Origin of the sequence: Affinundibacterium amnicola, from assembly GCF_014284275.1 — a bacterium.
Taxonomy (GTDB): Bacteria; Pseudomonadota; Gammaproteobacteria; order Burkholderiales; family Burkholderiaceae_D; genus Undibacterium; species Undibacterium amnicola.
Map to the genome: position 1 here is coordinate 115344 of NZ_JACOFU010000008.1, position 57671 is coordinate 173014.

The window sequence follows — 57671 nt, forward strand, 5'->3', positions numbered from 1 at the left end:
ATTTAATGAAATCCTGTCACCTCCGGCTACTAGTTCGAAATCAAAGACATTAAACGTATTTGAACTGTAGCCGTATCTTGGCGTGAATAGATCAGCCTCAGGGCCTCCGGTAACGTTGAGCCTGAGATTATTATCAAAGTAACCGCTAATGGTAAATTGATCCATCCCGGAACCACCGTTAAGTGAGAGGTAACGCATACCTGCGAACGAAGAATAGTTCGATGAAATTGTAAAGCTATCGTCGCCTTCCGCGCCGCCAAACGTACCATTGCAGGCGGAAATAAAAAAGGCGTCATTACCAGAGCCGCCATCCGCGTTGTTCGTGCCAATTCCGTTAGAATAAATCTCATCATTGCCACTGCCGCCAACAAAAATATTATCCCCATCGCTGTCGACTAATACATCATCACCAGTCCCGCCAAATAGTTCGTCATTACCTAAGCCCCCCTCAATCTCGTCGTTTCCAGCAGCGCCATTGAGCGTGTCGTTTTGCTTGCTGCCGGTCAGTTTATCGTTTTGATCATCACCGTCTCTAACCATGCCGAGATCGACACCAGTCGGCGAATAAGCGCCAATAAAATTGGCAGCAGTTAAGCTACTTGATTGCACTCCCTGGAGAACAAGAACATCCTGAAACTGTCTTAATCCTGTTGGCCCATCGGTATCAATTTGTACAACCGTATCTTGACCACGTTGTAGCAAACGTGCAAAACTAATCTCTCCAAACGGGTTTTTGCCATCGAAGTAATAAAAATATTCTGAATTGAGATCAATGTAGTCTCCCTTAGCACCACTTATGAAATCAGTTACGATATACGGGGTGTTACGTGTTACATTCGGTGCGTAAAAGGTATCAATACCATTGCCACCGGAAACGAGTAAACTGCCACTGAATGTGCCATTCCCACCTTGAACAATTATTTTATCGTGCCCATTTCCACCATTGACGCTAATTTGACGACTATTACTTTGCAAATTAGCATAACCCAAATAGACCTCAATTAGATCATTGCCATCGCCGCCATTTAGTTCATCACTTCCACTTCCACCGCTAAGAGTATCGTTCCCATTTCCACCGTTGAGCTGGTTTTTACCAATGCCACTGGTTCTTAAATAGTCGTTGCCGTTCCCGCCATTCAGCTGATTGTCACCAATTGATCCATCGTCAGAAAGAGTATCGTTATCATTCTCTCCATTTAAAATGTCGTTTCCTTCACCGCCACTGAGCTGATCAATGCCGTCACCACCGAAAAGCTGGTCATTACCACGACCACCGTCTAATCTGTCATTGCCAGCACCACCAAATAAATGATCGTTGAGTAAACCGCCGACCAAATTGTCACTGACCATTCCACCGCGAATTGTCATGCCGTCGTCTGAGCCGTTCGGATTCAAGCCTTGACCAAAATTCAATGTACTTAGCGCACTTAATTGGGTGTTACTCAAAATAACGAGTGGTCGGAAGCCGTATGTGCTGAAGTTAGGACCGTCATAATCATATTCGATCACAGTATCGTTGTCCTTTTGAATCAACCTGAGCATGCCAGAAGGTCCAAAAGGATTGCCACCTTGATAGTTGCTGTTCAATAAGCCGAACAAATCGATGACATCTGCTTGAAGTCCTGTCTGAAAATCCGTGATTGTCAACAGACCATTAATTGAAGAAGAGCGTATGTTATAAGTATCAATGCCACTTCCACCACTCACAGTAGCCTTAGACTCTGCTATATATGGTGAAAAATTGAAGATGTCGTTTCCATCACCAAGTGCAATCAATGTAGTACCAGGAGTGTAAGCTGTACCCCAACTACCATAATCAACTACGTCATTACCTGAACCAGCGATAATCGTATCGGCGCCACCTGCAGAATAAAATTGATCATCGCCGTCACCGCCATCGGCTGTACTACCAGCACCGTTCGAATACAAAGTGTCTTTACCTGCTCCACCTCGCAAGATATTTTTGCCGGTGCTATCCATCAACGTATCGTTCCCGTCACCACCATCTAACAAATCATTTCCATCACCTCCATCTAGACGGTCATTACCCGCACCACCGTTGATGCTATCGTCTCCGCTTTCGCCATATAAATTATCCTCACCAGTGTCACCAAATAATTGGTCGCTCCCCTTACCTGCTCGAATATTGTCAGCGCCAGCATCACCGTAAATCGTATCGTTAAGATCCTTCCCTTCGAGATTATCATCGTTCAAACTGCCTCGTATGATTTGTCCCTCGTTACTGCCACTAGGGTTCCAGCCATTCGCAAAACTGGTCCCATTTAATTGTTTAAGATCGAGATTTTCAAGAGTCAAAATAGGATGCATTGCATAAGCGTTACCAGCAGCGCCATCGTCATCGATAAAAATAACGACATTCGTGCCATCTTGCGTGGCTTTCAAAAACGCAGTACTACCAAATGGATTGTCTTTTACGTTAGGAAGTAGTGCTGTGAGATCAATTAAATCGGCATCACTGTTAGAGAAGTCTTTAATTTTGATATCGCCAACATTGGAGATACGCAGTGCAAAAATGTCCTTACCCGCACCACCGACAATGCTGACATTGTTGATTTTGCCGTAAGCATTTATCTCAAACTGGTCGTTTCCATTACCGCCGTCAAAAGTACCGCCGTCAACTGAATTAATAAAAATCAAGTCGTTGCCGTCTTGACCCCGAATCAAATTCTTACCGCTAGAATCACTAAGGTAATCATCACCACTACCACCTTCTAGGGTATCGTCGCCATCACCACCGTGCAGTGAATCATTGCCAGATCCGCCTTTCAAAAGATCATCACCAATATCTCCGTAAATAGTATCGGCATCATTGATTGAGTTTTCATCACCACCGATTAAGGTATCATTTCCTTTTCCGCCGTAAATCGTATCGGCACCAGATCGCCCAGAGATATGATCGTCTAGAATATTTCCTCTCAGTTCTTCCGCATTATCGGTGCCAACTAAGGTCATGCCGATGGAGCTTCCGTCAGGATTCAGCCCACCCGAAAAATTGTCCGCACTTAATTGCGTGACTGTGATGTTTTTCAGCGTAAGAATCGTGTAAAAATTGGTATCCGATTGATTTAGGGATTTAGCTTGCAACAAGGTATTTTGACCATCTTGTTTCAAACGTACAAAGCCACCTTCAGCGAACGGATTTTTATTGAATTGCGAGAAGGACGAAATAAGATTTGCAAAGTCAATCTTATCGCCATTTTTTCCTGTACTAAAATCACTTACAACGTACGGACTGTTACGATAAAAAGCATAATTTCCGATTAAAAACGTATCACTTCCATTTCCACCAAGTACATTGATGACGTTGTCACCACTATCGAAATATAAATTGAAACGATCGTCGCCGTTACCACCATTCACAGTTCCTTCACGACTCGCTCCCAATTTGGTTGAGTAAGAAATATAGTCATCACCTTCGCCACCAAGCACATCGTCTGAGCCGTTTGCAGAAATTTTGTCATTTCCAGCGCCTCCATCAAGTTGACTGAACGCACTTGCAATATAGTTGTAGTTAGAATTTAAAGTATCGTTACCATCACCGCCTCGCAACATATTATTTCCAGAGCTATCTTCAATATAATCGTCGCCGGCACCACCATCCAACTCATCATTACCTTCGCCACCAACTAAGCGATCATTATCAGAATCTCCATATAATTTATCGTCGCCAGCATCACCATAAAGTGAATCCGCGCCAGAATTGCCGTGCACAGTGTCATTTCCGCTTCCGCCATATATGGTGTCACCACCATAGTAGCCACCAACTTCGTCACCGCCATTAACAACGTCATTTCCCTCATTGGCTTCGATCTGATCTCGACCGGCACCACCGTTGATCACATCGTTCTTTGTACTACCGTAAATGGTATCGTCACCTGAAGTGCCAGTAACATCCATCGCGACATTACTAAATTCCGTGCTGAAATTTGCCACTGAATACCCGTTATTCTGGTAACTAACACCATTCGCAGTTTTGACTAATCCTGTAGATAATTCTATGCGATACTCAGACGCGAAATCAAAATCGAGCGCTGGATTCAACGTCAAAACAGCGCCAGAAATAGTGATGTTTGAGCTAGTGACACTCTCTTGAAGCACAATCTCTCCCTTACTATTCTTGATTGTGATAAATCCAGTACCAGCAATAATCGCCTCACTAAACGTAATAACGATATTCGAATTGACTGCAGCTCGACCTTGATAATATCCAGGAGAAATAGACTTAATATATAAGGTAGTTGTAGTGCTTTGAGAAGTGCTTAAAGTAGTCATCTGCAGAGAAATAGAGTTATTCAAAAGAGTTAACATACATTCTAACTCTTTCGAACATCCATGTAAAAAAATAGCAACTTAATGCGTTAATCTCCTACAGAGAACTTGAGCCCTCACTCAACAGAAAGACAAACTATTGCATAATAAAACACCGTCGTTGCATGTTTTATTTACTTGCGTTAACACAGAGGGGAGACGGGTAAATACAAATCGATAGTTACGAGTCGATGACACCACATATCCTACCGTCTTAAAAAATGACTCTTAAGGAAGTAATCCGAAGCAGATAAAATGAACTGATCCAGCCTGAAGCCACCGCATAGTTTTAGTGCGCAGCAAGACGAGCATATAAATCTAAATCGAGATAACTTTCATCCCTGCGCGCAGCTTGGCGTCGTCGGCCTTCATGCATAAAATTCAATTTCTGTAATAGTTTCGCACTGGCGATATTTGCCGGTTCAACTTCAGCATGCAGTCGATGCAAACCCAATTCATCAAAGGCAAAATGTAGAATGCTCAACAAGCATTCATGCATCACCCCTAAGCCCCAATATTCTGGCAACAACCAGTATCCAATTTCCGCATTATTATTAAAGCTGTCGATTTCATAAATGCCACAAGTGCCGAGTAGACGATCTGGCGCGCGTGCTTCACAGATTGCCCACCAATATCCAGTTTGTGATTTTTCTAGATAGTCATACCAATCCATTTGCTCTTGGGTCGCGGCTTCGGTTTGATAAGAAATTCCATAGTGCGCAATCACACGTGGATTCGACAAACCTGAAAAGATCTGCGACCGATCAGACGCCTGAATTTGACGCAATAAAAATCGCGCGCTATGTCGGATTGGGAAAGCATTACCAGATGGGCGAGTCAACATGATAGGCGCAGGAAGATAAGTGAAATATCCAGAACTTGCAGTGTAACGGATTACACAATATTGACGTCATCAAGTTGTCAATTTATCGGTTTAAGATTTACGCCAAACAAAAATATGAAGATATAAACTCAACCTCGGGGGAATTCAGATGTATCCAAACAAACAAAAACTCATCATTTTCGATGCCGATGGCACCATCATCGACGCATTCAGTGCCATTGAAAGTACCTTTGCCCGACATGAAATGGCCATCGGCGATCTCGAAAGTTTTCAAAAACGGCACAAGTTCTTCAAGTACCTAGGCGGAATAAAAGAATTTCCGGCAAATATCAAAAAACAATTAGGTCGAAAGAGCAGACAACAAGTATTGGGAACCTTAACCGACGTGTATCGGGAAGAGGCGCAACTCTATGAGGGAGTTGCTGAGCTGATCAAGCAATTAATTGTACAAAAAGATATTCGAGTTGGTCTGGTCACACGCAACGTCAGTCATGAGCCGCAAATCACCATGGAAAAATTATTCGCGCGGCATGACATTGATATCAGCGAACTCGACTATTTCGCGCATGTTCCTATTCGCGCCAGCAAAGCGGATTTTTTCAAAGCAGCACGCAAACAATTTGACATCAATCCGGCACGCGCCTATGCCTGTGGCGATGAGCACAAAGATTACCACGCTGCACTTACTGCCGGAATTTATCCCTTTGTCGTTTCTTACGGCTTTGAAGACTTCAAACGACTAACCAAGAAGTTTGAAGTTCCCGAGGAAGTCATCTCTCGAACGCCCCAGGAATTATGTGTACGAATTCGCCATGCTTTGGATTTGTCTACATAGTTCGTCTATCTTATTAGGATGTTTGGACGCGTTAAGTGCGTAGCGTTGATCAGATACGTGCAACCGAAGGCCAACTGACCTGCCACTCAATTTGAATATTTTTTGATTATTTTTTGATTTCTTGAGCTGTTTTTCTTCTAGATCCCGCGTAAACCTACAGGCGAACATTCACGGAACCGCCGAAAGTCAGCATTTCTACTGAAATTCGGTGGGAACAGACGATGAGTTCTTCAGGTTTATTCAATTTTGAGAAAGGTTTGATATGAGCAAAGTATTCAAATTACGTCAAAGCGCATTACTATGCAGCATTATTGCCGCATCTTTGGCTGCGTGCGGCGGCGAAGCTGCACACGAAACTCCACCTCCAAAACAGGTTGGCCTTGGCATCTTTAGTGCACCACCTGCAGCACCTGCTGACATCGTTAGCTTCACTGGCATTCGAAATAATTACACGATTACACGGACCATGACGGGCTTTGCGGTCAAAGACAATATTGGATCAGGAGGAACCGTTAATGTATCAAACCAAGCCAATTTGAAATTTGCCGACGTCACCATTAATCTTGGCTTAGGCGACAAATCCAAAACCATTTCTGAAGCCAGCCTAAAGAGATTGATTGAGCTGTACATTGCATTCTTTAATCGTGTTCCAGATGCCGATGGCTTATCGTACTGGATTGATAGAATCAAAGAAGGCATGACGATCGATATCTTGGCCAGCAATTTCTATAACGCCGCCTTAGAGTATTCAAGTTTGACAGGTTACTCAGCCAGTATGTCAAACGAAGAGTTTGTCAAAATTATCTATAAAAATGTACTCGGCAGATCTGGCAGCAATGCGCCGCCAGAGGTCGATGTGAATTACTGGGCGAATCAGCTCGCTACTGGTCAGTCGAGCAAAGGCAGTTTGATCGCAACCATGCTAACTGCAGCACATACTTATGCGGGAGATCCGACGTGGGGATGGGTCACTCAATTACTCGATAACAAAGTCAATGTTGGTTTATTTTTCGCTGTTGAACAAGGGCTCAACTACAACACACCGAGTGAGTCAATTGAAAAAACGATGGCAATTGTAGCGAAGATCACCTCTGCAAGTATCGCTTTAGCAAAGAGTACGATCAATATTCTTGACATCAACTTCAATGCAAGTGCTGCCTATAATCCCAATGGATCAGGAAATAATAATGGTAACAACGGGAATAATTCTGGCAGCGGTACTGGGGCATCCAAAGAATGCTACAACCAGAATTTGATTAAGCAAGGCGTTACTTACAGTACCGAAATGTCGTCAACCGTCGCAAGCTTGGGCACAACCACAGTATATGTCGTCAATTACAAACCAAATGGGACGGCAAGTTTTAACGGGATCAGTGCACAAGAATTATTAACCGATACCATCATTCTCAGTGGCGTTGGAACAGGTACCGTCAGCAAAATCAAATCGTATCTCAATGTATATGACAATGAATCACTGGCGTATGGCAATTCAGTCACACTGACCCTACCAGGTTTTGGCGACTACAATGTTGTGGGAACCATGACCCCACCAAAACGCACACCATTCTCGATGGCGGCGAATGAGAGTTTTGAGCAAACCTATAAATATAAGCAAGAGGCGGTTGGCAGCTTATTTCCGATCAGCTACCCAGAGCAAAGCATGACTGAGAAGCTAACTTTCTTAGGCATAGAAAGTGTTACGGTGCCAGCAGGTTCATTCAAAGCTTGCAAGTTCAAACACGATTCAACTGTAGATAGTGTCACCAGTGTTAGCTATACTTGGCAAATTTCAGACGCTGCTTATCGCGGCTTAACGGCAAAAATCGAAGCAAAAGATGTCGTTACGGTAGCAACGAAATTATCAATACAAGGACAATAAATATTGGTAGCCAGATGGAACAGGAATAGTGATTCTGCAACCACTCTTCCTGTTTCTATCTAGCCTAAATTAGGTTATTCAACCGCAAACAAGACTGCCACTAAAGAATCAATCACTGCCTTTTCAATATAAGCAATTGCGTCTGAATGCTTATTGAAACATTTCTTTACCGCTTAATCATTTGACAGGTCAAGCCATGAATCTGTGAAGGGGGATTGTAATTTGCGTCGGAGCTTCCCCGCATAATCTTGTCGCTGATTTTGATATAACAAAAAAGCAGTCACACCGATTAATGTGACTGCTTCCATTGAATTAAATCAAATCAATTCAAACAAAGAAATTAAAACTTCGCCTGATCTACATCCTGAATAAAGCGGATCAATCCTGCAAAATAGGCTTCGCTGTCATCATACATCGCCATATGACTACCTTTTGGACAGGTTAATGAACGCCCGCGTTTGACCTTGCTTGCCATCGCTGCCATGTACTGCGGGTCCATCGTGTCGTACTGCGCGCCTATCATTAAGGTGGGTACGTGAATTTTGGATAAGTCCGAGCTACGATCCCAGTTTAACAATTTCCCACTTGCGCCAAGTTCGCTTGGTCCTTGCATCGATACATAAATCTTTGCGTTCACATGCTTGAATGAGCGATTGACTGGATCTGGCCATTGCGCTTGCGGCATGCGCAAAACATGTTTTTCGTAATGATGCGGAATCAGTAATTCCATATAACGTGGATCTTCATACTTGCCTGCCGCTTCCAAAGCCTGCGTCTCTTTTAACACCGCTTGATCCATGGCTGGCATCAATACTTTTTTCGCATACTCGTTATAGGCGGGAATACTATCGACCATGTTCGATACGATCAAGCCTTTCAAATGTTGCTGATATTTGAGTGCATATTCCATCGCCAAAATGCCACCCCACGAATGGCCGAGCAGGTAAAAATTCGATTGATCTAACTTCAATGCTTGTCGCACTTGTTCGACTTCTTCCACATAACGCGGCAAGTCGATCAAGCTTTGATCTGTTGGCTGATCGCTGAAATGTGAACCTAATTGATCGTAGTAGTAATACTCAATATTCGCATTCGGAAAATAACTGTCGAACACTTCAAAGTATTCATGCGTCATGCCCGGACCACCGTGCAATAGTAAAACCTTCATGGTCGGATGATTGCCGACGCGTTTCGTCCAGACTTTAAAATCCCCTTTCGGTGTCGTGACATTAATGAGTTTTACACCACCAGATAGGCGATCATCGCGCTGGCTGTAATCAAGATAGCTGGATTTCTTGCCTGATTCAGCAGTCGCCGCTACTTGCTGTGGCGCCTCGTTTTTTTGACATGCGGTAGCGACCAAAATCAAGAGTCCGGCGCATAAATGCGTGCCAAATTGTTTGATCTGATTTTTAAACGAACTATCAACCATCTTACTTTCCTTCCTCAAGTACAGTTTCAATCCGGCGATCTGGCACCAGCCACATGAACGCCACCGCGACATAAATTGCTTGCGACAGCAAGGGTAATTGAAATGCCACCACGATCGCCGCTGCATACAACACTAAAGATAGTTTTCCTTTCACATCTTTGCCTATCGCTTTTCTCAATAAGGAGCTATCGCCAGCAGAACAAATCAAACTATATTGCAAGAACCAATAGGCTAGTGATGCCATAAACAAAATGACGCCGTACAAAGCGGTAGGACCAGCCGCGAAATGGTTTTCGCCCATCCAGCCGGTTGCAAATGGAATCAGCGATAACCAAAATAATAGGTGTAGATTCGCCCACAAATTTCCCGCACTGATTTTATGTGTCGCATGCAACATGTGATGGTGATTATTCCAGTAAATACCAATGTAAACAAAGCTCAGGATATAGCTCAAAAACACTGGCAACAAAGGAAGCAAAGCATCGACGCTCGCACCGTGTGGCACTTTGAGTTCCAGTACCATGATCGTAATAATGATCGCGATCACACCATCGCTGAATGCTTCGAAACGTCCTTTTCCCATATGCTTTCCCTTTCTTTTCTTAATATGCTTATGATGATTTGATCTTTGCCGTGTCATTTTTGTGATTACAATGTTCGACCCGATTTGTTTTTTTGATGTACGCCCATTGACGATTTAAGGCCATGACGCAGACTACTAGTGAATTTCCCAAACAAATCGCTCCGTCACCTCCAAGTTTCGGTTTAGCCCTAAGTTTTTGGCTGAAACTAGGCTTCATCAGTTTTGGTGGCCCTGCCGGACAAATTGCGATTATGCATCAAGAACTTGTGGAAAAACGTCGTTGGATTTCAGAACAACGTTTTTTACATGCGCTCAATTACTGCATGCTTTTACCAGGGCCCGAAGCACAACAATTAGCGACTTATATTGGCTGGCTCTTACATGGGGTGCGCGGTGGCGTGGTAGCAGGCCTGTTATTTGTGCTGCCTTCTTTGTTTATGTTGATTGCCTTGTCGTGGTTGTATATCGCTTACGGTCAAACTAGTTTGGTAGCAGGCTTATTTTATGGAATTAAACCAGCAGTGACCGCTATCGTTTTACAGGCCGCGCATAGAATCGGTGGACGTACTTTAAAGAATGCCAGTTTATGGACAATCGCCGTGGCGGCTTTTGTTGCGATCTTCGCCTTGAACTTGCCATTTCCTTTGATTGTCTTTTGCGCTGCGGCACTAGGCTATTTGGGTGGTCGATTTTTGCCACAAGACTTTTGCGCAGGCGGACATGCTAGCAAGGCGAATCAACTAAATTATGGCGCTGCGGTGATTGACGATCATACGCCAACACCTGCACATGCGCGCTTTCATTGGGCTGGTTTGAGTCGGGTTTTACTAGTCGGCATGGTGTTGTGGAGCTTGCCTATGTTGAGCTTATTATGGCTCTTTGGTTGGCAGCATACCTTGACGCAAATGGCGTGGTTTTTTACCAAAGCAGCATTCATGACTTTTGGTGGCGCTTATGCGGTGTTGCCTTATGTGATGCAAGCCGCGGTACATCACTATGGCTGGCTGAGTGCAGGGCAGATGATCGATGGTTTGGCCTTGGGTGAAACCACACCGGGACCTTTAATTATGGTGTTGGCCTTTGTCGGTTTTGTGACTGCGTATATGCAAGCACTATTTGGCGCAGATCAGCTTTTTCTTGCTGGGTGTATCGCGGCTGTTTTGGTGACTTGGTTCACATTTTTACCTTCGTTTATTTTTATTCTGGCTGGAGGGCCTTTAATTGAAAGCACCCATCATCAATTGAATTTTACCGCTCCCTTAACTGCAATCACCGCTGCAGTAGTCGGTGTGATTGTCAATCTCACGTTATTCTTTGCCTACCATGTGCTGTGGCCGCAAGGTTTTGCTGGTGGCATTGTTCATGGTATCGATCTTTGGTCAGCATGTATCGCAACTTTGGCCGCGCTTGCTTTGATCCGCTTGAAATGGAATGTGATGTGGGTGATCGCTTTGGCAGCATTGGCGGGATTGATGATACAGCTCATGTTGAAATAGAAAAAATCTCACCAGAGAAATCTGGTGAGATTTTTAACCTATCTTTACAGCTAATTTACGGCCACTACAAATCGACCAAACTACTTAGCTACCAACACGACCACCATCATTCTTAGTGATCACGATAGTCGCAGAACGTGGACGCTTGCCCGCGCCGTAACCTGCGTTGCTTGGCCACTGGCTAGTGTATTTAGTTGGGTCTGCGATATTTGCAGCAGAAGTGCTTTCACCCGGATGCTGGATGTTCACGAACAAAGCTTTACCATCTGGTGTTTCGGCGATGCCCGTGATTTCACAAGCCGCTGGGCCAACTAAGAAACGCTTCAATGTATCAGCGGTTGGCTTCTTACCGACGTAAGTTGTTACTGCGAGATTCGAACCGTCTGCTTTAGTGTAATTCAAAGTGACTTTTTCACCATCACCAACTTGACCTGGCAAACCAGCTAGCATCATACAGTTAGACACATCAGTGAACGCGCCATCATCGGTTTGTATCCAGCAGATACCCGTTGCTGGGCTAAACGCCAAGCCATCTGGGCTAGACATATCTTGATCATTCGTCAGACTAGATAAATTGATCTTACCTGCATCTGCACTCGCTTCCGCTGCGAATAGGTACACGTCCCAAGTGAAAGTCAAAGCAGCAGAACCTTCCGCGCCTTCTTTCATACGCAAGATATGACCATTTGGATTACCGGTCTGCGCAGTCGTGCCTTTCATATCTGTGTAAGCACGTGGATTTGCAGCGTCTGGTACCAACTGTGAAGAGCCGGTCGCATTGATATTACGATTGCTGTTATTCGTCAGTGCGTAGTAAATTTCACCGTTCGCTGGATTGACGGAACACCATTCTGGACGGTCCATCTTAGTCGCGCCCACTGCATCGCCGGCTAAACGAGAGTTCACGCAAATATCTGCCTGATCCGCAAATTTATAAGCTGCGTAAGCGGCGATCAATGGATTACTCATCGCCAGTTCTACCCACTTACCACCACCATCCGCATTAAACTGCGCCACATACAATTTACCGCTATCGAGGTATTTGTCACCCATCGCTAAAGCATTACTGGAATTAGCATCTGCCGCTTCCCAGTTCGCTGTTGAGACAAATTTATAGATGTATTCGTTACGAGAATCATCACCCATGTACACAGCCAATGGTTTGCCAGCGACTGGTTTGCCGAAGGCTGCGCTTTCGTGGGCAAAACGACCCAAGGCTGTACGCTTCTTCGCCAATTTGGTTTTATCGTAAGCGTCCATCTCAACGATGTAACCCATACCGTTTAATTCATTGCGATAGTCATCGCTACCATTATTAGAGGTGCCAGTTTGACTGAGATTCCAGCGTGCATACTTATCATCGGTACCACCAGTTTCCCAACCATGACGTGAACCGCCACCTTGAGCACGGCCATAGCGCTTCAATGAAGCAACGCTCTTATCGTTGCCACGTGCAGTATCATCGGTAGCGCTACGCGTGAAATAGCCAGCCCAGTTTTCTTCGCCAGTCACAAAACTATTCCATGGCGTTTTACCAGTACCGCAGTTATTCAAAGTCCCGCGTGTTTTCAAACCAGTTGGCGAATACTTCGTGATTGCCAAGGCATTACCGCGTACTGGACCAGACAACTCCATCTCAGTTAAGCAAGTGAAGCGACGGTTAAATGCAGAATCTTTCACATATTCCCATTTGCCATTCGCTTTACGTACTTCAACAAATGAGACACCGTGAATTGCTGTTTCTTTATCCACTTCAGCCGCTGGACGTGGCAAAGTAGAAGTGCCACCGTTTGCGTGCAAGAAGAAAGATGCATATTTCTCATCTGTGGTTGCTTCATGATTCACGCCGAGCAAACCACGTTCAACCGAAGTCAATGAAGCTTTACCATCAGCAGATAAACCGAACCATTCCATACCATCGTGATGATCACCCGCACGGTTTTCGAAATCGGTATCAGTGCCATCATTTTTATAGGCTGGTGTTGCTGCTGTTAATGGATCACCCAAAGCATAAATTGCTGTCGCTGTATAACCAACAGGCACGATCACGCTGTCTAACAAACTCTTAGCCACTGGCGCAAAACCGAGTAATTTTTCAGTTGGTGTGGTTGGCGTAGTCGGTGTCGTTGGTGTCACTGTGTCGTTAGAACCACCACATGCACTCAAAGCGCTAGAGCCAATAAATGCGCTGGCGATAGAAGCAGCACCGCCACGCAACAAACTACGACGGCTCAAACGTGCATCTAATACGGCACTGAAGTGTTGATTTGGGGTGTCGTTGTATCCGATATCATCTGGATCAATCGCATTCAGTTTTTCATTCGTCTTGCTCATGGCTTCTTCCTGTGGGTATGAGGATGTAAAAAAAAGTGGTACAGAAGCGGGCAATCATAGTGAGCATGTATGACTGCTGCATGACGAGTTCGTGACAATCCGATGACATCCCAGTTATCCAACAAAAAAAGAGCCTGCTTGGAAAACCAAACAGGCTCAAACCGGTACTACTCACATTGACTGAAGCAAGATAGTGGTGCTAACTTGAATCAGTCTTACCAACCACAAGGGTATCTACAGTGCCGCCACCTTCGCTTTCTTGCCACTGATGGCATAAAAGGCTTTCATCACTAAACGGTAGATCAGGCGGACGAATGTCAGTGTCAACAATGCTTCAAACAAAGTCATGCTGACCGCCAACGCCTGATGATAGCGATCAGAACGACGGCGCATTTTTGCCATCATACGATCACGTGCAATCTCAATACTGTCGTAAAAACTTGGTACCACCAACAAAGTCAAAATAGTCGAAGTAATCGTGCCACCAATAATTGCAATCGCTAATGGACGATAGAATTCGCCGCCCTCACCCAAACCAAGCGCAACGGGAATCATGCCGGCGATCAAAGCAAATGTCGTCATCAAGATCGGACGCAAACGAACCCGTCCCGCATGCATCAGCGCATCTTCGCGGTTCATGCCATCTTTTTCTTGCTTACGTGCTGCATCGAGTAAGAGAATCGCATTTTTGGCGACTAGCCCCATCAACATAATGATACCGATAAAACTCATCAGATTAATCGTACTGCCGGTCAGCATCAGCGCAATGACCACACCAATCAATGACAGTGGCAACGACAGCATCACAGCCAATGGTGCAGTGAAAGAACCAAACTGCATCACCAAAATCAAGTACATCAAACCGATACCGGAGACCAAAGCAATCAGCATTTCGGTGAACAATTCATCTTGATCCTGACCTGCGCCAGCCAATGACAAACCATAACCCGGTGGATAGTTAAAGGATTTCGCTAAGGCCATCGCGTCTTTCGTCACTTCGCCACTTGCACGACCTTGCGCATTCGCAGAGACGGTAATGGTACGTTTGCCATTGCTATGTTCAATCGCTGAAGGACCTTTACCCATACTGACCGTCGCAATTTGATCGAGCGGTACCATTTCATTAGTGCCAGCTACGGCAATCGGCAAACGTTCAATATTTTCTTTGCTAACACGATCCGCTGGATGCAAACGCACCGCTACATCACGTGTTTCACCAGTTGGATCAACCCAATCACCCACTTCGATACCCGCGAATGCCACACGTAATGCCTGTGCTGCATCGTTGATAGAAATACCCATCGAATTAGCAAGACCACGATTCATTTCGATCTTTAACTCTTTCTTTGGATCTTGCTGTGACAAACCAACATCCACAGCACCAGGGATCTTACGTAACTCATCCATATACGCACTGGTGATTTCTAATAACTTACGTGAGTCCGGCCCAGTAAATTCAATCTGAATCGGCTTACGTGCACCATTATTCAAATCGTCTAACACCACATACTCGGCACCGACCAATTGTTTGACTTTTTCACGCAACTCCACCGCAACTTCTTTGGCACTGCGCTTACGCGTATTCTTTTTACCGATGTCGACATAAATCCGACCACCAGCAGCATTGATATTGCTATTGGTATCTTTCACTTCTGGAATAGTGCGCGCGATTGCGGCAGCTCTTTCCATTTTCAAGCGTGAATATTCAATCGAAGACGATGCTGGTGTCCGTACTTCTATCATCAAATTACCAGAATCTGCGGTTGGTAAAAAACTGGTGCCACCAAAATTCGCCTGCAATACCAAGGCACCAACAAAACTAGCCAAAGCAATCGCCCCCATCCAACGACGATGATGTAAAGCCCATGCAATCACATTGCCATAACGATCCGCTTGGCTATCAAACCAATCATTAAACTGTGCCAATTTCTTGCTTAGACCTTTCTTAGGCGCCGTATGATGATCTGCAGGATCGCCCCAATACGCTGACAACATAGGATCGAGCGTAAATGAAATCCCCAAACTCACCAATACGGAACAGGTCACAGTCAGAGCAAATGGACGGAACCATTCACCTGAAATACCTGGCATGAACGCAACCGGAATAAATACCGCGATAATCGAGAAGGTCGTTGCCGCAACCGCCAGACCAATTTCAGCAGTACCTTCTAAAGCCGCAGTGCGACGATCTGAACCATTTTGCATATGGCGCACAATGTTTTCTCGCACCACAATCGCATCATCAATCAAGACACCGATCGCCAGTGACAGACCAAGCAAAGTCATGAAATTGAGCGTGAAGCCACATAACCACACCGCAATAAATGCCGCAATCACCGAAGTTGGCAAGCTTAAAGCGGTAATCAAGGTTGAACGCCAAGAATTCAAGAAAGCGTAGACCACGAAAATCGTCAACACGGCACCAAACACCAGTGACTCAATCACGTTATTCAAACTACTTTGCGCATCCTTACCGCCATCGCGCGTTACTTCTAATTTGGTTCCTGGATTATCTTTCGCCAAATCCTTATTAATTTCTTCAACCGCTTTCACGACGCTCTTGGCAACACTCACCGTACTTGCTTCGCGTGAACGCGTCACCAAGATACCCACGTTAGGCTTACCGCTACGAATGCTCAAGCTGTTAATATCAGCAAAACCATCTTCAATCGTGGCAACCTGACCAAGTCGAACAACCTGATCACCACGACGCTTTACCACGATATTTTGAAATTCTGCCGGACTCTCGATCCGACCAACCAAACGGATACTTTCTTCCTCCAAACTACCGCGCACTTTACCGACCGGGGCGTTGGTATTCTGGCTGCGCAATGCTGCAACAACTTCACCAGCAGACACATTAAATTCACGCAGACGTTCTGCACGTAATAAGACCGATAATTCACGACGCAATGCACCACTCACGTTCACCGTCGCTACACCCGGGATCGCCCGTAAGCGAGTTGCCAGCGTATCTTCTGCCATACGAGAAATTTCAGCATGCGTTTGGCTGCTCGATGACAAAGCCAAATTCACAATCGGTTGCGTGGATGGATCAAAACGCTGCACGATGGGCTCGCGCATCTCCGTCGGCAACTTATAGCGCACAGTAGAAATCACGTTACGGACTTCTTCAGCGGCCTCAATCATGTTTTTCTTGAATGAAAAACGCATTTCAAATCCAGCACTGCCTTCGTTCGCGTATGAATACACTTCATCCACACCCGACACGCTTTGCAAAGACTTTTCTAAGCGATTAACAATCTCACGCTCGACCGTATCAGGCGAAGCACCAGGATAAGGAATGCTAACAAATAGGCCAGGAATTTCGACATCGGGATTTTGATTGACGCGCAATTTACTCATCGCCAACAAACCCATCGCCATCATCGCGATGATCAAGACGATCGTCGCAACTGGTCGTTTAATACTGAAATCAGATAAAAACATGATCAGTTCCCCATCGCTACGGTAGTCGCTGCCAACGCTGTTTTAGTCACAGGAGCTGCCGCCATTTCGACTATTTGTCCTTCTTTAAAATTGGAACTTGGATTACGCATAATCACATCACCAGCACTTACACCGCGACGCACTTCATAGTTACCTGTGCGGACATCACGACTGCCTAAAGCCAGCTCAACTTTATTCAAGGTTTTACCCTGAACTTTCCAGGCAAATGATTTATCGCCAGATTTCACAATCGCTGCTTCTGGCAACATTAAAGCTGCAACGCTTTCTGCTTCGATATTTCCTTCTGCATACAAACCAGAGACACGCGGTTGTTTGCTATCAGAAAAAGCTACCAACACTTCAACCTGACGCGTCACATCATTTGCCGCGGGATCTAAACGAGTTACCTTGCCACGGAATTCTTGACCAGCATAACCATTGATACGGAAACTCACATTCTGACCAGTCTTCACCATACCAATTTTGTCGGCAGATACGCGACCAACAAAACGCATGCTATTCGGATCAATCACTTTGACCAATTCTTTACCTGCTAAAGCAGTATCGCCAGGGGAAACTTTACGTTCACTCACCACACCATCAAATGGCGCGCGCACAACGGTGCGTTGTAATTGTTGCTGCGCTTGTGCGGCACGAGCTTTGGCAGCGGATACTTCACTTTGCGCTGCGTTACGACGTACTTCAGCGTCATCCAATGCTTGCATCGACGTCATGCCAGATGCACGCAAGGTTTTCAAACGCTGTAAATTACGGTCTGCCTGATCTAATGCCAAAGTCGCATTACGCGCCGCATCATTGGCTGAATTGAGATTATCGCGAATCGATGTTTCATCTAAACGCACAATCACGTCACCACGTTTGACTGCTTCACCGTTTTCTTTTAAGACTTGTAAAACCACGGTCGAGACCTCAGCACGCAGATCTGCCTTACGCTCTGGCTGAATCGAGCCTGTCACCACCGGACCCGATGCCAAGGCATTGCTTTGGACATTCAAAATATCTTCATTCGCAATAATTAACTTAACCGGTGCATCTTTGTTGTCGCTCTTTGCAGTCGCGCTGGCAGAGGCGCTAGCGGATGCACTGGCGCTGGCATTCTTGGTATCGGATGCCGCATTGCTGCAGGCGGTCAGGACGCTAATTGCAGAGGTGATCGCAACAACGAGTATGGTTTGACGTAACATGATGAGTACCTGCTTATGTAATTGGAGGATTTGCGATGGTGAGTATTCCCGAGCACCCCCTGAGTTTCAAGTGGCAAGGTTGTGAGTTGCGAAAAAGTGGGGATGAAACGCAAAAAAGTCGGACTGAAATGAAATTGCTTAAACGGCTAGCATTTACTGATGCAGACGAATTTCATATTCAATTATCAATTGTCAATTGTCGATTACTTGCGTACGCAATGTTCTCTTCAGCGAATACTGTCGGCTTGCTCGAGCGTCAAAGCAAACTACGCCCATGCTATTATTCTTAAAAAAAACCAGCCTACTATTTTTGCCGCTGACTTGCACATGACTACCGCCACTTCAACATCGAACATGCCACTACAATTTCGCTTAGCCCAAAAAAACGACGCTGAAGCCATCACCGCTCTGGTCAATAGTGCCTACCGAGGCGACAGTAGCCGGGCAGGTTGGACTACCGAAGCCGATTTATTGACTGGCGTTAGAGTGCAAGCGGAAGACGTCAGAGAAATCATCGAAATCGAAGGTTCGATGATTTTGCTGTGCTTGCAGCAAAATGAAATCGTCGGCTCGGTCAACTTATTAAAAACCGAAGACAAAGCTTACTTAGGCATGTTCGCCGTTAATCCGCTCTTACAAGGCGCAGGCATAGGAAAACAATTTATGCAGGCGGCAGAAGCTCTCGTCAAAAGCGAATGGCAAGCAACTGCCATGTGGATGACCGTTATAACCACCAGACACGAATTGATTGCCTATTACGAAAGACGTGGCTATCAAAGAACCGGACGCTTAGTAGCATTTCCGGCCGAAGTACCAGACGAGTGCCGCTTGGTAAAAGACATCATGATGGAAGAATTAGAAAAACCACTATAAGTTTCAACAGCAAACGCGTTGCGACTTTTATTCAAAATTGGTCGACATCTACAGAAGCACCGAACTCAAGCCAGTTTGCCCCTTTATTCCCTGCATCATCTGCTGAGGTGCTCATTTAAGCTAAGACTTTATGAGTACCCGGAGCACAGATGTTCATCCCCATCGGTTCAACACCCACAGGCATAGCCGCGCTGCGGGTGTACCAACAAGTCAAACAACACGGCGAACCCACGCCCAGCAGAACAGAGCTACAAGCCAAACTCGATGCGGAACAAGCTTTGTCGACAAGTGGTGAACGTGTCAGTACAAATCAAGCAGTGAGTAAGCTGACGAGTGAAGAGCAAATTCAACAACAAAGAGAATTAGAACGGGCTTGGGGTTTGATGAGTGCGGTTTTGGGGACGCAGTTGGATGAGTATGCTTAATTGGTTTTTGGTCACCTATCATATAAAGAACAAGTCTAACTCTTGCCCGAAAAAGCTAATTCAACGACAAAGTATCAATACTCCCTTCTCCCGCGAGCGGGAGAAGAGTTGGGGATGAGGGTGTTTGTAAGATGGTGAAGTTTGAAGATTTGCTTTAGTTTCAAATTGATTTCCATTTATTCGAAAAATTACTTTCACGCCGTCTTCACGTTCACAGGTCGGGTGTGGCCCGACAGCCACTCACTTTTCTTGCTTCGCCAAGAAAAGTAAGCAAAAGAAGGCGACCGTAGACTCGCCCTTCGGGTGCTTACGCTACGCTTCAGCATAATTTTTGCATGTCAAAAAATGGGGTGTTGCGAAAACTCGCTTCGCTCAAACATTCGCAACCCTGATCCCATTTTCTGCCAAGCACAAATTACATCGTCTCAAACGGTGGTAGGTCAAAAGCAACGTCAAAAACAACGCCCTACAACTGCTGCCAGAGAAAAGACCGACCTTCGGTAATGGATGTTTTGACGTTGCTTTTGACTTTGTTTTTGACGTTCATCCACTTTTGACACTGCCAATTGTGCGAGGCAGAAATGGGAAAAAGAGAGTCAGATGTTTGAGCGTAGCGAGTTTCTGACTCTCCCCATTTTTGTCTTGCACAATTGGGTACCCGAAGGGCAGTGGCAACGTGGTCGCCTTCTTTTGCTTACTTTTCTTGGCGAAGCAAGAAAAGTGAGTGGCTGTCGGGCCACACCCGACCTGTGAACGTAAAGTTTATGTGAAAGCCAATGCCAAAAGCAAAAATTCAGCGACTCGTTCGCGAGAGGTCGAACAAGCGATATACGTGATTTATACGGTGAGCGGTGGGTTACGCTGACGCTAACCCACCCTACGAAAATATTACGACTTACAGGCTTTTAGCCAATTTTATGAAATATTTGGAATCAAGTGATCCAATTCTTTTAGGACGTTTATTACTTTTTTCCCATTCGAGTCATGAATTTGATCTAAGAATTTTAAAACATCTCTTTTGGGAAAATCATTAAAGGCTTCAAATTGAGGACTATTAGATGCGTCATCAAATGTAATTTTAACGAGCCGTTGATGTTTTGCTGTATTAGTTAATTCCTTTAAATAATCGAAATTATGATCTCCACAAATCTTATCCAATTCATTTTTCAAGAGCTTGGTGCTATCGGTGCCTTTCAGCATCTTCTTAGTAAAGTCGAAATTTCGAAATTCACTCTTGCCTGGTTTGTAATCTAACGCCAAACAAATTACATAGCAAAGCATATCAACCACCGCATGCTTACTTTGAATAAATCCGTAAATATTCGCGCCAATATCACTACAAATATTTCGATGACTATAAAAATCTATAACCTCCTCTGGCTTTCTGGCTACGAGACGTATTTGTCGATTCATTTGAATTGTCTGATGAATCTCATCCTTACTCATTAATAAGTCACTAATTTGACTAAAATGGTAATGCAAAAAGAGGTTCCGTTGATTAATCGATCGAATACTTTCGCCAATTTCCGCGGCAATTTGTGATCCCCGAAGTCTTTCAACATTGGATCTCAGTTTTTCGTCGGACCAAGTAATTGAATTTACGGTTTTCATATATCGGAGTAAGTCAGAATTATCTAAGTGAAAATCACAAATTCGGCGCCAACCACCGCTCAACTTCATTCTTATCAACCCCACGCCGAACCGCCATATCCTCAACCTGATCCCCAGCAATCTTCCCAACACTAAAATATTTAGACTCAGGATGCGCAAAATAGAAACCCGACACCGCAGCACCCGGGATCATTGCCCATGATTCCGTAATGAACATCTCAATCTCTTCACACTGCATCTGCTTAAACATCGCGGTCTTTACCGTATGCTCAGGACAAGCAGGATAACCAGGCGCAGGACGAATACCTGAATAACTCTCTTGAATCAGATCTGCATTGCTCAATGCTTCATCCGCTGCATAGCCCCATAAATCTTTACGCACGCGTTCATGCAGATATTCTGCGAAGGCTTCCGCCAAACGATCAGCCAGCGATTTCAACATAATGCTGCTGTAATCATCATGCGCCTCTTCGAAGCGTTTTTCGTGCTTCTCTATGCCTAGGCCTGCGGTGACGGCGAACATGCCTATGTAATCTTGTATGCCGCTGTCTTTCGGGGCGATGAAATCACTTAGGCATTGATTCGGACGCTGGACACCGTCGATGATGGCTTTCTCAAGTTGCTGGCGCGTGCCGTAATAGGTGAACGCGACTTCGCTACGCGATTCGTCGGTGTAGATTTCTATGTCATCGTCATTCACCGTATTGGCGGGCAATAAAGAGATCACGCCGTTGGCTGTGAGCCAGCGACCTTCTATGATTTTCTTCAACATCGCCTGGCCCTCAGCAAACACTTTACTTGCTGCTTCACCGACTACTTCGTCTTTTAAAATTGCTGGAAATGGACCGGCCAAATCCCAGGTTTGGAAGAACGGTCCCCAATCGATGTAATTAGCAATCGTTGCTAAATCGACGTTTTTGAATACGCGGCGACCTATGAATTTCGGACGCACTGGCGCTTTGTCGCCAGTGAAGTCGACCTTCATTTTGTTCGCGCGTGCTTGGGCCAGCGTCACCATAGGCAAGGCTTTTTTGTTCGCGTGTTGGGTGCGTACACGTTCGTAGTCACTACAGAGTTCGGCGATGTATTGATCGCGACTTTCTGGTGTCAGCAGAGATTGTGCGACGGAGACTGAACGTGAAGCATCCGCGACGTAGACCACTGGGCCTTCGTAATTCGGCGCAATTTTAACCGCGGTATGTGCACGGCTCGTGGTCGCACCACCGATCAAAAGTGGAATCTTCAACATACGGAAATGCGGATCACGTTGCATTTCTTTAGCGACGTAGGCCATCTCTTCTAATGAAGGTGTGATCAGACCGGACAAACCGATAATGTCGGCATTTTCTGCCTTGGCTTTGGCTAAAATTTCTGAACATGGCACCATCACGCCCATGTTGACGACTTCAAAATTATTACATTGCAAAACGACCGTGACGATGTTTTTGCCAATGTCATGCACGTCGCCTTTGACAGTGGCGATGACAATTTTGCCTTTCGGTTTATTGTCGCCGCTGCGTTTCTTTTCTTCTTCAATGAAGGGTACTAAATGCGCGACCGCTTGTTTCATCACGCGAGCGGATTTCACTACTTGCGGCAAGAACATTTTGCCTTGACCAAACAAATCACCGACGATATTCATGCCCGCCATCAATGGACCTTCGATCACTTGTATAGGACGACCGCCTGCGTTCAACACATTCACGCGCGCTTCTTCGGTATCTTCAACGATCCAGTTAGTAATGCCATGCACCATTGCATGTGCCAGACGTTTTTCTACCGGTTCATTACGCCATTCCAGCGTTGCTTCTTCTTTTTTGCCACCAGCTTTTAAAGTCGCCGCGAATTCAATCATGCGCTCGGTGGCGTCTTCTCTGCGGTTGAGAACAACGTCTTCGACGCGTTCGCGTAATTCAGCATCCAATTCGCTGTACACGCCAACCATACCGGCATTAACGATACCCATGGTCATGCCCGCTTGAATCGCGTGATACAAAAACACCGTGTGGATCGCTTCACGTGCCGGATCATTGCCACGGAAAGAGAAGCTCACATTAGAGACGCCACCGCTGATTTTGGCACCTGGCAGATTTTGATGTATCCAGCGCGTCGCTTCTATGAAATCGACTGCGTAGTTATTGTGTTCTTCGATACCTGTTGCGACCGCGAAAATATTCGGATCAAAAATAATATCGTAAGGGTCAAAATCACAAGCGCTGATCAATAAATCGTAAGCGCGTTTGCAGATTTCTATTTTGCGTTCGTAAGTATCAGCCTGACCTTTTTCATCAAACGCCATGACGATCACCGCAGCACCATAACGCTTACAGAGTTTGGCGTGATGCAGAAATTGTTCTTCGCCTTCTTTCATCGAAATCGAATTGACAATGGCTTTGCCCTGTACGCATTTCAAGCCAGCTTCGATCACATCCCATTTGGAAGAATCGATCATGATAGGCACGCGGGCGATATCTGGTTCTGAGGCGATCAGATTTAAGAAGCGCGTCATCGCAGCTTGCGAATCGAGCATCGCTTCATCCATATTGATGTCGATGACTTGCGCGCCGTTTTCTACCTGTTGACGCGCGACGGCCAAAGCTTCGTCGTATTGCTCATTCAAAATCAAACGGGCAAACGCTTTGGAGCCTGTGACGTTGGTACGTTCGCCGACATTCACGAAGAGCGACTGCGCATCAATCGTAAATGGTTCTAAACCCGACAAGCGCATCGCCGGTTCTATCGTCGGAACAGCGCGTGGTGTTTGGGTTGTGAGAATGTCGGCAATTGCTTTGATATGTGCGGGCGTAGTGCCGCAACAACCGCCGGCGATATTGATAAAACCCGCTTCGGCGAATTCTTTTAGCAATGCGGACGTATCAGCTGGCAATTCATCAAAGCCAGTGTCGCTCATAGGATTAGGCAAACCTGCGTTTGGATAAATACAGACAAAAGTATCAGCAATCTTGGAAAGTTCTTCCGCATACGGGCGCATCAAAGCAGCACCAAGTGCGCAATTCAAACCAACGGTGAGTGGCTTAGCGTGGCGTACGGAATTCCAAAATGCAGGTACGGTTTGACCAGACAAAATACGGCCAGAGGCATCGGTCACTGTACCGGAAATCATAATCGGTAAAGTGCTGCCAGTTTCTTCAAAATATTGATCAATCGCGAACAAAGCGGCCTTGCAATTGAGCGTATCGAAAATGGTTTCGACTAGTAAAACATCAGCGCCGCCTTCGACCAGGCCTCGAGTTTGTTCCAAATACGCGGCGACTAATTGATCGAAGGTGACGTTACGTGCCGCTGGATCATTCACATCAGGTGAAATCGAAGCGGTTTTAGGCGTAGGTCCAAGTGCGCCAGCGACAAAACGTGGTTTGTCGGGTGTGGAATATTTATCACAAGCTGCGCGCGCAATTTTTGCAGAAGCGACGTTCATCTCGTACGCCAGATGCGCCATGTGGTAATCGTCTTGCGCGACCGTGGTTGCGCCGAAGGTATTAGTCTCGATCAGATCTGCGCCTGCCGCCAAGTATTGCTCGTGGATTTCTTGAATCACATGCGGCTGCGTCAGTGACAGCAATTCGTTATTGCCTTTGACGAAGAGTTCGCGCACACCAGCCGGGCCGGTGAAATCCTTAAAGCGCTCGCCGCGATAATCAGCTTCGTTCAATTTATAGCGTTGTATCATCGTTCCCATCGCGCCATCCAGAATCAAGATGCGTTGTTGGAGTAGCTCGCGCAGACGGGCTTCGGTGGCGGAAGATTTCAGAACGGTGGACATAGTATGTAGATTGACGTATCGCTAAAAACAAAAACCCGATCAGGCTGACAAAAGCGGATCGGGTAATGAGTGTGCGATTTGGTAAGAAATTACTACCTTTAGCTGCACTTATTACGCGCCCGCAATCTGAGTCTCAAATCGGCGCAGGAAAACAAGCTGAAATTATACTTTATTTCGAATGAACTTCCTAAACTGACTCTGCTTACATAAATGCTATGACGCGGCTGTGTTAACGCGCTTTTACTATGGAAAAACACTATTCCCAGCATTATTTTTTGCCAACAGCATGGCGGCCCTTATTAGTAAATAGAAAAAAGATATAAGAATGATGTCGAAATATACCCAAAAAAAATAGGCGTATGCTGAAATAGCCATACGCCTTAAGGAGGGAACTGGTTTGAACTAGCCTATATCGGATCTGTTTTTCAAGCTGACTAGTTCTAAAAAATGCTTACTAATAACTTACTAATTACTGATCAACTCAGCGACTTAGCTCGCCTTTTTACGTGTCGCAATCAGGCTCGCTATGATAGAGCTAGCCAAGATAGTACCGATGACCGTTAAAGAAATCGCAGTCGGTACATGCACCCACTTAACGATCAACATCTTCACGCCAACGAACATCAGCACCAATGCAAGGCCGAATTTCAATAAGTGGAAACGATCAGCCATATCAGCCAGCAAGAAGTACAAAGCACGCAAACCCATGATCGCGAAGATATTCGATGTGAACACAATGAATGGATCAGTCGTTACCGCAAAAATCGCTGGGATAGAATCAACCGCAAACACCACGTCAGAAATTTCAATCAAAATCAGTACTAACAATAATGGTGTGAAAACACGCTTGCCATTTTGAATAATGCTGAATTTTTCGCCGTGATAATCCTTGGTAAACGGCAGCATCTTTTTAGCAAATTTCAATACTGGATTGGCTTCCATATCCGGCTCTTTTTCAGCTGCGACCATCATGCGCAAACCTGTGATTACCAAGAAAATACCGAAGATGTACAAGACCCAAGCGAATTGCGAAACCACCCAGCTACCAGCCAAAATCATAATCACGCGCATCACAATCGCGCCCAGCACGCCGTATAACAAGACTTTGCGTTGATATTGCTCAGGTACAGCGAAATGTCCGAAAATCATTAAGAACACGAACACGTTATCGACCGACAAAGATTTCTCAATCACATAACCAGTCAAAAATTCCATGGACTTCGCCATCGCGATTGTCTCGCCAACGATATCCTTGAGATAAACATACATCCCCAAGTTAAACAGTAAGGCCAAGGATACCCATACCAACGACCAAATCGCTGCTTCTTTCACGCTGACTTTATGCGACTTAGAACCACCAAGCGCAAAAATATCCAAAGCCAACATACTAAGAACGAAGGCAATAAATGCCGCCCACATCCAGGGCTGAGCAACTGTTTCTAACATAAAATTCTTTCAATCAAGGGAAGGTGGTGGGATAAATCGCATCCCACCGATAAAGCTATTTCAGCAGAGGTCAATCAGAAAGCGATGACTTATTCTTTTTCCATAAATCCTAAGATTTGCAACAAGCTAGTGAACAAGTTGAAAATCGTGATGTACAAACTGACCGTTGCCATGATGTAGTTGGTTTCGCCACCGCGAATGATGTTGCTGGTTTCAAACAAAATCATCCCGGACATTAACAACACAAATGCCGCAGACACTGCAATTGACAAAGCTGGCACTTCAAAGAACATCGCGCCCAAACCTGCAACAAATGCGACCAAAACACCAACCGCTAAGAAGCCACCCATAAAGCTGAAATCACGCTTACTGATCAACACATAAGCCGACAAGCCCATAAAAATTACGGCTGTCAAACCCATCGCACTCATCACGATGCCACTACCACCTGGCATGCCTAAGTAACGGCTAATGATAGGGCCTAAAGTCAACCCCATGAAACCAGTTAAGGCAAAGACAGACGCAATACCCCATGCACTGTTACGTAATTTCGCGGTCAAAAACAATAAACCAAAATAACCAATTAAGGTAACGATAATGCCCATGCTTGGCAATGCGAAAGCGATGCTAAGGCCAGCAGTAATGGCGGAAAACAATAAAGTCATAGACAGCAACATATAAGTGTTGCGCAGTACTTTATGTCCGCTGATCGCGCTGCTATCTACATAATCGACTGTTTGCGCATCGCGCAAGGTGCTACGGTCTAAGATACTCATGGTTCTCTCCTAAAATCTGTTTTAACTCTTCTCCCAATTTGGGTGACGCAAGTGTAGGTCAACGCATTCATAAAGAAAAGTCGAATATAATTGCAATATAAATCGAAAAAATCGATGCTTTCCAAATCCATTCCCAGGAGCTTGAAAATGGCGCAATTAAATTACAAGCATTTATACTATTTTTGGATGGTAGCCAAAACGGGCAGCATCGCACGTGCCAGCGAACAATTACATATCACACCGCAAACCATCAGCGGACAGCTAAGCCTGTTTGAAGATCTGCAAGGTGAGGCGCTCTTTGAGAAAGCCGGGCGCAATTTAGAACTCACCGAGGCGGGACGACTCGTCTTAGCCTATGCCGAAGAAATATTCTTATTAGGGCAAGAGTTGGAGCAGGTACTCAGACATCATCCGACAGAACGCACGGTACAGTTGCGTGTAGGTGTTTCTGATGCGGTCGCGAAGGCGGTTGCCTATAAATTGTTGGAGCCAGCACTCAGTTTGCCACAGACATTAAGGATCAATTGTCGCGAAGGCAAGCTTGACGATTTATTAGCCGAACTGGCAAGACATAAACTCGATATTGTGATCACAGACACACCGATGCCACCGAGTGCAAATGTACGTGGTTTTAATCATCCGCTCGGTGAATGCGGTCTGAGTTTTTTTGCCACGCGCGGCTTGCGCGAACAATACCCACAGCCATTTCCGGCATGTTTGGACGGCGCGCCTATTTTATTACCAGGTGAAGATTCCGCATTACGTTCCCGCCTGATGCATTGGTTCGAGACACAAGGGGTACGCCCACGGATTGCTGGCGAATTTGATGACAGCGCATTGATGAGTGCATTCGGCGAAGCGGGTGTCGGCTTCTTTGCAAAACCGAGTGCCATCGCTGATATGGTCATGCGCCAATACGATTTGGAATTAGTGGGTGCCACCAACGATATTACCGAACAGTTCTACGCTATTTCAGTACAACGCAAGATTACTCACCCCGCTGTCTTGGCGATTAGTCAAGCAAAACCGCTGACTTCGTTTGAACAAGATCTCTCAGCTTCACCACCAACACCAACAGCGGAAAAAAAGTCACGCGTCAAAAAAAGTATAAAAAAATAGCAATCAGTTTGCCACTGACCGCTATTTCTTCTGCAATAGAAATTTGATTACTTCGGATACTTAATCGTCATCTCCTTCAAGACATTATCCGCACGATCAACTTCTTTCATCACCCACAGCATGTAACGAATATCAACGTGAATCGCTTTGGTGATCGCTGGATCGAAGTACCAATCTTTGGTGATCGATTCATAGGTCGAATCAAAATTTAAACCAATTAATTCACCGCGCTTATTCATCACAGCGGAACCAGAATTGCCGCCTGTGGTGTCTGCGCTGGATAAGAAATCGACCGGTACGGTGCCGAGGATTTTATCTTTGAAAACACCATAACGTTTCTCTTTGATCGCTTGCAGCAATGGCGCTGGAGCGATGAAAGGGTCTTTACCAGTGTGTTTCTCGACGATACCTTCAACCGTAGTAAAAGGCCCTTTGGTCAAACCATCACGTGGCGAATAAGAACCAACATTACCAAAAGTCACACGCAAGGTGGAATTGGCATCTGGGTAAACTGGTTTGCCTTGTGACTTTTTCCAGTCAATCACTGCCTGCATGTATTGTGGAATGATGAAATCGAGATTGCCATCGACTTCTTTGCGGCGATTTTCTAAAGACATACCGACATCATGCAACTTCACTGCAAGCTGCACGAAGGCGTCATCGGATTGCGCAAACGAAGCGCGATCTTTATCCATCCACGCCAATCGCTTCGCAGTTTCTGTCAATTGCGTTTTGTCGTACAAATTTGCTGCTGTTTCGACCGATGGTAATAAGGCATTCAAACCTGCTGGATGTGCCGCCAACTTCGAATAGCGCGCCAATCCCGCCGTCAAACGTGCGCGATCCACCCTGGCGACGAAAGACTGCTCCAAACGTGTGAGGCGGCCTTTGATAAAAGCCAAATCACGTTCTTGATAGCCACCTTCGCGTTGCGCGTTTGGCTTTTCTTTTTCAATCGCTAAACGATACAGGGCACGCGCGCTAGACAACAAATCACTATTGGTCGCAACTGAATAAGCCAACTCTTCTTGCGACAAAGCCATGTCTTCGGCAATCACTGCATCGAGTTTTGCCAATAAGGCTTTCGCCTCTGCTGGATTTTTGCTTGCACTAATTAACCAATGACGGAATTGTGCATCCTGACTATCTTTAATCGCGGCGATGTCTTTACGTGCAAAGCCATCAATCAAGCCTTGTGTTTTTTTCAGGCGATTATTGATGCCTTTCACCACACTGGCGTAACGTACTTCATCATCGGCATTGCCTTTGGTCGCCGCTTCGATGGTAGCGATATCTGCCAACATTTCAGCGGCGCGTAATGGGTAATCGGTATCGCGTGCGAAGCGGATTTCAGACGGTAATTTGTAACGACTTGTGCGGCCTGGATAGCCAGCCAACAAAATCGGATCACCATTTTTCAAACCTTCGGCTGACACTACCAAGAAGTCTTTTGATTTATACGGTACATTCTCTGGCGAAGGATCTGCCGGGCGACCATCTTTACCGACATAAGCACGCAGGAATGCAAAGTCACCGGTGTGACGCGGCCATTCGAAGTTATCGATATCACCGCCATAATTACCAATCATATCTGCTGGCGCGTACACCAAACGTACGTCGCGTATCATCATTTGGCGAATGCGATAGTATTCTAAGCCGCGATGAAAACTCGGTACCGAACAACGGTAGGCTTTGTCTTGTTCACAATCGGCGACGATCTTTTTAATTTTGCTTTGGATCATTTCGCGACGCTCACGGCCTGACATTTTATCGCTCAAACCTGCGGTCACTTCTTTCGTGACATTTTCTACTTTATCTGTGATGTACACACGTGCGCTTGGGCCTGCAGCTAATTCCTCAGCGCGCGTCTTGGCTAAGAAGCCATCCGCAATATAGTTTTTCTTAGCACTAGAGTTACGTTGAATCGCATCATAGGCACAGTGATGATTGGTGACGATCAGGCCTTCTGGCGAAACAAAAGAGGCTGAGCAACCGCCAGTGGAAACAATCGCACTCATCGGATGTTTAGACAGATCTGCCAACTTTTCGGCAGGAATAGTAATGCCAACTTTTTTGAGCTCCGCTTTTAGCTGCGTCAATTGATAGGGTTGCCACTGACCTTCGTCGGCAAGCGCATATTGGCTGATGGCGAGTATCGCCGCTGGTATCACGAGTCTTTTGAACAATTTGATCTCCTTCATTAAGCTAAGTGCGCGAGTATATCGCTGTTCAAAGATCAGACCAAACCAACTGCACATGATTTGATTTGCTTCATATCTAAGATCATCAATCTGGCATACGATGAACTGACGCAAAACCGTCCCAGCACCTATGTTGCCGCCTCGCTGGAACAATTTTGCATACGTCCTATACTATTTATTATTTTCTTTTTTAAAACACTTTTAGATGTGCACCAGAGTTGTGCAAATTTTGCGGTAAAAAGCGTGACAAGCAAGTCTTAAAACAGAATCACAATCTACTTACTTTAAGAGAAATAGATGGGATTTTTAAAGCAATTATTGACACTTATATCAATAAAGTATCGTTTTCAGATTGATGAGTGGTCGTTGTTTTCCATCATCTGGTATTGATGTCATCAAATCTTCTGGTGAGATGTGCTACATTGGGTCTTGCCTTAAAGGAACAGACAGGAACAGACTTTCAATAGCGCAGCAATGAGCGACGAGCAATGTGCCGGATGTTCACGCTATTGATTGACGGGCACAACACAATTGAAGTTCTTCGACTAGTTCAATGCAGACGATTCATTTCCCTCAAACTTTAACCAAACAGCTAGTCGCTGTATTGATGCTATGTCTATTCGCGTGCTACTGGTCACCACACAGTCAAGCGAAAGAAGTAACGCTGGTCATTCATCCAGCCGATGAAGAAAAAGGGGATCCACGTTTTAACGATGTCAAAGAAATTTTGCGTATGGCTTTAGAAAAGACCGTCGCCGAATTTGGCCCCTACGAATTACGCGCGTCTAAGCAGCACACCAATGGCTTGCGCTATTTAAATAATCTGGCAAATGACCATGACTTAAACGTCGTCTGGAGTTCGACTACCGAAGAAAAAGAACAGAATTATTTAGCGATTCGTATTCCTCTACGTAAAGGGCTTCTGGGTTATCGCATCTTATTGGTCCACAAAGAGAAGCAAGCCTTGCTCAAAAATGTACGCACATTAGCTGATTTGAAAAAGTTCTCGGTAGGACAAGGAGTCGGTTGGGACGACGTGAAATTATACGAAGCGAATGGGATTTCAGTGGTGGAAGCAAAGTATAGCAATCTATTCCGTATGCTCCATTATCAACGCTTCGATTTATTCCCCCGCGGTATCAACGAAATATTCACTGAATTTGAGAAAGAATCGGCACAGAATCCCGACATGGTGATTGATGAAAACATCCTGATTCACTACCCGTGGCCGTATTACTTTTTTGTCTCCAAGAACAATCAGGCTTTGCACAAGCGTCTTGAATCAGGGTTAAAAAAGATGCTGAAAGACGGTTCATTTGATGCGATTTTTTGGAAATACAACGGCAAGGCAATTGAGGCTGTGAATTTTAAGAATCGCCGCATCATTGAAATACAAAATTATTTACTACCGAAAGCAACACCACTTCATCATTCATCGCTGTGGTTCCGTCCCAAAATGAAATGAGAATGCAATGGTAAAGTTAGCGGCCTTATCGACGTTCAAAAAATGCACTATCGCGCTGCCAGTACTATGGAGCTTAGCGCTACTGTGTTCGGACAAGGCTACCGCACAAACAGATGCAGGCAAAGCGACTAGCAGCGAACAAAATAGTCATTTGCCGGAACCCGAAGTAGCGAACAAAGAAGTGCCTGTCGTCGTCATACAAACGCAAAAAAGTCGCTCCAGCCTCAGTCTGCCCGGCACAACTTTGCAAAGCCTGTTACCGGGGATGAATCCGCTTAAAGGAATACAGCAGTTAGCCGGAGTTAACTTTCAATCGGCTGATCCTTGGGGAAATAACGAACAAAATTTTTCCTTATTTATTCACGGTTTCAGCGCGCAACAATTGGGCTACACCTTAGATGGTGTGCCCTTGGGCGATCAACAATATGGCAATTACAACGGTCTATCGCCACAACGTGCGATTAGTAGCGAAAACTTGCGTAATGTCATGCTGAGTTCTGGCGCTGGCGACTTGGCGACCGCCTCCACCAGTAACTTGGGTGGCACCATAGAAAGTTTTTCCAGCAACCCAAGTGACACACAGCATTGGACACTAGCGCAAAGCTTTGGCAGCTACGGCGCCAGTCGCAGTTATCTGCGCTTCGACAGTGGTGAATTTGATCCATCCGCATCGCAAGCTTTTTATCTTTCTATCCTACGTCAACGCGCGCGTGCCTGGGATTTTGAAGGCATACAAAGTGGTGAACAATTGAATGCAAAGTGGATCAAGCATTTCGCGGATTCCAAGCTCACTGCATACTATAATTTCTCTGATAAGACCGAACCGAATGAAGATAGTATCGTACGCAATGCTCAAGAAGGATTTGTGCCCTACACGCGCCCAACGACCTACCCCGATTTCGCTTTTGCGCAAAACTATTTAACGCCCAAGGGCGAGCCGCCGCGTGCTGATGGTCCTAACTATAGAAATTACTTCGGTGTCGCGCAACGTCGCGATCATTTAGCGTATCTCAAATTAGAAACGGAGATCAATCCTAGGAATAGTTGGAACAATCAAGTGTACTGGCATCAACACGATGGCTTAGGTGCGGTAGCTGGACCAATTGAAGTTGCTGGTTTGCCCGCGCTCTTTAAGGTCTATTTCCCAACACAAGATTTAAAGCAAACCTTTGGTGGTTCTGGCTATGCGGTGAGAACGACAGAATATACGATCAATCGCGCTGGCTTAATTTCGAACTGGCAAGGCCGATCTGGTGCGCATCAATGGCAAACTGGAATATGGATAGAACATAATCGTTCTGATGCTTATCGGCGTTGGTATCAACTAGATCGCCAGCAACCACTAAGTCCGTATCAACGTCCGCGTGATCCGCTCATCACACAATATGGTAGTGCAATCAATAATCAGGTCGTTCAATTGCATTGGCAAGATGCATGGCAAGTACAAGCGGCAATCACTTTGCAAGCAGGATTTAAATCTAGTTTGCAATTTGCGGAAGGCTATTTTCCTGTACAACCCAAACTGGGTGCGATTAATGGCGGATCAAGCGCGCTGCCAGAAGGAAAAATCACGACAAAAGCTTGGTTTCTGCCACAACTTGGCGCGGTGTGGCGTTTGCAAAATCAAGATCAGGTCTATGTCAATTTGCAAAAAAATTTGCGTCAATTTATTACCTATGGCGCGGTCGGCGCTTCGCCGTGGAGCTTAAATAGCCAAAGTGCCTTTGAACTATTCAAGCGAACAGCAGAACCAGAAACCGCCATCAGTTTTGAGACTGGCATACGCACGCGTCGTCATTTTTCAGACAATTTCAGACAAACAATCGGACTGCGCTCGATAGAAAATCAGCTCACAATTTATCATGTGAATTTCCGTGATCGTTTGCTGCAAATCAGCCCGACACCGGTGATTTCTTCTATCGTCAACGGCAATCCGATTTTAGCCAATGTGGGCAGCGTCAAAACCTATGGCATCGATATCGCCAGCACGCTGCAATTTGGTTCAAACCTCTCTCTGTTTAATGCCTTGTCTTATAACCATTCCAGCTATCAAGATGACTATTTCAATGGAGCGAATCGGGTCAATACCAAAGGCAAACAAGTACCCGCTAGCCCGAGCTGGCTCAATAAATCCATGTTGAAATTCAAGTGGAATAGCCTTGAATGGCAATTGATCGCCGATTTTGTCGGCAAGCGTTATGCCACTTACACCAATGATTTAAGTGTCCCGGCACATTTTCTGATGCATCTGGGCGTGCAATATCCGTTGCCTTGGAAATGGCGCCATGAGCAAAACCGTCTTAGCCTGCATCTCACCAATTTAGCTAACCGTCGCGGTACCTCAACGCTTTTAGTCGGTGCTGCGAACAACACTTACAACACATTCCCAATTCCACCACGCCAGATTTTTGTGAGCTTGAGTAGTGGCTTTTGAAGCTTAGTCATATCAGCTCAGATCACCGCCATTCTCGGCATTTGAGTGGCAATTACAACAGTATTCACGTCACACATCGAATATTTCTACTCGGAATTGTTTCCGAGTGATAAGGTTTTATTCATCGCGCTCGCCATGAGTCAATGTCAGTGCTAAAAACTTAGAATATCTACACGGGAGTGTGTGCTATGAAACGAGTCATCTTAACTTTCAGCCTATTATTCATGGGATTCTCAGCCTCCGCTGGCGTTCTATCTTGTGACGATCTAAAAGCCAAGATAGAGAAAAAAGTTGCGGGCAAAGGGGTGAAAGACTACCCCATGATCGTGGTTAGCAAGGACACGCAAATCAAAGGGCGCGTATTGGGTAGCTGTGAAAAAGGGACGATGAAAGTCATACACCAAAAATCTGTCGCCGCTAAACCTGCAGAAGGAAGTTCCTAAGACCTGCAATATAAAAAAAATGGTGTGCCACTTTACAGTCGCACACCATGTTCAATGATCCAATAGAATTTTCAGTAATTTACGGCTGCATACGCTTATCTTCTAAAACATCACCAGCAGCCAAAGCGGTTTTCTCATGACCTGGCTCACGCCATTTTTCCCTTAAAGCCTCAGTCTGCCATTGCTGCATCGTTGGCAGCGCTAACATCCGTTTAACATAGGCACTCGCTTGCGGATTCATCGCGATGCCATAAGTTTGAATACGGAAAATCACAGGCGCAAAAAAAGCATCGACGGCGGTAAATTTTTCACCTGCCAAAAATGGCCCGCCAAAACGATTCAGTCCCTCGCACCACAGCTCATTTAGGCGGTCAATTTCAGCTTGTAATTCCGCTTTAATTTCTTTTAAACGTATACGCAAACCGACGTGCATCGTGCAAGTTGTACGTAAATGGCTAAAACCAGAATGCATTTCAGCGGCAGCGCAACGCGCCCAAATCTTTGCTTGCGCATCTTCAGGCCAAACACCACGATGACGATCTGCTAAATATTCAATAATCGCTAATGAATCCCACACTACCGAGGCACCGTCATGCAAGCAAGGCACCTTGCCAGCCGGAGAAAATTTTCTGAAGTTTTCCCAGTTGTTGCCGGTGCCAAAAGTAACGAGTTTTTCTTCAAACAATAATTCCAATTCGCGCATCATAATCCACGGACGCAAAGACCAGGATGAATAAACTTTGTTAGCAATATAAAGGGTGTACATGCAAGGCCTCTCGTGTGCGATAAAACGGTAATGAATTCAAATAATTTCGATCTATTATGACTGAGTTTGCGTAAGCTTAGTTCCCAAAAAACTGTTTTCTGTAAGCGAGCGGACTGGTTGCCGTGATCCGCTTAAATTGTCGTCGAAAAGTTTCTTCCGAGCCAAAACCTGTCAATGCAACAATGCGCACCAAACTGGTTGATGAAGATTCGAGTAATTCTTTGGCTAGCGCAACTCGCTCACGTGCGATCCATTCTTTTGGCGTAGTGTTTGTCAATTGCAAGAATTGTCTTTGCAAGGTTCGTTCACTCATCGCTGCGCGTTTTGCCAATGCGGATAAGCTAAGATCACGCGTGGGATGTGCGCGTATCCAATCAAGTAATTGCGATATACGTCCGCGCTCATCTTGTGCAATTGGGCGCGGAATAAATTGCGCTTGCCCACCTTCACGATGCGGTGGAATCACCAAACGTTGCGCCACTTTATTCGCGACTTTCACACCATAATCTTTTCTGACCAAATATAACAACATATCCAGCCCAGCCGCTGATCCAGCGGAACTGATAATCTGGCCATCGTCGACATAAAGATCATCCGACTCAACTTGTAAGCTTGGATACGTCAGTCTCAGCTTTTCAGCATAACACCAATGCGTCGTGACTTTTCTGTCATGCAAAATACCGGCTGCTGCGAGCACGAAGATTCCTGAACAAATCGTGCAAAAGCGCACCCCACGTGCATAGGCCGCGCGTATCTTCTTGAGCAATTCTTCCGGTGGAGTCTCATCGGTATCACGCCAACCCGGCACAACGATGATATCTCCTTGTTTCAACTGATCTAAGCGACGCAAAGAATAGCGTGCCTCAACTAAAATACCACCAGCCGCACGCAGCTTGCCCGGTTCAATTGCACAGACTTGAAACCGATACCAATCAACATTGAGTTCAGGGCGATGCAGCGAAAATAGTTCGACCGCACAAGCAAATTCAAACGTGCATAATCGATCGTAGGCAAGCGCAATCACAAGTGGTGCAGGCATAGACTTTAGGCTTAAAACTTCACAAAATGAGATTTTATAGGGTTGACGTATTTTGACTGAATACTGTCATTTACGACACTATACTGCGATCTCACCGTCAAGCACAATCACCTTGTTTGGAAACGCACTTTAACCACGCTAGGAGAAAATATGTCGACCAATGCCGTACTCGAAGTTACTGCCGCAAATAGCGCTGATGCCTTGCATCGCTTTGCATCTAGTTTGCAATATGAAACCGATTGCTGGGATGTGCATGAAGCATTTGCGCAAGGCGATCTGGGATTTGTTTTATTCGATGTTCGTACTCCTGAGGAGTATCAAAGCGGGCATATTCCCGGCGCGATCCACATGATGCGTGGCAAAATGATTGCCTCAAAACTTAACAAATACCCACCAGAAACTTTGTTTGTTACTTACTGCGCAGGTCCGCATTGTAACGGTGCCACTAAAGCGGCGATCGTACTCACCAAGTTGGAACGTCCGGTCAAAATTATGCTCGGTGGTATCACAGGTTGGGTAGATCAGGGATACCAACTGACGAGATCTGAATCCTAGACTTTATCAGCGCATTGAAAATTCACTATTCTAGGACTTACGCAAAACAGACGCTGGCGTTGTTGGTTCGCCTCGCCCCCTGCCTTCGCAGGGGTAGGCCAAGCAACCGTGCTGTCTTCGGCTTCCCGCCCCCGATTCAAGCATTCGAGGGCAGGCTCTAGCCAACGCAATTTTGCGTAAGTCCTATATTCAATCAGTTGTAGTAGAAAGAATAGTGAATTTTATTATGCGGGTTTCGTCATATCATCAGCCTTGCAAGGTCAAGACCTGCAGGCTGGCTTCCCTTATATTGAATAGCTCGGTACATCTGATGATTAAGGGAGACGCAGCGTGACTAACACTAATGCAAGTAAGGATCGTCGTCACTTCTTACAAAGTTCACTCACGCTTGGTGCGCTAAGCTTAAGTCCTTTATCGCATGGACAAAACACCAAAACTAACAAGCAAATCCCGACCCGGGCGCAAGCAATACCGCTCAAACAAGTGCGGCTGTTGCCGTCACCCTATTTAAAAGCGCTGCAGGCTAATCAAGCGTATTTATTGCGATTAGATGCAGATCGCTTTCTCCATAATTACCATCGCTTCGCTGGGCTCGCAGTCAAAGGCAAGATCTATGGTGGCTGGGAATCCGACACCATCGCTGGCGAAGGACTTGGGCATTACTTGTCTGCTTTAGCATTGATGTTCGCGCAAACAGGCGAGGCAGAATTTCAAAGCCGAATCCAATACATCGTCATGGAATTAACGCGTGTACAAAAGGCACAAGGTGATGGCTATCTTGGTGGCTTCATGCGCAAGCGCCGTGATGGTAGCATCGTCGATGGCAAAGAAATTTTCGCAGAAATGCTGCAAGGTGAAATTCGCTCCGCTGGCTTTGACCTGAATGGTTGTTGGGTTCCTTTTTACAATTGGCACAAGCTAATGGCAGGTCTGCTCGATGCGCATCAATTAACGGACAACGCACAAGCATTAGCTGTACTGATAGGACTCGCTGATTATATCGACCGCTTTTTTGCAGGTATCAATGAAGAACAATTGCAGTTGATTCTTAACTGTGAACACGGTGGCATCAACGAAAGTTTTGCTGAACTCTATGCACGCACTGGCGACCGACGTTGGCTAGCGTTGGCACTCCGTCTGTATCATCACAAGGTACTGAAACCTTTAGAACAAGAACGTGATGAATTAGCGAACATCCACGCCAACACCCAGATACCCAAATTAATCGGCTTAGCGCGCCTGTATGAAGTGCATGGACAGCAAGCACACGCCAAAGCAGCCACGTATTTCTGGAAGCGCGTAACGCAGCATCATAGCTATGTGATTGGTGGACATGGTGATCGTGAATATTTTTTCGAAGCGGATACGATAGCCAAGCATTTGACCGAACAAACCTGCGAAGCATGCTGCAGCTATAACATGCTCAAACTGACGCGTCATCTGTATAGCTGGCAACCCGATGCGGCCTACTTTGACTATTACGAACGCACCCATCTCAATCATATTCTGGCGCATCAAGATCCAACGACCGGTATGTTCACCTATATGACACCGTTAATGTCAGGCGTCGCGCGTGCCTATTCAAGTGAGGAAAATGATTTCTGGTGTTGTGTTCTATCGGGGATGGAAAGCCACGCCAAGCATGGCGATTCGATTTATTGGCACGACAAAGATAGTTTGTTAATCAATCTGTATATTCCATCCACGCTCGATTGGAAGCAGCAAGGCTTACAGCTAGAAATGCAGACGGCATATCCCTATCAAGAAGAAATTATATTCAGGGTACAACAAGCCAGTCGCCGTAAAAAATTGAATCTAGCGTTTCGTATTCCGAGTTGGGCAAAAGAATATCAAATCCATGTCAATGACAAGCCGCTCACAACGCAGCTTGAAAAAAATTACCTCGTCGTGCAAAGAGAATGGCGCAAAGGCGATGTGATACGGCTGACTTTACCAATGGCTTTGCGTATGGAAAAGGCGCAAGGAAGCCAGGATGTCGCTGCAATACTACGCGGCCCCATGGTGCTTGCTGCCGATCTTGGTGGAAGCGATCAAGCTTTTAATGGCATCGCGCCAGCCTTGGTAGGACAAAATATTTTGTCAGCCTTTTCCAGCATACAATCGAGCGCCGCACATTACCAAAGCAAGGGCATAGGGCGCCCACATGATCTGCAATTCAAGCCCTTCTACGCTCAATATACACGCCGCTCTGCGGTCTATTTTTCCATCTATGACGATGCCGCTTGGCAGCAAGCAGAAGCACAAGTAAAACTCGAACAAGCCCGCTTACACGCACTCAGTCTACGCGCAGTTGATGTGATGCATTTAGGTGAAATGCAAGCCGAGCGCGATCACCGATTGGAGGCCGATATTTCTTATCCGGTTGTGTATCGTGGCAAGAATGGTCGAGATGCCAGAACGGGTGGTTTTTTCAGCTTCTCTATGAAAGTCCAGCCCGGTCCTTTGGTATTACAAGCCACCTATTCTGGCGAAGAGAAAAACCGCGATTTCAGTATTACGGTAGATGAGGTAGAAATCGCGCATGTTGTTCTCAATGGAAATCGGGCTGGAGAATTTATCGAGCAAGAATACCCAATTCCTGAAGCACTCACGCAGGGCAAAGAGAAAATTCGCATTCGCTTTAATCCTAAAAATGGCCGTACTGCGGGTCCGGTGTTCGGCTGTCGTCTTTACAAAGCGAGTATCACCACAGCCTCATAAATGCTTTAGCGCTTCACGTACACTAAGCGCAGAAAAGTGAGTTTGATGCGCTTTCACAAAATCGCGAACTTGATCTGGTTGCCATCTTGCGTAATCCCGCAATGCCCAACCAATCGCTTTACGAATGAAGAAATCTTCTTCAGCGGCGAGTTGTAAGGCATATGAGAATAAACGCGCGGTATCGGTTTGCAAACGCCAGCCCAATTGATGCGTCATGGCAATCCGTCGAACCCACATCGACGAATGGAGCAATGCCTGATCCATCGTATCTTGAGCATCAGGCGAGCGTGCCCGTGTCAAGAAGACGATATCGCCAATCACCGCAGCCAAGCCATCGACGCTATCCCACCAAGATTTTTTCTGCGCCAGTTGAATCAATGTAGAGACGTCTTGCAGACGCAATATCTTTTTGTGTTGCGCCAATAAATCAATCGCAATGTATTGATACTCACGTTGCGGCAATTCCCACAATAAATCTGCGAATTGTAAAACTTCGGGCGCGCTGAACTTGGATTTACCGGTGGCTTGTAAGATTTGTGCTAACAGCTGTCGTCGCAAAGGCGTTTTGATACCCAGAAAATCAAACTGATCGCGCATATAGGCGCGCATCGCAGACGCATGCTCAGGGTTAGCGTTCAGTTGCAAACTGCTCCGGATTTCTTGGACAAATTGATCAGCTAACATGAGGATTGCACGACGAGTTGGAGACAGCCTTAATGATAAACGCAATCAGTCCCAACTAGCTACAACCGCCACCACAACCCGATCCGCAACTACCGCCATCACCGCCGCCATCACTACCCGAATCACAACTTGAGGTCTGCATGCCGCATGAACTTCCACATGAGCCGCCTTGTTGCGCGGCTTGTTCTGCTTGCTTACGTTGATGGAGCTCTAGCATAGGCGCAGTGATCAATCCTAAAGCCATCAGCTGCGCTGGTTCAAAACTACTTGGATAAAATGTGGTGCCAGTACCCTTACCCAACAAACTCATGTTTTGCCAGCCAATCCGGCCTCCCTGCATTTGATAGCTGTAACCGCGTGGCATTTTCAGGCGTTGGTCTAAGGTGAATAGGTCTGGAGCAAAGTGACTTAGCGGATCTTTGCCAGCAATCCGTCGTAGTTGTAGCAGCGTCGCCGCTAAGGCTGCACTCATGTCCGATTCCATCTGCGTGGCTTCAACATGCGGGATCTCTCGACCAAAATGTTGGCGACAGAAACGCTCCACCGTTTGCGCTTTAAAATCCGACTGCGGCAAGCTAAGCCAAGCATGCCAAATCGAATCGGCAGCTTTCGATGGCAATCCGCAGGCATGTTCACTACGTCGCACGCAATCAAAAAACATCATCAAGCCTTCTGCTGCTTGGATAAAAAAAACGGCATCACTAGGGATGCCGGTAAATTCATTCTTTGCACTGCGTTGCCAATGTGGGAGCAAACCCGAAGGTAGCTCACTGAGCTGGTGTCGATACTTGGATTGACGAATAAGATGTTGAAATCGATGTTGCTGTAATACCGCATCAATCCGCGTATAGATTTTTTGGAATACCATTTGATCTCCTTTATTATTGTTTTTAGTTTTTTATATGTGCTCTGTTTGCGCTTTGATTTTAAGCTTGAAAGATGACAAATTTGTGACAAAATCGCGGCCTATTAAACAAAAACTAGTCCTGTTGTAGAAAGCCTACATTCGGCTCCTGAACCATCTTCAGGCTAAGCCCAAAGCCAGTAAACACGCCAAAATCAACAACAAACTTAGCAAACCCAATACGCGGGTTTTAATTCCAACCACGTTGCCGCCCATGATCTCGGTATTTTGTGCGATCAAGAGCAAGGCCACCACATGCAATGGCAGTAAAACCGCATTGACGACTTGGCTAGAATAAATCAAGGGAATTAAGGGCAAACCCGGTATCGAAACCACACTCGCGGCTGCCACAGTCAACACGATAAACGCGGCATAAAAGTATTGAAAATGCTTGGAATCTAAGTCCAGTGAAGCGGGTGCGCCTATGCCTTCTGCGATTGAATACGCGGTCGCAATCGGTACGATGGCAGCAGCCAACAAAGAGGCACCTAGTAAACCAACACCGAATAAAATCGTGGCAAATGATCCCGCCAAAGGTTGCAATGCCAACGCCACATCACTGGCATCTTTAATGTGTATAGCTGATTGATGCAAAGTTGCAGCGCAAGCGATTGCAATGGCGATGCCGATCACGCCCGTCAACACAGAACCAATCACCACATCAACTTGTTCCCAACGCAAATTCTTCACCGAGATTTTTTTATCCACCGCATAGGATTGAATAAAAGCCAAGCCCCATGGTGCCAAGGTTGTTCCTAAGGTAGCAGCAATCGCAATCCAACCCAATTGATTATCGGGAAGATTGGGAATCAAAGCACCATGCACCACGGCTGACCAATCGGGTTTCGCCAATATGCCATCGACAATGTACAAAGCCAGCGTTGCAGAAATGAATAACAGGATTTTTTCTATGCGATGAAAAGAACCGAGCACCACGACCAGACAAATCAAGAACGCAGCAATCGGCGCACTGATCCAAGAAGGAACGCCTATCATGCCAAGCGCCGCGGCGATGCCTGCGTATTCAGCACAGATGGTGCCAAAATTGGCGAACAGTAAACCGATGACGGCAGCGTATGCCCAATGCCGCCCCCAATACTGGCGAATCACACCGACAAAGCCCAAACCAGTAGCTGCGCCGATGCGTACTGCCAGCATGTGAAACTGCACCAGTAGCAAAGTCGAGAGGGGGATGATCCACAAAAAACGATAACCGTACTCGGTGCCTAAAATCGAATAGGTGGTAATACCAGCCGGATCATCATCCGATAAACCAGCCAGCAAACCCGGTCCGAGTACCGCCATAAACGCGACCAGCCAACCCAAACCAGTCGCCCGATATTGCGCAAATTGTGCCGCGATGCCGCGCTTGTGATGCGCAATCGCATGCGGATACCGGCGCGAGTTTTTTGTCATAGCGTTCCTAAGGTGTGCAACAAAACGATCTTTGATACTACACCCTAGAACCTCCAGAGAACCCTGATTAGCGCAAGCTTAATGCGCTTTCTTTTGTACTAAGGCACTACCAACACCATGTCGCGCTGGCTCACTAATCGCGGTGACGGTGCCATCGGGATTAAAACGAATCGCACTTGCTGCGCCAATCTCGGCATCGCTTTTATCCAGATTCCATTGATGACCAAAACGCGCCAAACCCGTCGCTTGTGCGCCTCCAATAAAATTGGGTTCTACCTGAGTCTGCTCGGCATTACGTTCGGACATACGCGGCGCAGCCATGGCGCGCAGCATGTCCATATTTAAATCAATATGATTGACGATGGTTTGTAACACCGTCGTGATGATGGTCGAACCACCAGGACTGCCGACCGTGAATGCAGGCTTACCATCTTTAAACGCAATCACGGGCGCAATGCTGCTACGCGGACGTTTGCCCGCTTCAGGGATATTCGGATGCGGCGCAGTGAAATCAAAATCGCTCAATTCATTATTCAACAAGAAGCCATAGCCGGGCACCACCATGCCATTGCCACCCCAGTCTTCTATCGTATAAGTGTAAGCAACAATATTCCCTTCTTTATCGCTCACCGTCAGATGCGTGGTGTGATTGCTTTCTTCTTTCACCACTGCTGGCGCTGAGCCAGCGAACACACGCGGGCGCAAGGGAACACTGGGGTCTTGTTGGAATTGATAAGGGTCACCCGGCAAGGCTGCAAGTGTGCGGCTCGCCGCTTGATCGAGACGAATTTGTTGCGCTCTTTGTTTGCTGTAATCTTTGTTCAGCAAACCCGCGACCGGCACATCGACAAATTCAGGATCACCGATATAAGCATTGCGATCAGCAAAGGCTAAACGTGAAGCCTCCAGATACAAATGCTCAACCTGCTGGCGTGACATTTTTTTGGTGTCAAAGTTTTCCAAAATGTTCAAAGCCAATGCCACCGTCAAACCGCCACTACTAGGTGCACCGAGCGCATATAAGTCATAGCCGCGATAAGTGCTGTGGAGGGGCAAGCGTGTTCGGACTTCGTAATTGAGTAAATCAGCTTGCGTCATATTGCCGGGGCGGACTTTGGCATTGCCATGCACGGGTGGATTATTCACGGTATTCAATAGCGCATCAGCGATTTTGCCGCGATAGAAAGCGTTCGCGCCAGCTTGGGCTAAGATTTTGTAAGTCTTCGCTAAGTCGGGATTTTTGAAGGCATAACCGATGGGCAAAGGCTTGCCTTCGTGCAGATACAAAGCACTGCTGGAGCTATACAAGGCAAATTTTTTCGCCGCACCGCTATTTAGGTGGTGAAAAATTGGGGAGATCTTAAATCCTTGCTCGGCAGTTTGAATCGCGGGTGCCAAGACCTGTTTGAACTGCATACTGCCATAGCGTTTCAAGGCTTCATCCCAAGCCCGCACTGTGCCCGGCACACCAACGGATCTGCCGCTACTAACTGCGTCTTCCCATGCGATCGCTTTACCATTTTCTGTAAAAATATCGGAACGTACACTAGCAGGGGCAGTTTCACGATGATCTAAGACCACGAAACGTTTTTCCTTCGCCAAATAGATCAGCATAAAACCACCACCGCCAATGCCGCAACTAAACGGATCAGTCACGCCGAGTGTTGCTGCTGCGGCGACAGCTGCATCAATTGCATTACCACCTTGATTCAAAATTTTCAGTGCGGATTGCGATGCGGTTTCGTTGATACTTGCCACCGCGCCGCCAGTTCCGGTGGCAATCGGGGTTTTATTTGTTGCGAAAACAGGCGTGGCAGAAAAACTCAAGCTCACGGCGAGACTAATGAAAAGCAGAGAAGAGGAATGACGCTGAAGAGACATAAGATGCAATCCGTCGAAATAAAAGATGAAACCGGTGAGGAATACCGCGTTTCTCTACATTAACGGATACTTTCGAAGCTTGCTACCATTAGCAAAACTCAAAATCCAGTCTGTGGTATTTGAGCACGCCGTACACATCTCGAGTTTAAGCCAGAATTTCCATCAGGATTTGAGACGATGGTGGATGCACTTTTCGAGGCAGTTTTTACGTGAATGAGGCGCAAATAGCTAGCTATTTGCAACGAAGAACGAAAAAAATGGCCGAAAATGCGCCGCCAGCGTTCAAATAGCGTCGAAGACGCGCCTAATGGAAAATCTGGGTTTATGCCAAACCGAGCTTTTGCATCATACTGGATCGAATGAGCGGCGCTTTCTTGATGATAATGAGCTTTTCGCCTTCCATCACAATCAACATTTTTACTGGCGCGGTACTTTTTGCTTGTTGGTTCCCAGTGCCTGACCAATAGTGAAAAACCAATACCAAACACATAATACCCAGTATTAGTGTCGCAAACCTTTCGATGATTTGGCGTAGTAATCCACGTAATTGCGATATCTTTTTCATTTTGCATCTCTCTCTAAAAGCCCTGATGCATCAAGTAATGCAGAATTTGTGCCAGATTCGTAATTATTCTAAGTATTTGATTTTATTGAATTTCATATTCGAACTATGGATTTATCTAGCATTACGGACAGTCAATTGCGGACGACCACGGACAGTTCTGGTCTAGTGTTGCAAATCGAATTTAAAGTGCTTGCTTAGTCGCAAATAAGGCTTGCAATGCAGCAATTCAGAAAGGCATAATGAATTTTGGTCTTTTCACAAACATAGCATGACGCGCCGCAGAAAATAAAAGTATAGAAATGGTAAGCATAAAAAGCATAATGCAACTTTTTATCCTGGCGATATTATGCGGATGCTCAAGTAAGGTGCTGGCAGAATCGACAATCACGGTAGTCTGGCCTGCTCGGCCACCATTTCAATATGTAGAAAATGGTGTCGCTAAAGGTGTAAGACTAGAACGTGCGAAACAAGTTTTTTCACTGGCTCGCTTACCAGTTGAATTAATCGAAGAGCCGGCGAAAAGAATTTGGGCTAATTTTGCCGCAGGTAAAAAGAACTACTGCTCATTTGACTGGTATAAATTGCCAGAACGCGAACAGATTGTGCAGTTCTCTGTCGCTTTTGAAAAAACCCCGCCTTATTCCGTACTGACAAATCAAATTGCCGAAGCGCGCGTCACTACCCACAAAAATCTTCGTTCTTTAATGGCCGATCCCGAACTCACTTTGGGCTCACTTGATTCGGTCAGCTATGGCAGAGAATTAGAATCCATGATTTTCTATAGCAGGAATAAGCAACTTCGCATGAATGTACTGCCTAGAATCATGGCACGGATGATAGGCGCGAACCGTGCTTCATATATGCTCATCGACAAGCGTGAGTGGGAATTTATGAAGATCGGTGATAGTTACATCAGCAATACGCGTATTTTAGATCTCGAAGGCGTCCCAGAAGGTCTCGATAGCTTTATCGTTTGTAGTAAAGATGTATCTACCTCCATCATGACAAAGTTAAACGCGGCAATTGTGAAAGTCAGTTCGAATTAATTCCATGTATTTAACCAATCCAGAACAACTCGCAAGCATGCATCTAATCCATTACCAACTTAAGTCCTCACGATGATCACCATTGATCCACGCTCAGTTTTAGTCGTTTGGGCAGCACTCAACATATTGTTTGCGGGCATGCTGGCATTGGTCGGTATGCAGGCACGCAATGTCAAAGGTGTCAGGCAATGGGCGATCGCTGATTTATTGATTGGTATTGCGCTAGCCATCGCCAGTCAAATTACTTATCCATCCACAACATTGATGGCAGGCAGTGCCGCAATTTTTTTAGGCCTAGGCTTAGGCTTAATTTATAACGGAATTGAAGCATTTGAAGGGCGACGTTGTCGCTATTGGATTCCGTTGCTGCTTGCGGTGACTATTATTGCGAACAACTATATTTTTGGCATATTGTTTTTCGAATCCAAAATACGTATCTTAGTCAATTTTTTGTTGTTCGCGATTATCCACGGCATGTGCGTGCGAGCGCTATTTATTCGTATTGAACAACCGCTGCGAACTGCGTATTGGCTGGCGGCGGCATCAACGGGCATCATTTTTTTGCTAGCGGTCGCCCGCATAATCAGCGTGGCGCTGACACCTGCTAGCGAAACCGGCATGTTCACAGCTACTGGCGTCAATCCACTGGTATTTTTATTTGGTAGCCTGGCACAAATGTCGATGTCATTCGCATTCATGCTGATGATCAATTACACCTTGGCACATCAACTCAATACACTGGCAACGACCGATGCTTTAACTGGCTTATTTAACCGCCGCAGTCTAGAGACACACGCGAACCGTCAACTAAGTCATAGCAAACGCACTGGCGAGAGTCTGGCTGTGATGATGATAGACGTGGATCACTTTAAGCACATCAACGATCAATTTGGACATCAGGCAGGCGATGAAGTCTTGCGCAAAATCGCTGCGCTCATGCAATCCATCGTGCGCGGTAATGATTATCTGGCACGTTATGGCGGAGAAGAATTTTGTGTGTTGTTACCTGCCACGAACGAGGCACAAGCCTATGTTTTAGGTGAGCGTCTGCGTCGTCTGTATGCGGAATTAATGATTCCGTGGCAGCACCATACACTCACTGGCACCATTAGCATCGGTATCGCCAGCAACGACAATCATGCGCACAATCTAGACTCTCTGATCGCCGCAGCCGACTTGGCTTTGTATCGTGCAAAAAATAGGGGGCGAAATCAGGTCGCCTGCTATTCGGAATGCGAAAGCGCAGCCAAACTCAAGCAAATACAATAACAAGCAATTAGAATTGAACCCATTCTAAAACGCTTAATAAAATCGCTTAATACAGCGGCTTAATAAGATGGCTGAATTCCTGCAGGCCGCAGGGGTTCTCCGCACAAGGACTCTTCATCATGAAGCAAAGCATTCCTACAAAAATCATTTGCTTGAACATCATCTTGATAGGATGCATGTTGATGCTGTCGTCGGCACACAGCTTGGCCGCAAACGAGCCAGTGAGCGCGCTTACCCAAACCAACATATCGACAACGGGCGCCGTTCACTCGGCAACGAAAGAAGCCACGCTGTCAGTGCTGAATCGTGACATTATCAATTTCCGAACTTCGGTTTTGGGAATTGAACCCAGCGAACGCGCGCTGCGAGCTCAACGACGTATCTTGCAACAATTAGCAAACTCCGGCGAACACAAAGTCAGCATCGCGGATATGCCACCGGGAAAACTCATACAGATTGATGGAGCTGGAAGCTTCTATATTGCCCCTGAAGATATTGATCCATTTCAACAAGAAACCATAGCCAGCGTCGCCCAACAAACGCTCACACGCATCAATCTGGTGATAAAAGAATCACGCGAAAGTCGCAGTCTGGAAGGCATGTTACGCGCTGGTGCCTATGTCATCACCGCGTTTCTGGTATTTATCTTCTTGCTTTGGCTGACCTTTCGGGTGCGCCGTGCAGTTGTCGTAAAAACCTTGTCGTTTGCCCGTGACAAGCTCGATGGCCATGAATTAATTCAGGCAAAACTAATCAATCGTGATCACGTCCAAAGTGGTTTACGTCGCGTATTGCAATGGTTCTCGTGGCTGGTCATCTTTCTGCTCACTTATGAATGGCTTAGTTTTAGCTTGTCGCAATTTCCATTCACCAGACCCTTAGGTGAGCAGCTCAATAATTATCTACTCGGATTAGTGACTAACATAGGCAGCGCTACCGTCAAAGCGATTCCTGATCTATTCACTGCCTGTGTCATTTTCTTTTTGGCAAAGATGGTGATGCAGGCATTTAACGCATTCTTTGATCGGATAGAGAAAGGCAGCTTAGAAGTGACTTGGTTAGATACCGATGTCGTCACACCAACACGACGCATCGTCAAAGTTGCGGTATGGCTGTTTGCATTAACCATGGCATATCCCTATTTGCCAGGGTCGGGTACCGAAGCATTTAAAGGAATTTCTGTCTTAGTTGGTTTGATGATTTCGCTAGGTGCTTCTAGCTTGATCGCGCAAGCAGCAAGCGGCTTAATTTTGACCTACTCACGTATTTATCGTCAGGGTGAGTTTATTCATGTTAATGGGCATGAAGGTACCATCACAGATCTGGGTATGTTCACCACCAGAATCCGCAATGGCATGGGCTTAGAAATCACACTGCCAAATGCTTTAGTGCTAGGCAACGTCACCAAAAATTATTCGCGCGCGGTCGAAGGCCCCGGTTTTGTGATCGACACCAAGGTGACGATAGGCTACGACACCCCATGGCGCCAGGTCGAGGCGATGTTGATCGAAGCCGCACGTCGTACGCCAAGTATCTTAGCGGAACCGATGCCTAAGGTATTTCAAACCGCACTCTCTGATTTTTATCCAGAGTATTTATTGATCTGCCAAGCGGTTCCAGCAGATCCGGTACCACGCGCTGAAGTGATGAGCTTGCTGCATGCGAATATTCAAGACGTTTTCAATGAATACAATGTACAGATTATGTCACCGCATTATTTGGCAGATCCAGAGAAGGAAAAGCTGGTACCCAAAGATGGTTGGTTTCGCGCCCCGGCAAACGATCCGCGCGCACAATCTTGAGCGACATCATCGCAAAGCCAGCTTGCCGCAATCCGTCAAGCAATGGTATAACGCCCACCCAACATAAGCAGTCATTACCAAAAGAGCTTGGACACACACAGCTCGTACCTTATTGACAGGAAAACAGAATTGGCAAAGTTATATTTTCGATACTCGGCAATGAATGCTGGTAAATCCACCGCACTGTTACAAGTCGCGCACAACTATGAAGAACAAGGGCAACAAGTTTGCCTATACACTGCCGCCATCGATAATCGTTATGGTGCAGGAAAAATCACATCACGTCTGGGCCCGCAACGCGATGCAGCGACCTTTGATGCTGATTTTGATTTCTTTTCCGAAGCACCAACAGTCAATTGCATCTTAGTCGATGAAGCGCAATTTCTATCGCCAGAGCAAGTAAAGCAGTTACATAAACTTGCTCATGTCAGGGGCATACCGGTGATTTGTTATGGCTTGCGCAGTGATTTTCTTGGTGAACCTTTCCGTGGTTCTGGCTATCTGATGACACTCGCCGATACCATAGAGGAATTAAAAAACATCTGCACTTGCGGAAAAAAAGCGACCATGAATATTCGTGTTGATGCACAAGGCAAACGCATGACTGCCGGTGAACAAATTGATATCGGTGGTAATGAGCGTTACCAGCACGTATGTGGACGGTGCTTTTATCAGTAAGCTGGCTAAAATCTCAGTTGACCTATACGGGTACAAATATGTACCCGCACGGTAACTAAACAAACACTCAAAATCTGCTGCAAAGCTACTAGGTGTAAGAATTAAATTTGGAATTAAATTTAATTAAACGTCTTCGTTGATTGTGCGCTTCATACGCGCGCAATAGGCGCTCAAATTTGGCAAACTTAAGGCCGCTTGTTTTAACGGCGTATCCATTGCTACATCCATAATCGCTGACAAAAACGCATACACAGTCACATCAATCGTTCGCACCTGCTCGCCCATGAAGTAAGTTTTGTCAGCCAAAAATACCGATATTGATTTCAATATCTCCGTGCCCATCGCATAGATATCCTCGCGGCTGTGACGACCAATTCCTTGCTCCCGAATTGCATTGAGCACCTGCTTACGTGCCATCGTCGCAAAAATAGAATGCAAAAAACTTGGCAATCCAATTTTGCCAAAATATCCCATGATTGCAGGGCGGTAATTGAGCCACGCAGAATCATCGCCCCAACGCGCCCAGGCCGCCACAAAATACAATTTTTCTTCAATTAATCCACGATAAGCGTGCGCTACAGAGACTTCTAAAGGCGTCATTCCTGCATCCAATGGCTTTGCAGAAAGCGACTCAAAGTGAGCGACGATTGCTGATGAATCGCATATCACCCGATCATCAACTTTCACTGTCGGCAATTTTTGTTTTGGCGATTTTCGCGAATTAGCGATATGCGGGGTGTAATCGATTTTTCTCAAGCGAAAATACACTTCAACCTTAGAACAAAAAGGGCTTATATCGAGTACGTCCCAGGCTGGGCCGTATTTATACAAAGTCAGCATTGATGCATTCCTAATGTGAAAAAATGATGCGAATTAACTCAACTCCGCATGGTTAAACAACACAGATAAATCTCGAAAAATCCAATGAACCTAGCAATTCATCGCCCGAGTATACTGAGCTTAGATTGGCAGTGCAATAAATTCATGTGATTTCAATAATTTCGATGAGATCAACTTATCGCCACACGAATTACACATACTGCTTTCTAGGATCCAAATTGAATTGCTTATCAATATTTTTTGCCAAAGATTGTGTAAACATTTTCCCCTCGACTGGGCGTCAGAGATGCACAGATTCAATCAGATACACGTTGTGTGCCTCGTTCTGATTGCAATGTACGAAGAATATTTGATTTTGATACTGAGTTCCAAAATCATAAATTGCGTTGTGATGTGAGTAGCCGACAAGACTAAAGCAGTATCGAAATGCGTAAGAGCGCTCCTGGTTAAACACGAGCTCGCCGAGCGGATCATTTTGAAATGCGTGCAGCATTGTTGATGCAACACAGTTCGTAATTCAGTAATCACTATACTGACGAGGCAAAACAAAATGGAAATGGCGTCGCCCCCATACTGTCGTGGATACGAATCTTATACTTACTATTCTATCGGCTCGCCTGCAACTTGAACTGAATTCGCTGTACTTCCAACTGAGCAAATTGGGCTAACTCAGCGTAAGTTTGTGGTTCGTCTTCTGCCATCCAAATAAAGCGTGGCAAGAAGATATGCATCTTATCTGGATAAGCCAAGGCAGCCATTTGAAACTGCCGTTTTGCTTGTTCTGTATCACCATTTTCTGCTAACAATGCAGCGTGCCGAAACATCACTTCGTCAACCGGAGCACTATGCATTAAACGTTTATTTAAAACCAATTTTTCTAGCGTAGGTGCATTTGGTGAAACGAATTCCGATGGCATGATTGCTTCTAAGTCAGCCTGCAACAATGTTCGATGATTTAAAGAACTAATGATCACTTTATGATCAATTTCATCTGAAGACTGAACATTCTTTTCTCCGCTAAAGAAGGTGCTTTCAATAAGATAAAAATCCCAGCTTGTTTTCATAACCAAGATCAACATTAGGGGAAGTACAGCGGCGATGCAAACATTGAACATTCTTAAGCGAGGCAAAGCACAAGTAGAAACATCAATGTATCCAAGAAATAACGCGGCGATTCCCAGAAAGTAGCTATAGTACAAAGGTTGTTCCAGCATACTATGAATACATAGCACGCCAAGGCAAGCGATCATGTATCTTCGTCCGGAAGTAAGTGGCTCCCTAACTTGAGAACGTATGACTCTTACCAATGGAATAGTCAAGCCAAGAAAACCAAGCAATCCGCTTACAGCCAGAATTTGTAAAAATAAATTATGTGCGTACTGATCTATACCCCACAAAGTAGCAATGTCGGTTATTGCTAATTGCTGAACAAGTTGAAATGCAAAATTATTAAATCCAACTCCAAAAATTGGCTGACTTTTAAACATTTCCCATGCATGTTCCCATAGATAAAAACGTACTCCTATGGTTTCGGAGAGCTGTAAATCGCGTCGCAGTTGAGGTAACTCTAACCAACTCAGAAAACATCCGAAAACAACTACACTACATAACAGAATAATTATCCAACGCCAACGCAATTTCCCTTTGAAAAAAAATACCACTAATATCCATAAGCAGTGCAAATACACACTACGCGATGCAGAAAGAAACATTGCGAATATAAGAATCAGGCCAACAACGATTCCCTGAATTTTTGTTAGCGTCTTTTGACTGTGTAAATAAAAAACCGAGCATAATGCCAGCGCCAGATAGCTAGCAAAATGGTTTTGCTGTGCAATATTCCCAAATACACCAACATCTATTCGAACAGGCGAATTTACAATTGGTTGCAGTATCTTTGGTACACCAAAATATTGCATAAACCCAATCAGCCCACTCAGCACGCCACCCAATAACAACGACAAAGAAATAAGTTGTAAGCTTCTAAATGGCAAATGAATTTCTCTGTCATATTTTGCAAGCGTATGACCAACACACATCAAGAGTGCCAGCCAAAGAAAGTAGCCAAAAATAATGACGGCCTGTGTCGTATATGCAAAGTATCCTGCCACCCATTGAGCAGAAACGATGACTAAGAATGTGAGTGGTAGAACAATGACTCGTGGAAAATTCCACGTTCTTTCCTGTCGAATTGTCCAGATTGAGATCGCAAAGCCAACACACAATCCCAAAACAATTGCCAAGCTCTCAGAGTAAAACGACGGTATCGGGAGACGATGCCAGGGCAACAAAAAAGGTAGGCTCAGCATAAGTGCTAAGAAAGCATAAGCGACTTTTAGCGAGGTATTGCCAAGCTTAAATTGCATACTGAAATAGCACAGTCACTAACAAGAAATTTAGCGGAACGATATAAGACATGGAAAGTTGGAAGTTTCTTTAAACCACAAATTAGAAACAAGGATTAGAACCTGTAGCTTCACAAGCCTAAATGAAGAAAATATCTGACTCGTAAAGAAATCAATAGTCGCTTTTATTGGCGCCATTTGCACTTCACGATACTTAACTTGCGAACCAAAGAATGCGCAGTTTCGCGCATTCTTTGGTCTTACCTATACATTAAAATATTTCAACTAAAACTAATTTTGATTAGTTACCGCCATTCACTGTCTGGATGCCACTAAGGCCTGTTGTACGGCTACCAACATCCAAAGTCTGAGTTCCGCTGAGTCCAATTACTCGAACTGGTTTGTCTGAACTAACTTTAGTCTTATTTCCAAGTTGTCCACTTCCATTAAAACCGAAAGTCATTACTTGGCCGTTTTTCAAAATAACTGAACTAAATCCATTCCCCGATGATATCGACACAGCATTTACAATTCCGCCAACTTTCAGTGGTTTTAATTGGAACGGCGCAGTAGAGGGGCCAGATCCAATTTGCCCGTTCAAAGTTGAACCCCACGTATATACTGAACCATCCGCCTTTAATGCCATTCCATTTTTTGCACCAGCAGAAACCGCCTTTATCTGGGTCAACCCAAAGACAGAGGTTGGGGTATTACTATTGTTGCGATTTCCGTTCCCAAGCTGCCCGTTACCATTCTTGCCCCACGACTTTACTGTACCGTCATTCAACAAGGCGAGCGCATGTGAAAATCCTGCAGAGATGGCTTTTACTTGTGCCAAGCCAACTACCTGCACCGGAGAACTCGAATTCTCAAAACTCTGATTGCCCAGTTGTCCCGACTCATTCACTCCCCAAGCCCAAACAGTTCCATCGTGCTTCAAAGCCAAAGTAAAATCAGTCCCCGCAGCCAAGGACTTTACGTCAGTAATGTTGATTGATTGTGGGAGATTTGCATAAGAAGTAGCGGTTTTCCCCCACCCCCATAAAGAACCGTTAGATTTCAATGCGACGGTATGATTTTGTCCAGCAGCAACGGCTTTCACAGAATCAATTGCAGTTAATTTCATTGGCACAGAAGTAGCCATTACTTGGGACATACCTAATTGACCTTGAGCATTGCTACCCCAAGCCCAAAGATGACCGTCATTATGAAGCGCAACAGAGTGACCCTCACCAGTTTGCACTTGTGTGACAGCACTCAAGCCAATAACTCGTACAGGTATCGCTGAAAAGTTCAGCGCACTGTTATTTCCTAACTGACCAACATTGTTTGCACCCCATGCAAATACGCTGCCATTAGTTGCTAAAGCCAAAGTATGCAAGTTCGTACCAGACAACCGATCCTCATCTAATATTTCAATTGGCAACTCTGGTGGTCCAGACATCAATTGAGCCCTAGTTTCACCTTCATAATTTCCCCCTCCGCAAGCGACTAAAAACGCGGCGCTAGACGACAAACAAATGATGCTTACTTTTCTATTCATGAGAAATTCCGAAGGTAAAATTAGCGTTAAGTACAATTTACTATTATATTAAATTTCTAATCAATCACATAGAAGTTGATTAAATTTTAAACTAAGTAAATTACACGCCACATTAAGTGAATACTTTGATTGACTTTTTTATTTTTTGACTTTTTTCTTTATCAATTCATCTTTTGTGCCACTTGAGACAGCACAACCAATTTGCTTAGGAATTTTTATGGACTAAATTGCCGTTCCGCAATCAATCTACTACCGCTGTTAGAAATCCAAATTGAAAGTCAATAATTAACCGCGCGCAGTACATCAATTCTGCACATAGGTGTCAGGCTTGGAATGCACGTTGTGCCACGTGTCCCCATATGCCATAGCATCAATCAACACTTGTGGTGTAATTTGCCAACTAAACCCCCATTTATATTTATAACATCCACAATAAATTACCTGTACGCCATGATTGACGACGCCATTTCAATAACCGATCTATTTTGCTTTGATTCACGCTCACAACAAAGAGCTTCGTTATGCTTAAAATGAAAGCCACCATTTAGTCTTAGTCAATGACTAAAACGAGCACTCAATCATAGAATCAAGGATAATGCGGACGGATCTCATTCCTGATTCGATCTCAATCTCTGGCGCACCTCACCGCTTTCCAAAAGTCTCTGAACCTTGCCAATAACGAGAGAATTTCAATACGCATCAGAAACGCATCATATTTACCTATTCACTTGGAACACTCTCATGGAAATTAAAGTCAACTTTCTCGATAAGCTTCGCCTTGAAGCCAAGTTCGATGATTTTACGGTGATCGCTGATCAGCCTATCCGTTACAAAGGTGATGGCTCGGCACCGGGGCCGTTTGACTATTTCCTCGCTTCCTCCGCTCTATGCGCAGCTTACTTTGTGAAGTTGTACTGCAATACACGCGATATTCCAACCGAAAATATTCGTCTGTCACAAAACAATATCGTTGATCCAGAGAATCGCTACGCGCAGATTTTTAAGATTCAGGTGGAATTACCCGCCGATATTTCTGCTAAAGATCGCGAAGGCATTTTGCGTTCTATCGAGCGCTGCACCGTCAAGAAGGTAGTACAAGAAGGGCCGCAATTTGTGATCGAGGAAGTCGACAATCTCGACGCTGATGCACAGGCTTTGCTAACTTTAAATCCGAATACTGATGCAGCGACCTACATTCTCGGTAAAGATCTGCCGCTAGAAAAAACGATTGCGAATATGTCGAGTTTGTTAGCCGGACTTGGCATCAAAATCGAAATCGCCTCATGGCGCAATATCATTCCGAATGTGTGGTCACTGCATATTCGCGATGCGCATTCACCGATGTGCTTTACCAATGGTAAAGGCGCGACTAAAGAAAGTGCTTTAGCCTCGGCTTTGGGTGAATATATAGAACGCCTCAGCAATAATCACTTTTATGCTGGCTCGTTTTGGGGCGAAGATATTGCCAATGCCGAGTTCGTGCATTACCCCAATGAGAAATGGTTCAAGCCCGGTAAGAAAAATGCGCTGCCGAAAGAAATTTTGGATGCTTACAGTCTCGCGATTTACAACCCCGAGAAAGAACTGCGTGGCTCGCATCTGATCGACACTAATTCTGGCAATAGCGAGCGCGGTATTTGCTCCTTACCTTTCGTGCGTCAATCTGATGGCGAAACGGTTTACTTTCCATCCAACTTAGTTGAAAACCTGTACGCCAGTAATGGTATGAGTGCTGGCAATACACTGGTCGAAGCACAGGTGCAATGTTTGTCTGAGATTTTTGAACGTGCTGTTAAACGCGAAATTCTCGAAGGCGAAATCGCTCTACCCGATGTACCACAAGAGGTGTTGGCGAAATATCCTAGCATCCTCGCTGGCATACAAGGCTTGGAAGAACAAGGTTTTCCCGTTTTAGTAAAAGATGCTTCGCTAGGCGGGCAATATCCTGTAATGTGCGTGACCTTGATGAACCCACGCACAGGTGGCGTGTTTGCTTCTTTCGGCGCGCATCCTAGTTTTGAAGTGGCACTAGAACGTAGCTTGACTGAGCTATTGCAAGGTCGCAGTTTTGAAGGTCTGAATGACTTGCCGCCACCAACCTTCGTCAGCAACGCCGTCACCGAACCGAATAATTTTGTCGAACACTTTATCGATTCTAGCGGTGTGGTGTCGTGGCGTTTTTTCAGCTCCAAGTCTGACCACGAATTTGTAGAATGGGATTTTTCAGGTCATGGCGAAAACTCCAACGCCGACGAAGCCGCTACCCTATTCGGCATCCTCGCCGAGATGGGCAAAGAAGTGTATCAAGCGGTCTACGACCAACTCGGCGCAACCGCTTGCCGCATCTTGGTGCCAGGCTATTCCGAAGTGTATCCGGTCGAAGATCTGATCTGGGATAACACCAACAAATCGCTCTTGTTCCGCCAAGACATTTTGAATTTGCACACACTTGACGACGACGCATTAGTAGCTCTGCTCGAGCGTTTAGAAAATAATGAACTAGACGATTACAGCGATATCGCAACACTGATCGGCATAGAATTTGACGAAAACACCGTGTGGGGACAACTCACGGTGCTCGAATTAAAGTTGTTAATCAATCTCGCCCTACAAGAATTTGAAGAAGCCCACGACCAAGTACAAGCCTTCTTGC

The 57671-nt window shown here is 45.6% G+C and carries 38 protein-coding genes (2 of these 38 cut by a window edge); 16 read left to right on the plus strand and 22 right to left on the minus strand.

Translation table 11 applies throughout. The features are described 5' to 3' along the window. On the minus strand, positions 1-4329 hold the 5' portion of the coding sequence (locus tag H8K33_RS16785) for a type I secretion C-terminal target domain-containing protein (RefSeq protein ID WP_186892216.1). Its footprint begins 1155 nt before the window's first position; only the first 4329 of its 5484 coding nucleotides appear in the window; it begins with the start codon at positions 4327-4329; its stop codon lies off the left edge, out of view. 289 nt (positions 4330-4618) lie between these two features. Then, entirely contained in the window at positions 4619-5173 is a 555-nt protein-coding gene (locus H8K33_RS16790; RefSeq protein WP_186892217.1) for a GNAT family N-acetyltransferase, read from the minus strand. A gap of 148 nt (positions 5174-5321) precedes the next feature. Between H8K33_RS16790 and H8K33_RS16795 the strand changes: the two genes are divergently transcribed. Further along, positions 5322-6008: an HAD family hydrolase gene (locus tag H8K33_RS16795; protein WP_186892218.1), complete on the plus strand. Its 687-nt coding sequence runs from the start codon at positions 5322-5324 to the stop codon at positions 6006-6008. A 262-nt stretch (positions 6009-6270) separates the two neighbouring features. Further along, positions 6271-7887 (plus strand): DUF4214 domain-containing protein, encoded by a 1617-nt coding sequence (locus H8K33_RS16800; protein ID WP_186892219.1) that lies wholly within the window; start codon positions 6271-6273, stop codon positions 7885-7887. Between the two features lie 340 nt (positions 7888-8227). Here H8K33_RS16800 and H8K33_RS16805 read toward each other — a convergent pair whose 3' ends face one another. Further along, positions 8228-9319 (minus strand): proline iminopeptidase-family hydrolase, encoded by a 1092-nt coding sequence (locus H8K33_RS16805; RefSeq protein ID WP_186892220.1) that lies wholly within the window; start codon positions 9317-9319, stop codon positions 8228-8230. 1 nt (position 9320) lies between these two features. Beyond that, positions 9321-9902, minus strand: a complete 582-nt coding sequence (locus tag H8K33_RS16810; protein WP_186892221.1) for a TMEM175 family protein — start codon at positions 9900-9902, stop codon at positions 9321-9323. Positions 9903-10024: 122 nt separating this feature from the next. Here H8K33_RS16810 and chrA point away from each other — a divergent pair, with 122 nt between their 5' ends. Next, the gene (gene chrA / locus H8K33_RS16815) at positions 10025-11398 is read left to right on the plus strand and encodes a chromate efflux transporter (RefSeq protein WP_186892222.1); all 1374 of its coding nucleotides are present in this window, start codon (positions 10025-10027) and stop codon (positions 11396-11398) included. 84 nt (positions 11399-11482) lie between these two features. Here chrA and H8K33_RS16820 read toward each other — a convergent pair whose 3' ends face one another. From H8K33_RS16820 to H8K33_RS16830, 3 genes are all read right to left on the minus strand, one after another. After that, entirely contained in the window at positions 11483-13732 is a 2250-nt protein-coding gene (locus H8K33_RS16820) for a PhoX family protein (protein ID WP_186892223.1), read from the minus strand. Between the two features lie 234 nt (positions 13733-13966). Beyond that, entirely contained in the window at positions 13967-17182 is a 3216-nt protein-coding gene (locus H8K33_RS16825; RefSeq protein ID WP_186892224.1) for an efflux RND transporter permease subunit, read from the minus strand. A 2-nt stretch (positions 17183-17184) separates the two neighbouring features. Continuing rightward, on the minus strand, positions 17185-18387 hold the full coding sequence (locus tag H8K33_RS16830) for an efflux RND transporter periplasmic adaptor subunit (RefSeq protein ID WP_186892225.1): 1203 nt from the start codon (positions 18385-18387) through the stop codon (positions 17185-17187). A gap of 327 nt (positions 18388-18714) precedes the next feature. Between H8K33_RS16830 and H8K33_RS16835 the strand changes: the two genes are divergently transcribed. After that, on the plus strand, positions 18715-19260 hold the full coding sequence (locus H8K33_RS16835) for a GNAT family N-acetyltransferase (RefSeq protein ID WP_222613472.1): 546 nt from the start codon (positions 18715-18717) through the stop codon (positions 19258-19260). 149 nt (positions 19261-19409) lie between these two features. Next, on the plus strand, positions 19410-19685 hold the full coding sequence (locus H8K33_RS16840) for a hypothetical protein (RefSeq protein ID WP_186892227.1): 276 nt from the start codon (positions 19410-19412) through the stop codon (positions 19683-19685). Between the two features lie 915 nt (positions 19686-20600). Here the strand turns inward: H8K33_RS16840 and H8K33_RS16845 are convergent. From H8K33_RS16845 to H8K33_RS16860, 4 genes are all read right to left on the minus strand, one after another. Then, positions 20601-21296, minus strand: a complete 696-nt coding sequence (locus tag H8K33_RS16845) for a hypothetical protein (RefSeq protein ID WP_186892228.1) — start codon at positions 21294-21296, stop codon at positions 20601-20603. 34 nt (positions 21297-21330) lie between these two features. Further along, positions 21331-25080 (minus strand): methionine synthase, encoded by a 3750-nt coding sequence (gene metH, locus H8K33_RS16850; RefSeq protein ID WP_186892229.1) that lies wholly within the window; start codon positions 25078-25080, stop codon positions 21331-21333. 489 nt (positions 25081-25569) lie between these two features. Beyond that, entirely contained in the window at positions 25570-26526 is a 957-nt protein-coding gene (locus tag H8K33_RS16855) for a TerC family protein (protein WP_186892230.1), read from the minus strand. Positions 26527-26615: 89 nt separating this feature from the next. Continuing rightward, a complete protein-coding gene (locus H8K33_RS16860) occupies positions 26616-27302 on the minus strand; it encodes a Bax inhibitor-1/YccA family protein (protein WP_186892231.1) in 687 nt (228 codons plus the stop codon). A 147-nt stretch (positions 27303-27449) separates the two neighbouring features. Between H8K33_RS16860 and nhaR the strand changes: the two genes are divergently transcribed. Next, positions 27450-28421 (plus strand): transcriptional activator NhaR, encoded by a 972-nt coding sequence (gene nhaR / locus H8K33_RS16865; protein WP_186892232.1) that lies wholly within the window; start codon positions 27450-27452, stop codon positions 28419-28421. A gap of 47 nt (positions 28422-28468) precedes the next feature. On the opposite strand, the gene H8K33_RS16870 is transcribed toward nhaR, so the two are convergent. Continuing rightward, the gene (locus H8K33_RS16870) at positions 28469-30607 is read right to left on the minus strand and encodes a S46 family peptidase (RefSeq protein ID WP_390318909.1); all 2139 of its coding nucleotides are present in this window, start codon (positions 30605-30607) and stop codon (positions 28469-28471) included. A gap of 568 nt (positions 30608-31175) precedes the next feature. Here H8K33_RS16870 and H8K33_RS16875 point away from each other — a divergent pair. The 3 genes from H8K33_RS16875 (at position 31176) to H8K33_RS16885 (ending at position 34964) form a co-directional block, all read left to right on the plus strand. Then, on the plus strand, positions 31176-32087 hold the full coding sequence (locus H8K33_RS16875; RefSeq protein WP_246443693.1) for a type 2 periplasmic-binding domain-containing protein: 912 nt from the start codon (positions 31176-31178) through the stop codon (positions 32085-32087). Positions 32088-32094: 7 nt separating this feature from the next. After that, complete coding sequence (locus H8K33_RS16880) at positions 32095-34521, plus strand: TonB-dependent receptor (protein WP_186892234.1); 2427 nt, start codon at positions 32095-32097, stop codon at positions 34519-34521. Between the two features lie 188 nt (positions 34522-34709). Beyond that, positions 34710-34964, plus strand: coding sequence for a DUF1161 domain-containing protein (locus tag H8K33_RS16885; RefSeq protein ID WP_186892235.1), 255 nt, complete (start codon positions 34710-34712; stop codon positions 34962-34964). Between the two features lie 79 nt (positions 34965-35043). Here the strand turns inward: H8K33_RS16885 and H8K33_RS16890 are convergent, their stop codons facing one another. Together H8K33_RS16890 and ftrA are read right to left on the minus strand one after the other, a co-directional pair. Then, entirely contained in the window at positions 35044-35730 is a 687-nt protein-coding gene (locus H8K33_RS16890) for a glutathione S-transferase family protein (RefSeq protein ID WP_186892236.1), read from the minus strand. Between the two features lie 76 nt (positions 35731-35806). Then, positions 35807-36769 carry a transcriptional regulator FtrA gene (gene ftrA / locus H8K33_RS16895; protein ID WP_186892237.1) on the minus strand — a complete coding sequence of 321 codons (963 nt, stop codon included), beginning with the start codon at positions 36767-36769 and terminating at the stop codon, positions 35807-35809. Between the two features lie 150 nt (positions 36770-36919). Here ftrA and H8K33_RS16900 point away from each other — a divergent pair, with 150 nt between their 5' ends. Both H8K33_RS16900 and H8K33_RS16905 read left to right on the plus strand, forming a co-directional pair. Next, entirely contained in the window at positions 36920-37324 is a 405-nt protein-coding gene (locus H8K33_RS16900) for a rhodanese-like domain-containing protein (RefSeq protein WP_186892238.1), read from the plus strand. A 330-nt stretch (positions 37325-37654) separates the two neighbouring features. Next, positions 37655-40045 (plus strand): beta-L-arabinofuranosidase domain-containing protein, encoded by a 2391-nt coding sequence (locus H8K33_RS16905; RefSeq protein ID WP_186892239.1) that lies wholly within the window; start codon positions 37655-37657, stop codon positions 40043-40045. On the opposite strand, the gene H8K33_RS16910 is transcribed toward H8K33_RS16905, so the two are convergent. The 5 genes from H8K33_RS16910 to H8K33_RS16930 form a co-directional block, all read right to left on the minus strand. Further along, a complete protein-coding gene (locus H8K33_RS16910; RefSeq protein WP_186892240.1) occupies positions 40040-40729 on the minus strand; it encodes a DNA alkylation repair protein in 690 nt (229 codons plus the stop codon). The genes H8K33_RS16905 and H8K33_RS16910 overlap by 6 nt on opposite strands. Positions 40730-40784: 55 nt before the next feature. Further along, positions 40785-41597 (minus strand): glycine-rich domain-containing protein, encoded by an 813-nt coding sequence (locus H8K33_RS16915; protein ID WP_186892241.1) that lies wholly within the window; start codon positions 41595-41597, stop codon positions 40785-40787. 156 nt (positions 41598-41753) lie between these two features. Beyond that, positions 41754-43049: an NRAMP family divalent metal transporter gene (locus H8K33_RS16920; protein ID WP_186892242.1), complete on the minus strand. Its 1296-nt coding sequence runs from the start codon at positions 43047-43049 to the stop codon at positions 41754-41756. Positions 43050-43127: 78 nt separating this feature from the next. Next, positions 43128-44930 carry a gamma-glutamyltransferase gene (ggt, locus tag H8K33_RS16925; RefSeq protein ID WP_186892243.1) on the minus strand — a complete coding sequence of 601 codons (1803 nt, stop codon included), beginning with the start codon at positions 44928-44930 and terminating at the stop codon, positions 43128-43130. A gap of 322 nt (positions 44931-45252) precedes the next feature. Further along, entirely contained in the window at positions 45253-45495 is a 243-nt protein-coding gene (locus tag H8K33_RS16930; RefSeq protein ID WP_186892244.1) for a hypothetical protein, read from the minus strand. A 320-nt stretch (positions 45496-45815) separates the two neighbouring features. On the opposite strand from H8K33_RS16930, the gene H8K33_RS16935 reads away from it, so the two are divergent. From H8K33_RS16935 to H8K33_RS16950, 4 genes are all read left to right on the plus strand, one after another. Then, the gene (locus H8K33_RS16935; RefSeq protein ID WP_186892245.1) at positions 45816-46541 is read left to right on the plus strand and encodes a transporter substrate-binding domain-containing protein; all 726 of its coding nucleotides are present in this window, start codon (positions 45816-45818) and stop codon (positions 46539-46541) included. Between the two features lie 72 nt (positions 46542-46613). After that, positions 46614-47810 (plus strand): GGDEF domain-containing protein, encoded by a 1197-nt coding sequence (locus H8K33_RS16940; RefSeq protein WP_186892246.1) that lies wholly within the window; start codon positions 46614-46616, stop codon positions 47808-47810. A gap of 119 nt (positions 47811-47929) precedes the next feature. Next, positions 47930-49612, plus strand: a complete 1683-nt coding sequence (locus H8K33_RS16945; RefSeq protein WP_186892247.1) for a mechanosensitive ion channel family protein — start codon at positions 47930-47932, stop codon at positions 49610-49612. A gap of 129 nt (positions 49613-49741) precedes the next feature. Further along, positions 49742-50290, plus strand: a complete 549-nt coding sequence (locus H8K33_RS16950; protein ID WP_186892248.1) for a thymidine kinase — start codon at positions 49742-49744, stop codon at positions 50288-50290. Between the two features lie 123 nt (positions 50291-50413). Here H8K33_RS16950 and H8K33_RS16955 read toward each other — a convergent pair whose 3' ends face one another. The 3 genes from H8K33_RS16955 to H8K33_RS16965 all read right to left on the minus strand — a co-directional run bounded on the left by H8K33_RS16955 (position 50414) and on the right by H8K33_RS16965 (position 55018). Beyond that, a complete protein-coding gene (locus H8K33_RS16955; RefSeq protein ID WP_186892249.1) occupies positions 50414-51130 on the minus strand; it encodes a glutathione S-transferase family protein in 717 nt (238 codons plus the stop codon). A 605-nt stretch (positions 51131-51735) separates the two neighbouring features. After that, positions 51736-53496 (minus strand): PglL family O-oligosaccharyltransferase, encoded by a 1761-nt coding sequence (locus H8K33_RS16960; RefSeq protein ID WP_186892250.1) that lies wholly within the window; start codon positions 53494-53496, stop codon positions 51736-51738. A 280-nt stretch (positions 53497-53776) separates the two neighbouring features. Beyond that, the gene (locus H8K33_RS16965; protein WP_186892251.1) at positions 53777-55018 is read right to left on the minus strand and encodes an RCC1 domain-containing protein; all 1242 of its coding nucleotides are present in this window, start codon (positions 55016-55018) and stop codon (positions 53777-53779) included. A gap of 741 nt (positions 55019-55759) precedes the next feature. Here H8K33_RS16965 and H8K33_RS16970 point away from each other — a divergent pair. Then, on the plus strand, positions 55760-57671 hold the 5' portion of the coding sequence (locus tag H8K33_RS16970) for an OsmC domain/YcaO domain-containing protein (RefSeq protein ID WP_186892252.1). Its footprint extends 287 nt past the window's final position; 1912 of the gene's 2199 nt are visible here — the first part of the coding sequence; it begins with the start codon at positions 55760-55762; its stop codon lies off the right edge, out of view.

What these genes read in the sequence shown, in the direction of transcription:
- H8K33_RS16875 (WP_246443693.1), top strand. Translation starts at nt 31,176, where the DNA reads ATGCAGACGATTCATTTCCCTCAAACTTTAACCAAACAGCTAGTCGCT.
- H8K33_RS16945 (WP_186892247.1), top strand. Translation starts at nt 47,930, where the DNA reads ATGAAGCAAAGCATTCCTACAAAAATCATTTGCTTGAACATCATCTTG.
- H8K33_RS16795 (WP_186892218.1), top strand. Translation starts at nt 5,322, where the DNA reads ATGTATCCAAACAAACAAAAACTCATCATTTTCGATGCCGATGGCACC.
- H8K33_RS16920 (WP_186892242.1), bottom strand. Translation starts at nt 43,049, where the DNA reads ATGACAAAAAACTCGCGCCGGTATCCGCATGCGATTGCGCATCACAAG.
- H8K33_RS16960 (WP_186892250.1), bottom strand. Translation starts at nt 53,496, where the DNA reads ATGCAATTTAAGCTTGGCAATACCTCGCTAAAAGTCGCTTATGCTTTC.
- H8K33_RS16820 (WP_186892223.1), bottom strand. Translation starts at nt 13,732, where the DNA reads ATGAGCAAGACGAATGAAAAACTGAATGCGATTGATCCAGATGATATC.
- H8K33_RS16940 (WP_186892246.1), top strand. Translation starts at nt 46,614, where the DNA reads ATGATCACCATTGATCCACGCTCAGTTTTAGTCGTTTGGGCAGCACTC.
- H8K33_RS16930 (WP_186892244.1), bottom strand. Translation starts at nt 45,495, where the DNA reads ATGAAAAAGATATCGCAATTACGTGGATTACTACGCCAAATCATCGAA.
- H8K33_RS16825 (WP_186892224.1), bottom strand. Translation starts at nt 17,182, where the DNA reads ATGTTTTTATCTGATTTCAGTATTAAACGACCAGTTGCGACGATCGTC.
- chrA (WP_186892222.1), top strand. Translation starts at nt 10,025, where the DNA reads ATGACGCAGACTACTAGTGAATTTCCCAAACAAATCGCTCCGTCACCT.
- H8K33_RS16790 (WP_186892217.1), bottom strand. Translation starts at nt 5,173, where the DNA reads ATGTTGACTCGCCCATCTGGTAATGCTTTCCCAATCCGACATAGCGCG.
- nhaR (WP_186892232.1), top strand. Translation starts at nt 27,450, where the DNA reads ATGGCGCAATTAAATTACAAGCATTTATACTATTTTTGGATGGTAGCC.
- H8K33_RS16830 (WP_186892225.1), bottom strand. Translation starts at nt 18,387, where the DNA reads ATGTTACGTCAAACCATACTCGTTGTTGCGATCACCTCTGCAATTAGC.
- H8K33_RS16900 (WP_186892238.1), top strand. Translation starts at nt 36,920, where the DNA reads ATGTCGACCAATGCCGTACTCGAAGTTACTGCCGCAAATAGCGCTGAT.
- H8K33_RS16965 (WP_186892251.1), bottom strand. Translation starts at nt 55,018, where the DNA reads ATGAATAGAAAAGTAAGCATCATTTGTTTGTCGTCTAGCGCCGCGTTT.
- H8K33_RS16835 (WP_222613472.1), top strand. Translation starts at nt 18,715, where the DNA reads ATGACTACCGCCACTTCAACATCGAACATGCCACTACAATTTCGCTTA.
- H8K33_RS16910 (WP_186892240.1), bottom strand. Translation starts at nt 40,729, where the DNA reads ATGTTAGCTGATCAATTTGTCCAAGAAATCCGGAGCAGTTTGCAACTG.
- H8K33_RS16810 (WP_186892221.1), bottom strand. Translation starts at nt 9,902, where the DNA reads ATGGGAAAAGGACGTTTCGAAGCATTCAGCGATGGTGTGATCGCGATC.
- H8K33_RS16955 (WP_186892249.1), bottom strand. Translation starts at nt 51,130, where the DNA reads ATGCTGACTTTGTATAAATACGGCCCAGCCTGGGACGTACTCGATATA.
- H8K33_RS16800 (WP_186892219.1), top strand. Translation starts at nt 6,271, where the DNA reads ATGAGCAAAGTATTCAAATTACGTCAAAGCGCATTACTATGCAGCATT.
- H8K33_RS16840 (WP_186892227.1), top strand. Translation starts at nt 19,410, where the DNA reads ATGTTCATCCCCATCGGTTCAACACCCACAGGCATAGCCGCGCTGCGG.
- H8K33_RS16805 (WP_186892220.1), bottom strand. Translation starts at nt 9,319, where the DNA reads ATGGTTGATAGTTCGTTTAAAAATCAGATCAAACAATTTGGCACGCAT.
- H8K33_RS16845 (WP_186892228.1), bottom strand. Translation starts at nt 21,296, where the DNA reads ATGAAAACCGTAAATTCAATTACTTGGTCCGACGAAAAACTGAGATCC.
- H8K33_RS16855 (WP_186892230.1), bottom strand. Translation starts at nt 26,526, where the DNA reads ATGTTAGAAACAGTTGCTCAGCCCTGGATGTGGGCGGCATTTATTGCC.
- metH (WP_186892229.1), bottom strand. Translation starts at nt 25,080, where the DNA reads ATGTCCACCGTTCTGAAATCTTCCGCCACCGAAGCCCGTCTGCGCGAG.
- ftrA (WP_186892237.1), bottom strand. Translation starts at nt 36,769, where the DNA reads ATGCCTGCACCACTTGTGATTGCGCTTGCCTACGATCGATTATGCACG.
- ggt (WP_186892243.1), bottom strand. Translation starts at nt 44,930, where the DNA reads ATGTCTCTTCAGCGTCATTCCTCTTCTCTGCTTTTCATTAGTCTCGCC.
- H8K33_RS16915 (WP_186892241.1), bottom strand. Translation starts at nt 41,597, where the DNA reads ATGGTATTCCAAAAAATCTATACGCGGATTGATGCGGTATTACAGCAA.
- H8K33_RS16880 (WP_186892234.1), top strand. Translation starts at nt 32,095, where the DNA reads ATGGTAAAGTTAGCGGCCTTATCGACGTTCAAAAAATGCACTATCGCG.
- H8K33_RS16885 (WP_186892235.1), top strand. Translation starts at nt 34,710, where the DNA reads ATGAAACGAGTCATCTTAACTTTCAGCCTATTATTCATGGGATTCTCA.
- H8K33_RS16935 (WP_186892245.1), top strand. Translation starts at nt 45,816, where the DNA reads ATGCAACTTTTTATCCTGGCGATATTATGCGGATGCTCAAGTAAGGTG.
- H8K33_RS16860 (WP_186892231.1), bottom strand. Translation starts at nt 27,302, where the DNA reads ATGAGTATCTTAGACCGTAGCACCTTGCGCGATGCGCAAACAGTCGAT.
- H8K33_RS16890 (WP_186892236.1), bottom strand. Translation starts at nt 35,730, where the DNA reads ATGTACACCCTTTATATTGCTAACAAAGTTTATTCATCCTGGTCTTTG.